Source organism: Neobacillus fumarioli NBRC 102428 (genome assembly GCF_001591485.1).
In the GTDB taxonomy this organism is placed as follows: Bacteria; Bacillota; Bacilli; order Bacillales; family Cytobacillaceae; genus Neobacillus; species Neobacillus fumarioli.
The window spans coordinates 1-56,279 of the sequence record NZ_BCUZ01000008.1 but is presented as its reverse complement, the minus strand read 5'-3'; the positions used below and the strand labels follow the sequence as shown (position 1 = coordinate 56,279).

Here is a 56,279-nt window from a genome sequence, read left to right as displayed (position 1 = left end):
TGCACTTAAAATAAGATTAAAGCCATGCACTGAATGCATGGCTCCTTATATTCTTTGAAGATAAATACGTTTTAAATGAGGGAATGTTCACTCATCCTTTAATTTTGATAAATCATTTTCCTCACCAAATTCAGTTGCATAATGATGATTTCTTGGCCGTTCAACGTCTAGCCGAGGTTCTCTTAATGGTGTAAACAAAAGTGTTATACAAGCCAGTCCACTAATGCCGACTAGACCAAAAACAACCCTCGCCAAAAAGGCGCTTTGTCCACCAAATATTGCGCCAACTAGATCGAATTTAAAAAAGCCAATTAGCCCCCAATTAATAGCTCCAATTATTGTTAGCACTAAAGCAATTCGTTGTATGATCGCCATCATTAAAAAACCTCCTTTATTCTTCTAATATGTGGACTAAAATAATTAAATGTTTAAGGACGGGAGTAACCCTTCCCAAATGAATCTTTAGTGTCGATGCTCGACTAAATCGATTGCTCCTAATACAACATGAGCTAAACCGAAGCCGATAATCGAACCAGTGATTAACGGTTTCATGTTTCTATTGTTCCGCAATGCAACACCTGTGGTTGTTACAGCTGTTCCTAATACTGCTGGGATTAATCCTTCGCGTACGTTAACCATAAAAACACTCCTTCCATAATCAGTAAAGATTCACTATTATCTTCTGTATTAGAATCCTGTTTTATTCATACTGGTAGAAATTTGTGTTTACTTTTTTATCTTTAGAATACTTAAGCAGCATTTATTTATTATCCACTGTTAATAGTATTAGTCGATAAATACGCTATGATCTTTAATAATCTCAAAAATAGACAAAGATGTAATATTGTCAAAAATAACTGCAGAAACTATGTCGCCTAAATTAAATATAGGACGCTATTTCACCAGAAACTTCTGAAGAAAGAACATTATTATTAAGAAATACAACACTTAAAAGAACTATGGAAATATTAACAAGCTCACATTCTTTATTCACAGTTGAGTAGTAAAATACAATTAAAATTCTGCCTAAAATTTCTAAAAATATGTATGTCCTTGTGGAAAAGGTGCAGCTATATGGAAAGAAAATGAAGTTTAAACCATTTACATTTGACTCATACTAACAACTGTATTAGATCATTTAATAAAGGAGTGAGGAATACATGGAGTATCAATCGACAACCTCAATTGAAGCTACACTTCTTAAATATAAAACTCAAATGGGGATGTTTTCAGAAATGATGCCTGAGTTTGTTCGAAAGTTTCATTCATTTACAGAAGAATGTTTTAAAGAAGGAGCTCTATCACAAAAAGAAAAACAACTCATTGCTTTAGGTATTAGTTTACATGCTCAAGATGAGTATTGCATCATCTATCACACAAAAGGCTGTCTTGACCAAGGCTGCACACAACAAGAAATACTTGAAGCTGTTGGAGTAACAGCAGCTTTTGGCGGCGGCGCAACCATGAGCCAAGGAGCAACTCTTGTTCAAGAATGTATTCACGAATTGAATCATATGAAACAATAAAAAGTATTTATATACCATTAATTGGAAATTCGTCAAAACCATTCTTTGACGCTCGCTTGAATTGCTAAAAAAATACAGATCATTTGAACGACAAGATCAACGCCTAAATATAATGGAATTATTCTTGTCGTTCTTATATTAAGCCCATACCTATAAATTAGGTGAAACAATATTCATTGGTCCATAGAACCTGTCCACCCCATCTTGAATTACTCATTAAACGCATGCTAATTCCTATAATTTCCAATAACTAAATTTCCACAGTTCCTTTTCATAATAGATTCAATTCATTATTAAAAAATAACACTAGTGTTCCATAAATATAGTCGAAATATTCAGTCTAATATTTTTTGCTTTTTAGAGCCAAAAAGCTAAATGCCTAATTAAAGGTGGTTCTGCCCATTTGGAAATTTATTTATAATTAGACCTTTTTGACCTGTGCGACAACGACAATTTGCGTATCAAGGAATCGTTTTTCCTTCAATCTTACGAAGCCAAATATGAGCAGGTTTCCACAACGAAGCCCTTAAATATCGACTAATTTGTAGAATTTTTCGCTTGCTTCTCGCTTCAATTTGCGCAAGTACATATAGGCAAAAAAACAATGAGTGCAATAAACACTTGATTTTGAATAACCCATTCGCTATGACCGTAGAACTTTTTGATGTTGAGATGTTGCTTGATCCACTTGAAAAACAATTCAATGACCCAGCGTGATTTATACATTTCTGATATTTCGATTGCTTCCAAATCAAAACGATTTGTAATTAAATGGAGTTCATTTCCTTTTGTGTCCAAGACTTTTATTAAACGGAAATCATTTTCAGCATCGTTTTGCGTCGTACCAATTAACACCATTTGATCCGATAAAACAGGAGAATTCTCGGGTAGTTTAAAGTTGTAAACTTGTCGAATGACGGCGTTTTTCCTCAGCCTTGAAAGAAAAAAGTATCCATCGGTCATACGATCAAATCGTTCATAATCTAAGTAACCACGGTCAAACAATCAAGCTGGTTACGGTCATGTTCTTTGGCAGTTGTCATAACGGCTTTTTCTGGGTAAGATATTCCTTTTTCTATAAACACAAGCCGCAGATGCAACTTCACCCCAGCCTTTGTTTTGCGGAATTCTGCCCATTCATGATTCGTCAAATTGAGTGGCAATGTGCTTGAATCAATTACCTTTAAAGGCATTACAAGTTTGCAGTAATGCGTTTTGGCATGAATTTGGGACACTAAATCAAGAAAAGTCTTTGGAACCCATTTAAGCGGCGTGATAGCTGAGAAATACTGATAAAATCGAGATCAATTGCATGTTGAAGCTGGTCATCGAAAAGACAATCCCCCAGCGCATGAAGGCTTTCTACTTCTTGGAGTTGCGCAAAAAGAAGTAATTTTAAGAACGATTCCGTCGTTAATTTTTTTGTATAGTAATCTAATTTCATTGTTTTCACCTGTTCCTCAAAAATTCTAAGATTTATTGGTGAAAACCATTGTCCAAATGAAGTTTTTGTGTAATCTTGTCCATCAGTTTTGTCCTTTATTATTGGATTTGGACGGATTACCACCTGACCTATCCATTATAAAGGACTTTTTCTTTGCACAAAACAACAAAATTGAACATTTTATGTATTTTTAATCGTGAAATTAAATTAATGCAATACAAAAATAACGAAAAAATAAAATGATATGATACACAGTTACACCACTTCCACGAACTGCTAATAATGAGTGACCTTTAAGTTGCCCACAACTATATTTAATCGAATAACTTCCAAAACAGTAAAAACCCATTCGAAAAAATTTTCAAATGGGCAGAATTTATAAATAATAATTTTTTAACGTTTTGAGAATTGTGGTGCGCGACGTGCGCCTTTAAGTCCGTATTTCTTACGTTCTTTCATACGGGCGTCACGAGTCAATAAGCCTGCGCGTTTTAATGTTGGACGGTACTCTGGGTCTACTTGCAGCAATGCACGAGCGATACCGTGGCGAATTGCACCTGCTTGACCAGTATAACCTCCACCGTTTACATTTACAAGAACATCATAGTTGCCAACTGTTTCAGTAGCTACTAATGGTTGTCTTACAACAACACGTAAAGCTTCAAATGGGATATAATCTTCAATATCGCGACCATTAACTACAATTTTGCCTGTGCCTGGAACTAAGCGCACACGTGCGACAGAGCTCTTACGGCGGCCAGTACCAATGTATTGAACTTGTGCCAAGTTAATTCCTCCCTATCATTAACCGCGAAGTTCGTAAACTTCAGGTTGTTGTGCTTGGTGCGGATGCTCTGCGCCAGCATATACGTGTAATTTTTTGAACATTTGACGACCTAGAGAATTCTTTGGAAGCATGCCTTTTATAGCAAGTTCAAGCATTCTCTCAGCGTAGTTCGTACGCATTTCAAGAGCCGTTCTCTTTTTCAATCCGCCTGGGTGTTGGCTGTGGCGATAGTAGATTTTGTCTGTTAATTTTTTACCAGTTAATTCAATCTTAGATGCATTTAGGATGATGACATGATCACCAGTGTCCACATGTGGAGTATAAGTTGGTTTATGCTTACCGCGTAAGATGGATGCTACTTCAGAAGCAAGACGTCCAAGAGTTTTGCCCTCAGCATCAACTACGTACCATTTACGCTCGATATTGTTGGCATTTGCCATAAACGTTGTACGCATGAGTTTCCCTCCTAATAAATTCAAAATGAGTTCCGCACTTTCATAAGCAATAATTGTTCGATTCTGTTCCGGGAATGAACAACAATGCCGAGCGTGCCTTAAATTTACTGTTATATATTTTCAAACACGATGAAGACTTTCCGGGGCTTATCGTGGTTTTAAAACACACACATATAATATAATAATGTCATGGATACCAATTGTCAAGAAAATGTTACGCCAGGTTGGGTTGTTTATGAAAACCCAGACTCTAGTAATCATAACAGCAATATTGGTAACCTTGCTCCTTCCAGGAGGCGATGCATCTGATTGGAACTCAAAGGCCTCACTTTTTCCTTCATTCAAGGGCCAATACACCTGATTGGAACTCGAAGACCTCGCTTTTTCCTTCATTCAGGGCCAACAGGCAGCCTTCAGCTTAATAAAACACTTCCCAAAGATATAATCCATGTGCCGGGGCCGTCCTTCCCGCCGCGGAACGGTCTTTTTTTTCTAGAATCATCGGAATCTCTTTAGGAGACCGCTCCCCTGAGCCAACCTCCAATAATGTCCCGACTAAAATCCTAACCATATTATATAAGAAGCCATTGCCAACAAAGCGAATAGTGAGAAACTCTTCTTCTGTTAAAAACTCGATCATATGAATCATGCGAATTTTGTCCTCAACTTCGGTTTTTGCTGAGCAAAAGCTGGTGAAATCATGTGGTTCACCTATAAGAAAGCGGCTGGCTTGTTTCATTGCCTCAATATTTAAAGGATACGGATACTGGTAAGCAAAATGTCGCTGAAATGGGTCCTTCTTACCTGATAAGTACAGACGATAGCGGTATTCCTTTCCCACGGCATCATACCGGGCATGGAACATGGCATTAACTTTTTCTATAGAAAGAATCGAAATATCCTCCGGCAGCAAGGAGTTCAAAGCAACAGCCCATCTCTCCTCAGGGATTTGCAATGGCGAATCAAAATGGATCACTTGCCCCTTTGCATGAACTCCAGCATCTGTTCTGCCGGATGCGGACACTTTCACTTCCATACCTTTATGCATTTTAGACAGGGCAGCTTCCAATTCTGACTGAACAGTCCGCTTATTCGGCTGGATCTGGTAGCCGGAAAAGCCTGTACCATCATAGGCGATGATACCTTTATATCTTTGCATGATCTCCCCTCATTTAGAAAAAATTAACCGACCAGCGATTTATGACCGAAACAGCATCAACAAAACCGTTAACGCTATGAGCACCAACAACTGAAGCGAATCGGCTGTTTTCCAGCTTAGCTGACGGTACTTGGTTCTTCCCTCGCCGCCGCGGTAGCCTCTAGCTTCCATTGCAACAGCCAATTCTTCTGCCCGTTTAAAAGCACTGACAAACAAAGGAATTAGGAGAGGAACCACTGCTTTAATCCGTTCTTTCAGCGGACCGCTGGAAAATTCGACACCTCTTGCCATTTGCGCCTTCATGATTTTATCGGTTTCTTCCATCAGCGTAGGAATAAATCGTAAAGCAATCGACATCATCAGCGCCATTTCATGAACCGGGAAACGAACCTTTTTTAATGGGTTTAACAGCGACTCAAGACCATCTGTAATCTCAATTGGTGTTGTCGTTAACGTTAGCAGTGATGTCATCAAAATTAAAAAAAGAAAGCGCAAAGAAATAAACAGGCCCTGTTTAAGACCCTCTTCATAAATTTTAACCGGTCCTAATCGGTATAAAAGGGTTCCCTGCTGGGTAAAAAACAACTGTAATAAAAACGTAAAAATGACAAGCCAAATCACCGGCTTCAATCCTTTATAAAGAAAACGGGCCGGAATCCGTGACATTGTAAGCATTATGAACGTATAAATCGCGATAAATGCGTAAGTAATTCCATTATTAGCAATGAAAATAATACAAACAAAAAAGAAAATGATCAGCAGTTTAGAACGAGGGTCCATCCTATGAAGCAAAGATTCTGCAGGTACATAGCGGCCAAAAAGCATGTTTTCCATCATGATCGGACACCTCCTGAAACAAGAGAGGCTACTGCCATCGATAATTCCTCAATAGATAGATATATTTGACCCAGATGGGTTCCTATTTTTTCCTCTAGCATTAATTGAAAACGAACCACTTCTGGTACATCCAATCCCATTTTCATTAAATCAATCGGATCAGAAAAAATTTCCTCGGGAGTACCCTTTTTAATAACCATACCTTGCTGCATAATGACAATTTGATCGGCATACCTAGCTGCATCTTCCATGCTATGAGTAACCAATATGGTAGATAGCCCTCTTTCTTTATGGAGCGAATAAAACATGTCCATAATCTCTTTACGCCCCCGGGGATCTAAACCAGCAGTAGGTTCATCTAACACAATGACTTCAGGTTCCATTGCCAGTACGCCGGCGATGGCCACACGCCGCATTTGTCCTCCTGATAAATCAAACGGTGATTTCGTTAAAATTTCTTCTCCTAGGCCAACATGTTTTAATGCCAAGCGAGCCCGCTTTCTAGCTTCTTCTTCAGATACACCAAAATTCATTGGTCCAAAAATAATATCCTTTTCAACAGTCTCCTCAAACAATTGATGTTCAGGGAACTGAAACACAATCCCAACCTTTTGCCGAACCGGCTTCAAACTTTTATTTTTCTGTCGGGACTTAATTTCTCTGTCGCCAATTTTAACAATTCCTTTAGTAGGCTGTAAAAGCGCGTTTAGATGCTGTAAAACTGTCGATTTTCCTGAACCGGTATGACCAATCAGTGCCATATAAGTACCTGATGGAATATCGATGGAGACGTCTTGAATCGCAATCCGTTCAAATGGTGTTTTGGCCTGATAGCGGTATTCTACATGTGAGAGCGATATGTCCATAGCTCTGTCACCAACTCTTCTTCTGATAAATAATACTTGGATAATTTAATTCCCTGTTTTCCCAATGCCTTGGCCATTTTAACTGAGAATGGAATATCCAGGCCTAACTGAATCAGCTGTTCATCCATCGCAAAAATCACATCAGGAGTTCCTTCCTGAAAGACTTTTCCCTTATTCATTACAATTATACGGTCCGCTTTGGCAGCCTCTTCTAAATCATGTGTTATGGAGATAACCGTAAGTGATTTTTCCGATTTTAAGGTTCTGATAGAATCCAATACTTCTGCCCGACCACGGGGATCAAGCATGGAAGTGGCTTCATCCAAAATAATAATAGAAGGTCTTAACGCCATCACGCCTGCAATAGCAACCCGTTGCTTCTGTCCTCCAGACAAATGATGCGGCTCTTGATGCAGAAGTTGATCCATTTTGACCTTATGTAGAGAATCTTGTACCCTTTGCACCATTTCTTCTCTTGGAACACCGTAATTTTCTAAACCAAAAGCCACATCATCCTCAACCGTTGTTCCAACGAACTGATTATCAGGGTTTTGAAATACCATGCCAATTCTTCTACGAATATCCCAAATAGACGTTTCATTTAATGGAATCCCGCAAACGGTAATTTCTCCTTGCTGTGGGAATTGAAGCCCATTTAACAGCTTGGCCATTGTTGACTTACCTGAACCATTGTGGCCGACAATCGCAAGCCATTCTCCTTCATATATATCGAAAGTGACATTATTTAAAGCGTATTGCTCGTGCCCTTCATATTGAAAAGATACGTGGTCAAGTGACACTATTGGGTTCTTCTTCATTGCGGTTCTCCCCTCAGCTAAACTCTTCTTTGCTAATTAAATAAGATAATGCTTTATATACAAAAAAAGCCTGCACCTCATCCCAGGCAGCAAGCGCGAATCAACTGCAATAAAACATATTTGTTCAATAGAAATGGGAGAGGTGCGTGAGCTAGACGAGACATAATACAACATAAGAAAAAGTTACATAAAACTTACAAGTGCAACTTCAAATGTTTCTCCAACTGATTGGAGTTATGCTCATCATAACGCTCGTTTGGCTTGGTTCTAAAAATATGAATATCCCTTACAGAAAAAGGGCAAAGAACAAGTTTGATTGTAAACTGTCCGCGCCCTTGTTGTCTGTTCAAACGTATTAAACTAATTCAATGATGACCATTGGTGCACCGTCACCACGACGTTGGCCAAGCTTCATAATGCGAGTATAGCCGCCTTGACGCTCTTGGTAGCGTGGAGCGATATCAGAGAAAAGTTTTTGCAAAGCATCTTGGCCATTTTCAGCATTAGCTACTTCATTACGAATGTATGCTGCAGCTTGACGGCGGGCATGTAAATCACCGCGTTTGCCAAGAGTAATCATTTTTTCAACAGTGGAACGAAGTTCTTTTGCACGCGTTTCTGTAGTTTCAATGCGTTCGTTGATGATTAAATCTGTTGTTAAGTCACGCAGCATTGCTTTACGCTGTGCGCTTGTACGTCCTAACTTTCTGTATGCCATGAAGGGTTCCCTCCTTTTTTGAATTTATAAAAAGAATTGTATTTGCGTTAATTTAGTCGTCCTTACGCAAGCCCAATCCAAGCTCTTCTAGTTTCGCCTTCACTTCTTCAAGTGATTTGCGGCCCAAATTACGTACCTTCATCATATCTTCTTCAGCCTTATTGGCTAGCTCCTGAACAGTGTTGATGCCGGCGCGTTTCAAGCAGTTATAAGAACGAACAGAAAGATCAAGTTCCTCTATTGTCATTTCGAGAACCTTTTCTTTTTGATCTTCTTCTTTTTCAATCATAATTTCAGCATTTTGTGCTTCATCGGTTAACCCTACGAAAATATTCAAATGCTCTGTTAAAATTTTAGAACCTAGCGCGATTGCTTCTTTAGGTCCAGTACTTCCATCTGTCCAAACATCCAGTGTCAATTTATCATAGTTTGATAATTGACCGACACGCGTATTTTCTACTTGATAGGAAACACGGGCAACAGGTGTATAGATGGAATCAATCGGAATCACACCAATAGGCTGATCCTCGCGTTTATTCTGTTCTGCCGGTGTGTAACCACGGCCGCGTTTCGCCGTTAACCGCATGCGAAGATGACCATTAGAACCTAATGTTGCGATATGAAGATCAGGATTTAAAATCTCAACATCACTGTCATGAGTAATATTGCCTGCAGTAACCGGACCTTCACCCTGTACATCTATTTCCAATGTTTTTTCTTCATCGGAGTAGATTTTAAGAGCGATTTTTTTAATGTTCAAAATGATGGATGTAACGTCCTCCACTACGCCTTCAATTGTTGAGAACTCATGAAGTACCCCGTCGATTTGAATCGAAGTAACAGCGGCACCTGGGAGTGAAGATAATAGGATACGACGTAAGGAGTTACCCAAAGTGGTACCATATCCACGCTCAAGTGGCTCTACGACGAATTTTCCGTACTTGGCATCATCGCTGATCTCAATCGTTTCGATTTTTGGTTTTTCTATTTCGATCATCAAATAACCCTCCTTCAAAACGTCGAACCTCGATTAAATGAGTTAACCGAAATTCTCCCATGTATACTTTCCCGTTTGTGCACAACAACTGGAATTAATCTTCTGTATAAACAGTAAAAATTTTCATATCATATCCCATTATAGACATACGATACAAGTTCTATACAGAAAAATTAAACACGACGACGTTTTGGCGGACGGCAGCCGTTATGTGGAACAGGTGTAACGTCTTTAATGGCAGTAACTTCAAGACCTGCAGCTTGAAGCGCACGGATTGCAGCCTCACGACCTGCACCAGGTCCTTTAACCGTTACTTCTAAAGTTTTCATACCATGTTCCATTGAAGCTTTTGCAGCAGTTTCAGCAGCCATTTGTGCTGCAAATGGAGTGGATTTACGAGATCCTTTAAATCCAAGCGCACCTGCACTTGACCATGAAATTGCATTACCATGGATATCAGTAATGGTTACAATTGTATTGTTAAATGTTGAACGGATATGTGCAACACCTGATTCGATATTCTTTTTAACCCGACGTTTACGAGTATTCGTTTTACGTGCCATTTACTTTACCTCCTTTGCCGATTACTTCTTCTTATTCGCAACAGTCTTACGAGGACCTTTACGGGTACGTGCATTGTTTTTCGTGTTTTGACCACGAACCGGTAAACCGCGACGATGACGCAGACCACGGTAGCAGCCAATTTCCATTAAACGTTTAATGTTTAGTGAAACTTCACGGCGAAGGTCACCTTCAACTTTTAACTTGTCAACGATGTCACGGATTTTATCTAATTCAGCCTCAGTCAAGTCGCGTACACGAGTATCCTCAGATACGCCTGCTTCTGCCAAAATATTTTGAGCTGTTTTTTTGCCAATACCATAAATGTAAGTTAAAGAGATCACTACACGTTTTTCACGTGGAATGTCAACTCCAGCAATACGTGCCATTTAACGAGCACCTCCTTCAATATTAACCTTGTTTTTGTTTATGTTTAGGGTTTTCACAGATCACCATTACTTTTCCGCGTCTGCGGATGACTTTGCATTTTTCGCAGATCGGTTTTACAGATGGTCTAACTTTCATTATCCTAACCTCCTTAATAGTCCGGAGTGCAAGCAGATTATTTAAAGCGGTATGTGATTCTTCCGCGTGTTAAGTCATATGGGGAAAGCTCAACAGTTACCTTATCGCCCGGAAGAATGCGGATAAAATGCATTCTAATTTTCCCGGAAACATGAGCCAACACAGTATGACCATTTTCCAACTCTACCTTAAACATTGCATTTGGCAAAGTTTCAATCACTTTACCTTCAATTTCAATCACATCATCCTTGGCCACAGGTCTCGTCTCCCTTCTTTTTCAAAAATAGCGCTTGAAAACTTTTAAGACATGCCTTCGTGCAACATTTAGCAACCGTTCAATTTTACCATATTGCTAAACTTTTGTCCGCAAGTAATTTCTACATACTGAGGAATTTTTCCGCATCCCCATGTAAGTCTTGCCCAACTCTCGGTTCTGCATACTTGAGAACATTCGAAAAGCATGTTTCTTCACATACTTTTGAATCTAATGGGAGATATTCGAGAGTCGTATGCTCAAGTTTAGGGACGCTTTGCAGAGCATTAGGCTAAGCCCCTAAGTAAGTCCTGAATATCAGCAAATACTTTGTTAATATCCTGTTGGCCATTAATTGTACGTAAATAGCCTTTAGTTTCATAGAAAGTTAATAATGGTTCTTGCTGTTTAATATTAACGTCCAGGCGGTTTTTGACTGTCTCAGCATGATCATCCGCACGCTGATATAGCTCGCCGCCGCAACGGTCACAAATGCCTTCTTTTGCCGGCGGATTGAACACAAGGTGATAGGTTGCACCGCACTCTTTGCAAATTCGGCGACCTGTCAAACGCTCCATTAATATACTTTTGTCGACGCTAATATTTATCACGAAATCAATTTTCTTATTTAATTCGGATAGTAACGCTTCTAACGCTTCTGCTTGAAGTACGGTTCGTGGAAAGCCATCAAGTAAAAAACCATTTTGGCAGTCGTCTTTTGCTAATCGTTCACGGACAATCCCAATCGTTACTTCATCAGGAACAAGCTCTCCTTTATCCATGAAGGATTTAGCTTTCAGACCCAATTCTGTACCTTCCTTCATTGCTGCACGGAACATATCTCCAGTTGAGATATGAGGGATACCGTATTGTTCAACGATTTTTTCAGCCTGAGTGCCTTTGCCGGCACCTGGCAGCCCCATAAGTACTAAATTCACACGTATTCCCCCTCGTGCTATGATTGGTTTTTTAGGAGCCCTGTTTAAAGGGGCCCGTTCAAAAACCTTCTATTTAATAAATCCTTTATAATGACGTTTAACTAATTGCGCCTCAAGCTGCTTATACGTATCAAGTGCAACGCCGACAACAATCAGCAAGCTTGTGCCTCCGATTTGAGCGGTTTGCGGCAAGTTGGCAATGTTTATGAAAAACACTGGAAGAATGGCAATTACCGCAAGGAAAATCGAACCGACAAATGTTAAACGGTATAATACACGTGTTAAATATTCCTGCGTGCTTTTTCCCGGGCGGATCCCTGGGATATAGCCGCTTTGCTTTTGCAAGTTTTCCGCCGCTTGTTCAGGGTTCACTTGGATAAAAGCATAAAAATACGTAAAGGCAATAATCAATGCGGCATATATAATCATTCCAACAGGCTTTGTATAATCAAAGATATTGTTAATCCAAACGGTAACAGTGCTTTGCGGGAAAAACGAGGCAATGGTCCTTGGCGTTACAATAAATGAAATAGCAAAGATGACTGGAATAACACCTGCTGCATTTACCTTTAACGGCATATGAGTAGATTGACCGCCGACTGGATTACGGCCTACTGCCATCCGTTTTGCATATTGAATCGGAATTTTCCGGGTTGCTTGTTGGATAAAAATAACACCAACAAATATAGCAACAATAACAAGTGCAATAATGATGACCGTTACAATCCGAATAAATAAGGCATTTCCTACATTCGTAAATTGCTGTGCAAAATATTGATTGACTATTGTAGGGATATTGGCGACAATTCCGGCAAAGATGATAATGGATATTCCATTTCCCACACCTTTTTCCGTAATTTGCTCCCCTAGCCACATTAAGAAAGAGGTACCAGCTGTTAACACAACAGCAATTAATAGATAGGTACCAATTCCAGGATTTAGGATCAATTGTCCACCGGCAAGGTTATTAAAGCCATACGACATGCCCAATGCTTCAATAAACCCAAGGATGACTGTCATATAACGAGTCAGTTGCGCCGTTTTACGGCGGCCGGCTTCACCCTGCTTCGACCATTCTGTCAACTTTGGCACAACATCCATTTGCAAAAGCTGAATAATGATCGACGCAGTAATGTACGGCATAATTCCCATAGCAAAAATGGAGAATTTACGTAATGCTCCACCGCCAAAGGTATTTAAAATTCCAAATACGCTTACTTTATCTTGACTGGCAAGAATATCTGCATTGATATTCGGCACGGGGATAAATGTCCCTATGCGGAATACAATTAACATTAAAAGGGTGAATATGATCTTACGTCGTATTTCACCCACGCGCATAAAATTGGAGAATGTTTGGAACATTAGATCACCTCAGCAGTTCCACCAGCAGCTTCGATCGCTTCCTTAGCAGCAGAGGAGAATTTGTGAGCTTTTACAGTCAACTTTTTCTCTACGTTCCCTTTAGCAAGAATTTTGATTCCTGCTTTTTCATTCTTAACAACGCCTGTTTCAATCAGAAGTTCTGGAGTAACTTCTGTACCGTCTTCAAAGCGATTTAGAACTTCAAGGTTCACGATCGCAAATTCTTTACGGTTGATATTTGTAAAACCGCGTTTTGGCAGACGGCGGAATAAAGGGGTTTGACCACCTTCAAAACCTGGGCGTACACCACCGCCAGATCGGGCGTTTTGACCTTTATGACCTTTACCGGCAGTTTTACCTTGGCCAGATCCAATACCCCGTCCCAAACGTTTGCGTTCTTTACGAGAACCTTCTGCAGGTTTTAATTCATGAAGTTTCATTTTGGCACCTCCTTATGAATAGTACATTGAATTATTGCTCTTTAACTGTTACAAGATGAGTAACTTTATTAATCATACCGCGAATAGCAGCGTTATCTTGATGCTCAACTGTTTGGTTAAGTTTACGTAAACCTAGTGCTTTAACTGTTTCGCGTTGGTCCTCAGGGCGGCCAATTACGCTCTTGGTGAGGGTAATTACAAGTTTATTCGCCATTTGATTTCCCTCCTTATCCTAACAGTTCTTCTACTGATTTACCACGTAATTTTGCTACGTCCTCAGCACGTTTTAATTGTTTTAAGCCAGCAATAGTTGCACGAACCATGTTAATTGGTGTGTTAGTTCCTAATGACTTCGAAAGAATATCTTGCACACCTGCTAGTTCAAGTACCGCACGAACTGGACCACCAGCGATTACTCCAGTACCTTCTGAAGCAGGTTTTAGAAGAATTTCACCAGCACCAAAATGTCCGGTAACTTGGTGAGGAATCGTTGTTCCAACCATAGGAACCTCAATTAAGTTTTTCTTAGCATCTTCAATTGCCTTACGAATTGCATCTGGTACCTCTTGTGCTTTTCCAGTACCGAAACCGACATGACCGTTCTTATCTCCGACTACAACAAGTGCAGAGAAACGAAAACGACGTCCGCCTTTAACAACTTTCGCAACACGGTTAACCGTTACTACGCGTTCTTCAAGTTCAAGTTTGTTTGGATCAATACGACGCATCTTTTTATGTCCCTCCTTTGACTATTAAAATTGTAATCCGTTTTCACGAGCTGCATCTGCTAACGCTTGAATACGTCCATGGTATAGGTATCCTCCACGGTCAAAGACAACAGAAGAGATTCCTTTTTCTACCGCACGTTTAGCAACTAATTCCCCGACCTTTTGTGCTGCTTCAATATTACCTGTTGATTCAAGGCTAAGCTCTTTATCTAAAGTAGAAGCACTAACTAAAGTAACTCCTTTAGTATCATCGATTAATTGTGCATAAATATGCTTATTTGAACGAAACACATTCAGACGCGGACGAGCAGAAGTACCGCTTAGTTTCGCACGAACACGAGCATGTCTTTTCTTGCGAACAGCGTTTTTATCTTGCTTCGTAATCATTTACGTCACTCCTTTCGTTTACCCTATGCGGCATTACTTACCTGTTTTACCTTCCTTACGGCGTACATATTCGCCTTCATAACGAATTCCTTTGCCTTTATATGGCTCTGGAGGACGAACATCGCGAATATTAGCTGCTAAAGCGCCGACACGTTCTTTATCAGTACCTTTTACGGTAATTTTTGTATTAGCAGGTACTTCAATTTCAAGACCAGCTTCCGGAACGATTTCCACTGGATGAGAGTAACCAACGTTCAATACAAGTTTGTTACCTTGCTTTTGCGCACGGTATCCGACCCCTATTAGTTCTAATCGTTTTTCAAAGCCTTTCGAAACACCTTCAACCATATTTGCGAGGATCGCACGAGTAGTACCATGTAATGCGCGATGAGCTTTCGCGTCTGAAGGACGAGAGACTGAAATGATATTATCTTCAATTTTAATTTCGATATCTGGATTAAAAGAGCGGGTTAGTTCACCTTTTGGTCCTTTTACCGTAATAGTGTTGTTATGTGCAGTAACCGTTACACCTGCTGGGATTTCAATAGGTTTCTTACCTACACGAGACATTTAGTGCACCTCCATTCATTCAAGAAATAAATTACCAAACGTAAGCTAATACTTCGCCGCCGATTTGTTTTGCACGTGCTTCTTTATCAGTGATAACACCTTGAGATGTTGAAACGAGTGCAATCCCAAGACCGTTTAGTACCTTTGGCACTTCATTTGATTTGGCGTACACGCGAAGGCCGGGTTTGCTTATGCGTTTAAGTCCAGTAATAACACGTTCATTATTTGCACCGTATTTTAGGAAGATACGGATAATACCTTGTTTATTATCATCGATATATTCAACGTCACGGATAAAACCTTCACGCTTTAAGATTTCAGCGATTTGTTTCTTAATATTAGAAGCAGGTACTTCTAATTTTTCGTGACGTACCATGTTCGCATTACGAATACGAGTAAGCATATCTGCAATTGGATCTGTCATGACCATTGATTTTTACCTCCTTCCACAATTCTTTGATTTACCAGCTGGCTTTTTTAACACCAGGAATTTGCCCTTTATATGCTAATTCACGGAAACAAATACGGCAAAGCTTAAATTTGCGGTAAACAGAGTGTGGACGTCCGCAGCGTTCGCAGCGTGTATACTCTTGTACTTTAAATTTAGGCGTGCGTTTTTGTTTCACAATCATTGACTTCTTAGCCACGTTTTCGCCTCCCTTATTTAGCGATTACTTTTGGAATGGCATTCCAAATTGAGTTAAAAGTTCACGAGACTCTTCATCTGTATTAGCAGTCGTTACGATAACAATATCCATACCACGAACTTTGCTTACTTTATCGTAATCAATTTCAGGGAAGATTAATTGTTCTTTAATACCTAAAGTATAGTTACCGCGGCCATCGAAAGCCTTTTTAGAAACGCCACGGAAGTCACGTACACGAGGTAATGATACAGATACTAATTTATCAAGAAACTCGTACATACGCTCACCGCGAAGTGTAACCTTTGCACCGATTGGCATACCTTCACGAAGACGGAATCCTGCAATTGATTTTTTCGCACGTGTTACAACAGGTCTTTGACCAGTAATTAATGCAAGCTCTTCTACTGCATTGTCTAAAGCTTTTGCATTTTGCACTGCGTCACCGACACCCATGTTTACTACGATTTTTTCGATTTTTGGTACTTGCATTACAGATTTATAGTTGAACTTGCTCATAAGAGCAGGAGTAATTTCTTTTACATATTTCTCTTTTAGGCGGTTCATTTATTGTACCTCCCTTCTTCTATAAACTATTTATCTAAAATTTCACCGGATTTTGCTACGCGTACTTTTTTGCCATCAACTACTTTGTACCCTACACGAGTTGGGTTGCCAGTTTTCGGGTCGATTGGCATTACATTTGATACATGAATTGGAGCTTCAAAGCTGATAATGCCACCTTGTGGGTTTGCTTGTGAAGGTTTTGAGTGTTTTTTCACAATATTGACACCCTCTACAAGAACACGGCTCTCTTTAGGATAAGCAGCCAGGATCACACCTGTTTTGCCTTTATCCTTACCAGAGATGACTCTTACTTTATCACCTTTTTTAACATGCATCCTAAAAGCACCTCCTTAAAAGGTAATTAATTTATATTTACAGTACTTCTGGAGCCAGAGAAACAATTTTCATGAAGTTGTTATCACGAAGTTCGCGGGCAACTGGTCCAAAGATACGAGTTCCACGCGGGCTCTTATCTTCCTTAATAATGACACATGCATTTTCATCAAAACGAATGTATGAACCATCAGGACGGCGAACACCGCTTTTCGTACGAACGACAACTGCTTTTACAACATCGCCTTTTTTAACAACGCCGCCTGGTGTTGCTTGTTTTACTGTACAAACGATGATATCGCCAATATTAGCAGTCTTACGGCCGGAACCTCCAAGAACTTTAATCGTAAGTACTTCACGAGCACCAGAGTTGTCAGCAACTTTTAAACGTGTTTCTTGTTGAATCACATCACGTACCTCCCTTCGGATTCAAGGTGTATCCGAACAATTAAATAATTACGGCTTTTTCTACTACTTCTACTAAACGGAAACGTTTCGTAGCGGAAAGTGGGCGAGTTTCCATAATACGTACGATATCGCCAACTTTTGCTTGGTTTTGCTCATCATGAGCTTTAAATTTTTTAGAGTACTTAACGCGTTTACCATAAAGGGGATGCTTTTTGTATGTTTCGACAAGAACGGTAATGGTTTTATCCATTTTGTCAGAAACAACGCGTCCAGTGTAAACCTTGCGTTGGTTTCGTTCACTCATAATCGCGAACCTCCTCTCGAATCTTTACTTGTTAACGCTGATTTCCCTCTCACGAATCACAGTTTTCATGCGAGCGATTGACTTGCGTACTTCACGAATACGAGCAGTGTTTTCAAGCTGTCCAGTCGCCAATTGAAAGCGCAGGTTGAATAATTCTTCTTTTAAAGACTTTACTTTTTGTTCAATTTCAGCAGTGGTAAGTTCACGAATTTCATTAGCCTTCATTTGATTCACCACCAATTTCTTCACGTTTTACAAACTTGCACTTTACAGGCAGTTTGTGTGATGCCAGACGAAGAGCTTCACGAGCGATTTCTTCTGATACACCGGCAACTTCAAACATAATTTTCCCAGGCTTTACTACAGCTACCCAACCTTCAGGTGCACCTTTACCGGAACCCATCCGCACTTCAAGAGGCTTTGCTGTGTATGGCTTATGAGGGAAAATTTTAATCCAAACTTTACCGCCACGTTTCATGTAACGAGTCATTGCAATACGGGCAGCTTCGATTTGACGGTTGGTGATCCATGAAGCTTCTAATGCTTGTAGACCAAATTCACCAAATGTTACTTCAGTGCCGCCTTTCGCGTTACCACGCATTTTACCGCGGTGCTGGCGACGGAATTTTACGCGTTTTGGCAATAACATATTATTTGCCTCCTTCCTCAGTTTTCTTCTTAGCAGGAAGGACCTCTCCACGATAGATCCATACTTTTACACCAAGTTTACCATAAGTAGTGTCAGCTTCAGCTGTTGCGTAATCGATATCAGCGCGAAGTGTATGAAGTGGAACTGTCCCTTCGCTGTAGTGTTCCGAACGAGCGATATCTGCACCGCCTAGACGGCCTGATACCATTGTTTTGATACCTTTAGCGCCTGCACGCATTGCACGTTGAATGGCTTGTTTTTGTGCACGGCGGAATGATACACGGTTTTCTAACTGACGGGCGATATTTTCCGCAACTAATTTTGCATCGATATCAGCTTTTTTAATTTCAAGAATGTTAATGTGAACTCGCTTGCCAGTAAGTTGGTTTAAAGCTTTACGAAGTGCTTCAACTTCTGTACCGCCTTTACCAATAACCATACCTGGCTTCGCTGTATGGATGGTAACATTCACACGGTTTGCAGCACGTTCGATTTCTACTTTAGATACAGAGGCATCTTTAAGACGCTTTGTAATGTATTCACGAACTTTAATGTCTTCGTGTAAAAGATCAGCATAGTCTTTGCCTGCGTACCATTTGGATTCCCAATCACGGATGATTCCGATACGCAAACCGACTGGATTTACTTTTTGACCCACAGTTTATCCCTCCTTCTTCTCTGATAAAACAATTGTAATGTGGCTGGTACGTTTATTAATTTGGCTTGCGCGACCCATAGCACGTGGGCGGAAACGTTTCAAAGTTGGACCTTCATCAACGAAGGCTTGCGCAACGACCAGGTTATTAACGTCCATTTCATAATTATGCTCAGCGTTTGCCATAGCAGATTTTAATACTTTTTCAACGATTGGAGAAGCAGCCTTTGGCGTGTGCATTAAAATCGCAACCGCTTCACCAACTTGCTTTCCTCGAATTAAATCAACGACTAATCGCGCTTTACGAGGAGCAATACGAACTGTTCTTGCAACAGCTTTAGCTTGCATTAGGATGCCCTCCTCTCTTAACGTCTTGTTTTCTTATCATCACTAGCATGGCCTTTATAAGTACGTGTTGGAGCAAATTCTCCAAGTTTGTGGCCTACCATGTCTTCCGTAATATAGACTGGCACATGTTTACGACCATCATAAACGGCGATCGTATGACCAATAAATTGTGGAAAGATCGTAGAACGACGAGACCAAGTTTTAATTACTTGTTTGTTATCCGTTTCATTTAACTTTTCGACCTTTTTCATTAAGTGATCATCGACAAACGGTCCTTTTTTCAAGCTGCGACCCATACAGGAACCTCCCTTCGTGATTGTTCTACGGTTCTATCTTTGAACCGTAGTTCAATCCCGTTATTTTTTACGACGACGTACGATGAATTTATCTGATTTGTTTTTCTTCTTACGAGTTTTGTAGCCAAGTGTTGGTTTGCCCCAAGGACTCATTGGTGATTTACGTCCGATCGGTGCACGTCCTTCACCACCACCATGTGGGTGATCGTTCGGGTTCATAACAGATCCACGAACAGTTGGGCGCTTGCCTAACCAGCGGGAACGTCCAGCTTTACCAATGTTGATCAGTTCATGCTGTTCATTTCCAACTTGACCGATTGATGCACGGCATTCAGAAAGAATCATACGAACTTCACCAGAAGTTAAACGGACAAGAACGTATTTACCTTCTTTACCAAGAACTTGTGCAGAAGTACCGGCAGAACGAACCAATTGGCCGCCTTTACCAGGTTTTAATTCGATGTTGTGTACAACTGTACCAACTGGAATGTTGGCAAGTGGTAATGCGTTACCGATCTTAATGTCAGCTTCTGGACCTGACATAATTTCCATGCCAACTTCAAGATTTTTAGGCGCTAGAATATAGCGTTTTTCACCATCTACATAATTGATTAACGCAATGTTTGCAGAACGGTTTGGATCATATTCGATTGTGGCAACGCGTCCTGGAATGCCATCTTTGTTACGTTTAAAGTCAATTAAACGATATTGACGCTTATGACCGCCACCTTGATGACGAACAGTTAACTTACCTTGATTGTTACGGCCGCCCTTTTTCTTTAATGGAGCTAAAAGTGACTTTTCTGGTGTGCTAGTTGTGATTTCTGCGAAATCAGATACTGTCATACCACGACGGCCATTGGAGGTAGGTTTATACTTTTTAATCGCCATTTCATTTCCCTCCTCTTCGTGTTAGGTTCTTATGATTCAAAGATTTCAATTTCTTTGCTGTCTTCCGTAAGTTTCACAATTGCTTTACGGCGTTTATTTGTATAACCGCCAAATTTACCCATACGTTTGAATTTACCTTTGTAGTTCATGATGTTTACTTTTTCAACTTTCACGCCAAAGATTTCTTCAATCGCATCTTTAACTTGAGTTTTATTAGCTTTCACATCAACATCAAAGGTATATTTCTTTTCAGCCATTAAGTCAGTAGAACGTTCAGTGATAACGGGGCGCTTAATGATATCGCGAGCATCCATTATGCAAGCACCTCCTCTACTTTTTCAACTGCTGCTTTAGTCATGATCAATTTATCATGATTCACAACGTCTAATACGTTGATTCCATCAGCAGTTACAACTGTGACACCAGGAATGTTGCGGGCTGAAAGTGCTACATTTTCATCCAGGCCAGCAGTTACAATAAGTGCTTTTTTCTCTACAGATAGACCGTTTAATACAGCTTTGAATTCTTTTGTTTTTGGAGCTTCAAATGTTAGATTTTCAAGAACTAACATATTTTCTTCCATTACTTTTGAAGACAATGCTGATTTAATTGCTAAACGACGAACTTTTTTCGGCAATTTATAGCTGTAGCTGCGTGGTTGTGGACCGAACACTGTACCGCCTCCACGCCATTGTGGTGAACGGATGGAACCTTGGCGAGCACGGCCTGTTCCTTTTTGGCGCCATGGTTTTTTTCCACCGCCACTCACTTCAGAACGATTTTTCACTTTATGAGTCCCTTGACGTAAGGAAGCTCTTTGCATAATGATCGCATCAAATAAAACATTTTGGTTTGGTTCAATACCAAATACGGAGTCGTTAAGTTCGATATCGCCAACTTTTGTTCCGTTTTGGTTATATAATGATACTTTCGGCATTCCTATGTTCCTCCTTTCTTACGAAGTAATTATGCTTTTATTGCACCTTTAATTTTTAATAAAGATTTTTTCGCACCTGGAACATTACCTTTAATTAAAAGCAGGTTGCGTTCTACATCTACTTTCACAATTTCAAGATTTTGTACCGTTACTTGTTCTCCACCCATACGGCCAGGCAGTTCTTTTGATTTAAATACACGGTTTGGTGCAATGGCACCCATTGAACCTGGTCGACGATGATAACGAGAACCGTGAGCCATAGGGCCTCTGGATTGTCCGTGGCGTTTAATTGCACCTTGGAATCCTTTTCCTTTTGAGATTCCTGTTACATCTACTAGATCGCCTGCGGCGAAAATATCAACTTTGACTTCTTGACCAACTTCAAAGCCTGCTAAGTCATCTCCGCGGAATTCGCGAATGAAGCGCTTAGGAGCAGTATTTGCTTTATTTACATGACCCTTTTCAGGTTTGTTAGCTAACTTTTCGCGTTTATCTACAAAACCTAGCTGGACAGCTTCATAGCCGTCGTTTTCAACTGTTTTCTTTTGAAGAACAACGTTTGGAGTTACCTCAACAACAGTCACGGGAATTAAGTTGCCGTTTTCTGCAAATACTTGAGTCATACCAATCTTTCTTCCTAAGATTCCTTTGGTCATTTCAGTCACACCTCCTAATTTTCTTTGCTTTTATTTTAGATTAAAGTTTAATTTCAATATCTACACCAGATGGTAAATCTAATCTCATCAGTGCATCAACTGTTTGTGGAGTTGGATTCACGATGTCGATTAAACGCTTGTGTGTACGCATTTCAAATTGCTCACGAGAATCTTTATACTTGTGAACCGCGCGAAGGATTGTATAAACTGATTTTTCAGTTGGAAGCGGAATCGGACCGGATACTGCTGCACCAGACCGTTTTGCTGTTTCAACAATCTTTTCTGCAGATTGATCAAGGATTCTGTGATCATATGCTTTTAAGCGGATACGAATTTTTTGTTTTGCCATTATTTTCCCTCCTTTATTCGCCTATTTTCAAAATAGACATACTCTGTGGAAATCTCCTAACACACGCGCCATGGCAAAGCGGCCGGGTGTGTCAGCAACCTCCCACATCATCGCAGTCAAAGACCAACATCGTCTATTATACACAAAACATAACGCAAACGCAACATTTTTCTTACTCATGCCGTTATGTTTATCACACTTTTATTATTATAGCGGCCTAAAATCCATTTTTCAATAGCAATTGGAAACCACCAAGAATCTCCAACAGCAGTAATTGAATTCTCTAGGTTTATATATAGAAGAAATTAATATCTTCATAAAAAAACAGATGGATCGTCACCCATCTGTTTTTTTATAGATTGATTATTGAATAACAGTAGTGATAGAACCTGAACCTACTGTACGGCCACCTTCGCGAATTGAAAACTTAGTTCCTTCTTCGATCGCTACTGGAGCAATAAGTTCAACTGTCATTTCTGTGTTATCGCCAGGCATTACCATTTCAGTACCTTCAGGAAGAGTAATGATACCAGTGATATCAGATGTACGGAAATAGAATTGTGGACGATAGTTAGAGAAGAATGGAGTATGACGTCCACCCTCTTCTTTAGAAAGAACGTATACTTGTGCTTTAAACTTAGTGTGTGGAGTGATTGACTTCGGTTTAGCCAATACTTGTCCACGCTCTACTTCTTCACGAGCTACACCACGAAGAAGGGCACCGATGTTGTCACCTGCTTCTGCGAAGTCAAGAAGCTTACGGAACATTTCAACACCAGTTACAGTTGTTGATTTAGGCTCTTCTGTGAAACCAACGATTTCAACAACGTCACCAACTTTAACTACACCGCGCTCAACACGGCCAGTAGCAACTGTACCACGGCCAGTGATTGAGAATACGTCTTCAACTGGCATCATAAATGGCTTATCAGTGTCACGAGTTGGAGTTGGAATATACTCATCAACAGCGTTCATAAGTTCAACGATTTTTTCTTCCCAAGCTGCGTCACCTTCAAGAGCTTTAAGAGCAGAACCTTTGATGATCGGAATATCGTCACCAGGGAAGTCATATTCTGATAATAGGTCACGAACTTCCATTTCAACTAATTCTAATAATTCTTCGTCATCAACCATGTCGCATTTGTTTAAGAATACAACGATGTAAGGTACACCTACTTGACGAGAAAGAAGAATGTGCTCACGAGTTTGTGGCATTGGGCCGTCAGCAGCAGATACTACAAGGATCGCACCGTCCATTTGTGCAGCACCAGTGATCATGTTTTTAACATAGTCAGCGTGTCCTGGGCAGTCAACGTGTGCATAGTGGCGTGCATCTGTCTCATACTCAACGTGTGCAGTAGAAATTGTAATACCACGTTCTCTTTCTTCTGGAGCACCATCGATTTGGTCATATGCTTTTGCTTCTGCTTTACCTTGTTTTGCAAGTACAGAAGTGATTGCAGCAGTTAAAGTAGTTTTACCATGGTCAACGTGACCAATTGTACCAACGTTAACGTGTGGCTTAGAACGATCGAATTTAGCTTTTGCCATTTTAAAATATCCTCCTTTGGATTAAAAGGTTAAGTATATATTTAAGCGGAAACTGTTAGACGTCAAGGCGCCTTTAACAGTTTCCATTCTTACATAAGTAGTTATACTTTAAAGAATGGTGAAAATCAATTATTCACCTTTATTTTTTTTGATAATTTCATCAGAAATGGATTTTGGTACTTCTTCATAGTGATCGAAGTGCATAGTGAATACACCGCGACCTTGGGTGCTTGAACGAAGTGCTGTAGCATAGCCAAACATTTCTGATAGCGGCACCATAGCGCGAACAACCTGGGCATTACCGCGAGCTTCCATACCTTCAACACGTCCGCGGCGTGCTGTAATTTGTCCCATAATATCGCCAAGATATTCTTCAGGAATAACTACTTCCACCCGCATAACCGGTTCAAGAAGAACAGGTTGACATTTTGCTGCTGCTGCCTTTAGTGCTAGAGATGCGGCAATCTTAAACGCCATTTCAGAGGAGTCGACATCGTGGTATGAACCATCAAATAGTTTCGCCTTAATATCAACCATTGGATATCCGGCAAGAACCCCACGTTCCATAGCATCTTTTAAACCGGCTTCAACTGCTGGGATGTATTCACGTGGAACAACACCACCGACAATTGCATTTTCAAATTCGAAGCCTTTACCTTCTTCGTTAGGCGAGAATTCAATCCAAACATCACCGTATTGTCCGCGTCCACCGGATTGACGAGCAAACTTACCTTGAACTTGAGCAGATGTACGGAACGTTTCGCGATAGGCAACCTGCGGTGCACCAACGTTTGCTTCAACCTTGAATTCGCGGCGCATACGGTCAACGATGATATCAAGGTGAAGTTCACCCATACCAGCGATGATCGTTTGACCTGTTTCCGGATCTGTGTGAGCACGGAATGTCGGATCTTCTTCCTGTAGTTTTTGTAATGCAGTTGACATTTTGTCTTGGTCTGCTTTTGATTTTGGTTCAACAGATAACTGAATAACCGGTTCAGGGAACTGCATAGACTCTAAGATCACGAGGTTTTTGTCATCACATAGAGTATCGCCGGTAGTTGTATCTTTTAAACCTACTGCTGCTGCAATATCACCGGCATAAACCTTTGAGATTTCTTGACGGTGGTTTGCGTGCATCTGTAAGATACGACCAATACGTTCACGTTTACCTTTAGTGGAGTTTTGAACATATGAACCTGACTCTAAAGTACCAGAGTAAACGCGGAAGAATGTCAATTTACCAACATAAGGGTCTGTCATTACCTTAAATGCAAGTGCTGCAAACGGCTGATCGTCACTGGAATGACGTTCTACGATTTCCTCTTCATCACCTGGTACATGACCTTTAATGGAAGGTACATCTAGTGGTGATGGAAGATAATCGATTACAGCATCGAGCATCAATTGAACACCTTTGTTTTTGAAGGCAGAACCGCAAAGTACTGGATAGAATTCGACATTAACGGTCCCTTTACGGATGGCAGCTTTCAACTCTTCATTTGTAATTTCTTCGCCGCCAAGGTATTTTTCCATCAATTCTTCATCAAGTTCAGCGACTGCTTCAATTAACTTTTCACGGTATTCTTCAGCTTGAGCCTGATACTCTTCAGGAATTTCTTTCACTTCGATATCTGTTCCAAGATCATTTGTATAGAAATAAGCTTTCATTTCTACTAAATCAATGATAGCTTGGAATTGATCTTCAGCACCTATTGGTAGCTGAATTGGATGAGCATTTGCTTGCAGACGTTCATGTAATGTTTTAACAGAATATAAGAAGTCCGCACCAATCTTGTCCATCTTATTAACAAAAACAACCCTTGGTACGCCGTAAGTTGTAGCTTGGCGCCAAACTGTTTCTGTTTGCGGCTCAACACCGGATTGAGCATCGAGTACAGCAACGGCCCCATCCAATACACGAAGAGAGCGTTCAACTTCAACCGTGAAGTCTACGTGTCCTGGAGTGTCGATGATGTTAACACGGTGACCTTTCCATTGTGCAGTTGTTGCAGCAGAGGTGATTGTGATCCCGCGTTCTTGTTCCTGCTCCATCCAGTCCATCTGAGACGCACCCTCGTGAGTTTCACCGATTTTATGGATTTTACCAGTGTAATAAAGGATACGCTCAGTGGTCGTTGTTTTACCGGCATCAATGTGAGCCATGATACCAATATTGCGAGTGTTTTCTAAGGAGAACTCTCTTGCCATTGGGTCTTTCTCCTTCCTAGTATGAAAGTTTTTATTTTGAAGGTTAAATTACCAACGATAGTGTGCAAACGCTTTGTTTGCCTCTGCCATTTTGTGCGTATCTTCACGCTTCTTAACAGATGCACCAGTGTTGTTTGCTGCATCCATGATTTCATTCGCCAAGCGCTCTTCCATTGTTTTTTCACCGCGAAGACGCGCATAGTTTACTAACCAGCGAAGACCAAGAGTTGTACGGCGGTCAGGGCGCACCTCAACAGGAACTTGGTAGTTAGCACCTCCGACACGGCGTGCTCTTACTTCTAGTACTGGCATGATGTTTTTCAATGCTGCTTCGAATACTTCCATTGGCTCTTTACCAGTGCGTTCACGGATAATATCAAATGCTGAGTAAAGAATTGCCTGAGATTTACCTCTTTTACCATCAATCATCATCTTGTTGATTAGACGGGTAACTAATTTTGAATTGTATAGCGGATCTGGTAATACATCTCTTTTCGCTACAGGACCTTTACGTGGCATGCTTTTTCCTCCTTTCAAAGAAGCTTCTATTTAGTATTAATTATTTTTTCGCTGCTTTTGGTTTTTTGGTACCATATTTAGAGCGGCCTTGCATACGGTTGTTTACACCGGCAGTATCAAGTGCACCGCGAACAATGTGGTAACGTACCCCTGGTAAGTCTTTTACACGACCGCCACGAATTAGAACAACGCTGTGTTCTTGAAGGTTGTGGCCAATACCAGGAATGTATGCTGTCACCTCAATACCATTTGTCAAACGTACACGTGCATATTTACGTAACGCTGAGTTTGGTTTCTTAGGAGTCATTGTACCAACACGAGTACATACTCCGCGTTTTTGTGGTGAAGATACATTTGTTTGTGCCTTCTTAAAGCTGTTGTAACCTTTATTTAGCGCAGGGGATTTTGATTTGTCCTCTTTCATTTGACGAGGCTTACGCACTAATTGATTAATTGTAGGCATTTTTTATTTCCTCCCTTCGTTTTTGTTAAGCCCACACATCCAGGTGGTTCATTTTTGGGCAAAAACAAAGTTTTTGCAGACTGTTCGTTCTACAAAAACAGTTTTTAACGGATAATGGCAACAGTTGCAGCACCTACAGCAATTCCACATGCTTTACCCAATTTCTTCATAGAATCCACATGATGGACAGGAATTTCAAGTTCGTTCGCTTTTTCAACTGCACTTGCCGTAAGTTTGGCATCGGCATCATCAGCGATGATCAACTCTTCCACAATTCCCTGGTTTAGTGCTTTTACTGTTTGTTTTGTTCCTATGACAATCTTTTGTGCTTGTAATACTTTTTCATAAGACATGATGATATCCTCCAAAGTATCAGTTGTATAGGAGCACCTTTGATATATTACCATCTTCATAATTCAAAGTCAACAAAACTTTTGTTCTTTTTTTAAAAGCGGTATCTGCATAAGCGCAGATACCGCATCTTATTAAATTACTCTACCGTTACTGTTTCTTCGGAAGTTGTATCACGGAGTACAGGTTCTGCTTTACGATAACGCTGCATTCCTGTTCCGGCTGGTACCAGCTTACCGATGATTACATTTTCTTTTAAGCCGAGTAATTCATCACGCTTACCTTTAATTGCAGCATCGGTAAGAACTCTTGTTGTTTCTTGGAAGGATGCTGCAGACAAGAACGAATCTGTTTCCAACGATGCTTTGGTAATTCCAAGTAAGACCGGACGTCCGGTTGCTGGCATTTTCCCTGATAACAGAGCTTTTTCATTCGCATCTGTAAACTGATGAATATCCAACAATGTACCAGGAAGTACATCTGTTTCTCCTGCATCAACGACACGAATCTTACGCAGCATCTGCCGAACCATCACTTCGACGTGTTTGTCGCCAATCTCTACCCCCTGCATTCGGTATACCTTTTGAACTTCACGCAGCAAGTATTCTTGAACAGACGTAACGTCTTTTACCTTGATTAATTCCTTCGGGTCTATTGAACCTTCTGTAAGCTCTTGCCCCCGTTCAACACGATCACCTACACCCACTTTTAAACGTGCAGTATATGGAGCACTATAAGTACGAGACTCAACTTCACCCTGGATCACAATTTCATGCTGACGGTCACGGCCTTCGTTAATGCCAACCACGACACCGTCGATTTCCGAAATAACGGCTTGCCCTTTAGGGTTACGCGCCTCAAAAATTTCTTGGATACGCGGCAAACCTTGAGTGATATCGTCTCCAGCTACACCGCCTGTGTGGAACGTCCGCATCGTAAGCTGTGTGCCCGGTTCTCCGATTGATTGTGCAGCGATAATCCCAACTGCTTCGCCCACTTCTACCTCTTGGCCAGTTGCCAGGTTGCGGCCGTAGCACTTTTTACATACACCATGACGGGTATTACATGTGAATGCTGAACGGATTTTCACTTCTTCAATACCTGCAGCGACAATAGCGCCGGCAATATCTTCGGTAATCAGCTCATTTTCTTCAACAAGAACTTCATGTGTTTCTGGATGTTTAATTGTGTTTCGAGCATAACGGCCAATTAACCGTTCTTCTAATGACTCAATGATTTCTGTTCCGTCTTTTAATGCACGGATCGTAAACCCGCGGTCCGTTCCGCAATCATCTTCACGTACAATAACATCCTGTGCAACGTCGACGAGTCGGCGGGTTAGGTACCCTGAGTCAGCTGTTTTAAGAGCTGTATCAGCAAGACCTTTACGTGCACCGTGAGTAGAGATAAAGTACTCTAATACGGTCAAGCCTTCACGGAAACTTGATTTAATTGGTAATTCAATAATCCGGCCGGCTGGGTTTGCCATTAGTCCACGCATACCAGCAAGTTGTGTAAAGTTAGATGCGTTACCGCGGGCACCAGAATCACTCATCATAAAAATTGGGTTTGTTTTATTCAAGGATTGCATCAAGCGTCCTTGAATTGTATCCTTCGCCTGGCTCCAAATAGAGATGACACGATCATAACGCTCATCTTCCGTAATAAGACCTCGGCGGAATTGTTTCGTTACATTATCAACTTTTGCTTGTGCTTCTTGCAGAATTTGCTGTTTTTCACCAAGGACAACGATATCGGCTACACCAACTGTAATACCGGCTTTCGTTGAATATTTAAAGCCTAAATCCTTCATGCGGTCCAGCATTTTTGAAGTTTCCGTAATTTTGAAACGCTTGAATACTTCTGCAATGATATTTCCAAGGATTTTCTTTTTAAACGGCTCAACTAATGGCATTGATTTAATTTTCGCCCGTACGTCTTCCCCTTTGGAAACAAAATACTTCTCAGGTGTTTTGACTTCTAAATTGTCTTTTGTCGGTTCATTAATGTAAGGGAATGATTTTGGCAAAATCTCATTAAAGATCAGCTTTCCAACCGTAGTAATTAACAATTGATTATTTTGCTCTTCTGTGAAGGTTTCATTTTGTAATGAACCAGCATGAACAGCAATCCGGGTATGGAAATGAACATAACCGTTCTGATAAGCCAAAAGAGCTTCGTTCGTATCTTTAAAAATCATTCCTTCACCGATCGCGCCTTCTCTTTCTAAAGTTAGATAATAGTTACCCAGTACCATATCCTGTGAAGGAGTAACAACCGGTTTTCCATCTTTAGGGTTCAAAATATTTTGAGCAGCAAGCATTAACAACCGTGCTTCCGCTTGTGCTTCTGATGAAAGAGGAACGTGAACCGCCATTTGGTCGCCGTCAAAGTCCGCATTGTATGCTGTACATACCAGTGGGTGTAGACGGATTGCACGCCCTTCAACAAGCGTTGGTTCAAATGCTTGAATTCCCAATCTGTGCAGCGTAGGCGCACGGTTTAAAAGAACAGGATGTTCTTTAATGACGTCTTCAAGCACATCCCAAACATCAGGCGATACTCTTTCAATTTTCCGCTTTGCCGATTTGATATTGTGTGCCAAACCTTTTTCGACAAGTTCTTTCATTACAAACGGCTTAAATAGCTCAAGCGCCATTTCTTTTGGCAGGCCGCATTGATACATTTTTAAATATGGTCCAACTACAATAACCGAACGGCCAGAATAGTCTACCCGTTTACCAAGCAAGTTTTGGCGGAAACGTCCTTGCTTTCCTTTTAACATATGAGAAAGCGACTTTAACGGACGGTTGCCAGGACCTGTTACCGGACGGCCGCGGCGACCGTTATCAATCAACGCATCAACCGCTTCCTGCAGCATCCGTTTTTCGTTTTGGACAATAATGCTTGGAGCTCCAAGGTCTAATAACCGTTTTAAGCGGTTGTTCCGATTAATCACCCGGCGGTAAAGATCATTTAAGTCTGATGTTGCAAATCTACCGCCGTCCAATTGCACCATTGGACGCAGTTCCGGCGGAATAACCGGAAGTACATCAAGAACCATCCATGACGGCTCATTTCCAGAATTACGGAAGGCCTCCAGTACTTCAAGGCGCTTAATTGCACGGGTGCGGCGCTGGCCTTGTGCAGTCTTTAATTCTTCTTTTAAAATATCCACTTCTTTATCCAAGTCAATATCGGAAAGAAGCTTTTTAATGGCTTCCGCCCCCATAGAAGCTTGGAATTTGTTGCCGTACTTTTCGCGATATGCACGGTATTCCTTCTCAGATAAAAGCTGTTTCTTCTCCAGCGCTGTATCTCCGGATTCCGTTACTACATAGGAGGCAAAGTAAATGATCTCCTCCAATGCACGGGGGGACATGTCTAAAACAAGTCCCATCCGGCTTGGAATTCCTTTAAAATACCAAATATGAGATACGGGAGCTGCCAATTCAATATGTCCCATTCGCTCGCGACGAACTTTCGCACGGGTTACTTCTACTCCACAGCGGTCACAAACGACGCCTTTGTAACGAACACGCTTGTATTTCCCGCAATGACACTCCCAATCTTTAGTCGGTCCGAAAATTCTTTCACAGAATAAACCGTCTTTCTCAGGCTTTAACGTACGATAGTTAATGGTTTCAGGTTTCTTTACTTCTCCATAAGACCACGAGCGGATTTTATCCGGGGAAGCAAGACCAATTTTCATATACTCAAAATTATTAACGTCCAGCAAGGGGCGTACCTCCCTTTCGATCTCCAGGTTTTCCCTTTTCTACTCTTTTGATCCTACTTTTTCAGATTCAAGAGCTTGTGCTTCAGGAACAATATTTAATGTGTCGACTTGCTGTAAATCTTCTTCGTCTTCCAAATCGCGCATTTCAATTTCTTCTTCATCGCCAGAAAGAATCTTTACATCCATACCAAGACTTTGAAGTTCTTTGATTAATACCTTGAACGATTCAGGTACACCTGGTTCTGGTACATTTTCGCCTTTCACAATAGCTTCATATGTTTTCACACGGCCTACAACATCATCTGACTTGACTGTAAGAATTTCTTGAAGAGTGTAAGCTGCACCATAGGCTTCAAGCGCCCAAACCTCCATCTCACCAAATCGTTGGCCGCCAAATTGCGCTTTACCGCCAAGTGGCTGCTGCGTAACAAGTGAGTATGGTCCTGTCGAACGGGCATGCAATTTATCATCAACCATGTGGGCCAATTTAATCATATACATAATCCCAACAGATACACGGTTATCAAATGGTTCACCGGTACGGCCATCGTATAGAACCGTTTTGGCATCGCTGTCCATTCCGGCTTCTTCAATCGTTCCCCAAACGTCTTCTTCACGGGCACCGTCAAATACCGGAGTTGCCACGTGAATCCCTAGTTTCCTTGCGGCCATGCCCAGATGAAGCTCCAACACCTGTCCGATATTCATCCTAGAAGGAACCCCAAGTGGGTTTAACATGATGTCCACAGGTGTGCCATCCGGCAGGAATGGCATATCCTCTTCAGGTAAAATCCTTGAGATTACCCCTTTATTTCCGTGACGTCCAGCCATCTTATCCCCTTGGTGGATCTTCCGTTTCTGGACAATATAAACGCGGACTAACTGGTTTACACCCGGAGGCAGTTCGTCACCATCTTCACGGTTAAATACTTTCACATCGTGAACAATTCCTCCTCCACCATGCGGAACCCTTAGTGAAGTGTCACGAACTTCGCGAGCCTTTTCGCCAAATATCGCGTGAAGAAGCCGTTCTTCCGCAGTAAGCTCTGTTACCCCTTTTGGTGTTACTTTCCCAACAAGCAAGTCACCATCTTTTACTTCGGCACCAATACGGACAATTCCGCGTTCATCCAAATTCTTCAATGCGTCTTCACCGACATTCGGAATATCACGGGTAATTTCTTCCGGTCCAAGTTTCGTATCACGTGACTCGGATTCATATTCTTCAATGTGAATAGAAGTATATACATCGTCTTTTACAAGACGTTCACTCATAATAATCGCATCTTCGTAGTTATAACCGTCCCAGGTCATAAATGCTACAAGTACGTTGCGGCCAAGAGCCAATTCCCCTAGTTCCATGGACGGACCATCGGCGAGAATTTCACCTTTTACTACACGATCTCCAACCTTAACAATCGGACGTTGATTATAGCATGTTCCTTGATTGGAACGAACAAATTTTAACATCCGATATTTATCAAGATCGCCTTTTACTTCTTGGCCGTCTATTTCTTTCACACGGCGTACCCAAATTTCTCGAGCTTCAACATGTTCAACAATCCCATCATGTTTGCAAATAACAGCTGCACCGGAGTCTTTACCGGATACGTGCTCCATACCAGTTCCAACGATCGGCGCTTCCGGCTGCATTAACGGAACAGCCTGGCGCTGCATGTTTGCTCCCATCAAGGCACGGTTAGAGTCATCGTTTTCAAGGAACGGAATACAAGCCGTTGCAGCAGAAACAACCTGTTTCGGCGATACGTCCATATAGTCAACCCTATCGCGTTTTACAACAGTATTCTCACCGCGGAAACGGGCAACAACTTCCTCATCCAGGAACGACCCATCCTCATCGAGCCGTACATTTGCCTGTGCTACAACATAATTATCTTCTTCATCCGCTGTTAAATAGTCAATACGGTTTGTAACCTTTCCGGTATCCGGATCCACCCGGCGGTATGGTGTTTCAATAAAACCAAAGCGATTTACTTTTGCATAAGTGGATAAAGAGTTAATCAAACCAATGTTTGGACCTTCCGGTGTTTCAATTGGACACATCCGGCCATAGTGTGAGTAGTGAACGTCACGAACCTCAAATCCCGCACGTTCGCGTGTTAAACCACCAGGACCCAGTGCAGAAAGCCGCCGCTTATGCGTTAATTCTGCAAGCGGATTGGTTTGATCCATAAATTGAGATAACTGTGAACTTCCAAAAAATTCCTTAATGGAAGCGATGACTGGACGAATATTAATTAATTGCTGAGGAGTAATAGTTGCCGTATCCTGAATGGACATTCTTTCCCGAACAACACGCTCCATCCGCGATAATCCGATTCGGAACTGGTTCTGCAGCAATTCACCAACAGAACGAAGGCGTCTGTTCCCCAAATGATCAATATCGTCCGTATCTCCAACCCCATGAAGCAAGTTAAAGAAATAGCTAATCGATGCAATAATATCAGCAGGTGTAATATTCTTAATCGGTTCTGCTACATAGGCATTTCCCAATACATTGATAACTTTTTCATTTTCATCGCCAGGAGCATAAATTTTAATGCCTTGGAGAATAATTTCTTCTTCCACTACACCGCCGACTGGGTTATAGCTTTTAAAGTTAATATTCTTCTCAAGGGCAGGTAGAATTTTGTCAAGTGTTCTCCTGTCCAAAATCGTTCCTTTTTCAGCAATGATTTCGCCTGTTTCCGGATCAGCAAGTGATTCTGCCAAGCGCTGATTAAACAAGCGATTTTTAATATGAAGCTTTTTATTTATTTTATAGCGCCCTACGCTTGCAAGGTCATAGCGTTTAGGATCGAAAAACCGGGAAATCAGTAAGCTTCTGGCATTTTCAACAGTTGGAGGTTCACCAGGACGAAGACGCTCGTAAATTTCAAGCAATGCTTTATCTATGCCTTCGGTATTATCCTTTTCAAGCGTATTGCGAAGATACTCATTATCCCCAATCAAATCAATGATTTCTTGATCAGAGCCAAATCCGAGCGCACGCAAAAGAACCGTAACAGGAAGTTTTCGAGTACGATCGATTCTGACATAGACAACGTCCTTGGCATCTGTTTCATATTCCAGCCAAGCGCCGCGGTTTGGGATGACTGTAGCTGTAAATCCCTTTTTCCCATTTTTATCAACTTTTCCATTGAAGTAAACGCTTGGACTACGCACTAATTGCGATACGATGACACGTTCAGCACCATTAATCACAAACGTGCCAGTCTCTGTCATCAACGGGAAATCACCCATGAAAACATCTTGATCTTTTACTTCACCTGTTTCTTTATTTACAAGACGTACTTTTACTCGTAATGGTGCAGAATATGTAACATCCCGTTCTTTTGACTCTTCAACAGTATACTTTGGTTCACCGAGGCTGTAATCAATAAATTCCAATGAAAGGTTGCCAGTAAAGTCTTCAATTGGTGAAATATCCTGAAACATTTCACGTAAACCCTCATCAAGAAACCACTGATATGAAGAGGTTTGGATTTCAATTAGATTTGGTAATTCTAAAACTTCACTGATACGTGCGTAACTTCTCCGCTTACGGTGTCGTCCATACTGAACTAGTTGACCTGTCAACTGATTCACCCCTCAAATCAAGCGTTATTTGTGAAAATTTATCTGAAAGAGCAGCAGCCCTTTCCAAAACACAAAAAGAAAAGGGTTTTTTCCAAAAAACCACATTTTCACATTTAGTCTATTATTTTGTCATCATTTCCTTATTATTCCGTTTTTATACAAATGGTAAAGCATTTTTAGGAATAATTCGGTAATTACTATGATGGCATTTTATAATGCTAACACAGACATTTTCTTAAGTCAACTACTTTTTTGCCTTGAAAATAAAATAACCTTTTGCCTTGTTCATTGTTTCTGTATATCCGAATAGTTCTTGAAGTTTTTCAAGTGCCGACGGAGCCCCTTGCTTCTTTTGGATAACCACCCATAGTTCCCCATCCGCCGCAAGATGTTGATGACTTTGTTCAAAAATATCATGGACAATCTTTTTACCTGCACGAATCGGCGGGTTTGTCAGAATGGCGGTAAAATTGGTTTCGGATACATTTAACAAGCGGTCACTTTCATAGATTTTTACATTTTCTATTCCATTTAAAGTAGCATTCTCTTTGGCCAATTCAAGTGCACGTTCGTTCACATCGATCATATGTACCAAACTTTTCGAATAACATTTCGCAACAGATAAGCCAATTGGACCATAACCACAGCCCACATCAAGAATAAGACCTTCTTCTGCTGGAAGTTCAAATGATTCGATTAATAAACTTGAACCGAAATCCACTTCTCGTTTTGAAAAAACACCATTATCCGTTTTAAACCGAAATGACTGGTTTCTTAAGGTGCAATCCCAATATTTCGGGTCACTTTCAACTTTTTGTGTACGGGAATAGTAATGTTCAGACATTAAAACTCACCTCCGGAGCATTGTCATGTATTGAAGACCGAATCGAGGATATATAGATAGTGGAAAAAAGCTCGCTTATACAGCGAGCTTTTTCTTATTATTACTTAACTTCAACGTTAGCTCCAACTTCTTCAAGTTTGCCTTTGATTTCTTCAGCTTCTTCTTTAGAAACGCCTTCTTTGATTGGTTTTGGAGTGTTGTCAACAAGGTCTTTTGCTTCTTTAAGGCCAAGACCAGTGATTTCACGTACAACTTTGATAACTTTGATTTTTTGGTCGCCAGCGCTAGCTAAGATTACGTCAAATTCTGTTTTCTCTTCAGCAGCAGCACCACCAGCAGCACCGCCAACAACAGCTACAGGAGCAGCAGCAGTTACGCCGAATTCTTCTTCAATTGCTTTTACAAGATCGTTAAGTTCTAAAACAGTCATATTTTTAACTGCTTCAATGATTTGTTCTTTCGTCATGATTGATTTTCCTCCTTAATTTTTCATTTATTAGATTTTAGATGAAGGTCAACTTATGCGCCTTGTTCTTCCTTTTGGTCTGCCACTGCTTTTGCAGCAAGAGCAAAATTGCGGATAGGAGCTTGCAGCACGCTAAGCAACATAGAAAGCAAGCCTTCGCGTGATGGAAGATCAGCAAGAGCTTTAATCTCTTCAACTGATGCAACGTTTCCTTCGATTACACCTGCTTTTAACTCAAGAGCTTCATTCTTCTTCGCAAACTCACTTAAGATTTTAGCTGGTGCAACAACATCTTCTGTACTGAAAGCAATCGCATTCGGGCCTGTTAAGGCATCATTTAATCCTTCAAGGCCGGCAGCTTCAGCAGCACGGCGAGTCATTGTGTTTTTATACACTTTGAAGTCGATTCCAGCTTCACGAAGTTGTTTACGAAGTTCTGTTACTTGAGCAACAGAAAGGCCACGATAATCGACAACGATTGTTGACACACTAGACTTTAACTTATCAGCAATCTCTTCAACAATTTGTTTTTTAGCTTCAATTGCACTGCTCATCTTTTACACCTCCTGCAAATTGTCTACATTCATACCGGAATAGTAAGACTCAGGTGTTAGGCGATTCATGAGGCGTAATCGCATTTCATGCGGTCATCATTTACAGAGTAAATTTTGACTAGCCAAACAAAAACCTCCATATCTAAACCGAGACATGGAGGCAGAATAATAGGATTCCTATTCTATCGCACTACCTCGGCAGGAAATTAAGCGTAAATCGCACCTGCTGTCTACGGTACAAATGTTTATTCACTTAAACAACAAAACATATTATATAAAACATAATAGTAATTGTCAATTAGCAATGTTATCCAGGTGATTTCCACCTATATTATCTAGCTGCAACTGTAGATGGATCTACCTTAATTCCAGGTCCCATTGTAGAAGTAACAGTTACATTCTTCATATAGGTACCTTTTGCAGCTGCAGGTTTTACTTTCAGCATTGTTTCAAATACTGTTGTAAAGTTTTCAACAAGCTTTTCGTTGTCGAAAGAAGTCTTACCGATTGGCACATGGATATTACCAGCTTTGTCTACACGGTACTCAACTTTACCTGCTTTAATTTCATTCACTGCTTTTGTTACATCAAAAGTAACAGTACCTGTTTTAGGGTTTGGCATTAAACCTTTTGGTCCTAAAATACGACCTAATTTACCGACCTCACCCATCATGTCAGGAGTTGCAACGATAACATCAAATTCAAACCATCCTTGTTGAATTTTGTTGATGTATTCAGTATCTCCTACATAATCAGCACCAGCAGCTTCTGCTTCTTTTACTTTTTCGCCTTTTGCAAATACTAGCACGCGCTGAGTTTTACCAGTTCCGTTCGGAAGAACTACAGCACCACGAATTTGCTGGTCAGCCTTCTTAGGATCAACACCTAAGCGGAAAGCAACTTCAAGAGTTGCATCAAATTTTGCATAGTTTGTTTTCTTTGCAAGTTCAATTGCTTCTGCAATTGGGTAAGCTTTTGAGCGATCTACAAGCTTGGCAGCTTCTAAATACTTCTTACCTCTTTTAGCCATCTTAATTTCCTCCTTGAATTGTGGTTTTAGCGGAATGGACCTCCCACGTCGAAAAGCTTAGGCGCCTTTTTATTCCCAAGGGATTTGGCACCGCAGCTAACCATTAAAAAGGTTGCGAATGCTTTTGAACTTCGCAACCCCCCCATTTCAAACAGTTTCATGGATTAGTCTTCAATGACAATACCCATACTGCGTGCAGTACCTTCAACCATACGCATTGCCGCTTCAACACTGGCAGCGTTTAGATCAGGCATTTTCTGTTCCGCAATCTCGCGTACTTTGTCACGCTTAACTGTTGCTACTTTATTACGATTAGGCTGGCCTGAACCAGACTCGATTCCAGCTGCTTTCTTCAAAAGGACAGCAGCAGGAGGAGTTTTCGTAATAAATGTAAATGAACGGTCTTCAAATACCGTGATTTCAACAGGAATGATCAATCCAGCTTGATCTGCTGTACGTGCGTTAAATTCCTTACAGAATCCCATGATATTTACACCGGCTTGACCAAGTGCAGGTCCGACTGGCGGTGCTGGATTTGCTTTACCAGCTGGGATTTGTAATTTTACCACTTTAATTACTTTTTTAGCCACGAGACACACCTCCTTAAAGTCCGTGATGTGGTTAATGGGGCCTCATCTTAAGACTTAGTCCCCTCCCACTCATCAACAAAGTCTTTATATATAAATACAAAGAACTTGACGCAAGTCATATCTTAGAACAATTCGCTAAGACATACTGACCTATGAAATAGTAACATTTTTTAAAATTGATTTCAAGTTTTTTTACAATATCAAGATATTTTTCTTTAAACTTTAGATTTTTTCTATTTGCGAAAAGTCCAGTTCAACCGGGGTATCGCGTCCAAACATATTAACAAGTACTTTCAGCTTTGCCTTATCCTTATCCATTTCTTCAATGCTGCCAGTAAAGTTAGCAAATGGGCCTTCTTTTACCCGAACAGTTTCGCCGATTTCATAATTGACATCGACACGTTTTTCTTCAACACCCATTCTTTTCAGCAATACCGATACTTCTTCCGGCAAGAGCGGCGTAGGCTTAGAACCGGAACCTGAAGATCCCACAAACCCCGTGACCCCTGGTGTATTCCGCACTACGTACCAAGAATCATCGGTCATTACTAATTCTACAAGGACATACCCCGGGAATACCTTCCGCTTTACTACCTTTTTCTTGCCATTTTTAATTTCTGTCTCTTCTTCTTCCGGAACAACAACACGAAAGATCTTATCTGTCATTCCCATTGACTCTACCCGTTTTTCTAAATTGGTTTTCACTTTATTTTCGTAACCAGAGTAAGTATGAACAACATACCAATTCTTTTCCATTCAAGCGGACTGACTCGTCCGTCCCTCCTTGCTTTTTAGTTGGAGATTCTATCGTTCGTCAGAAAAGGGGTGAAAGTTTATAAAAAATATGCAGAATCGTTCATATAAGTCTTTTAAATCTCGCTCATACTGCCTTTATTAAGAACAATCACAACCTTTTCCATGATTGGGTTTTGTAAGTTGAAATTGCTTATTTCCCCAATATAAAAAACCCGTATAAACGGGCCTTTTTGATAAAATTTCCTCTATTAATCACATTATACCATGAACTACTCTCGATTATTCAAGAATTAAACGAATCAATTTAGAAATGCCCAAATCTATTACACCAAAAAAGATGGAGAATAATATTACTGTAGTTAAAACTGTTACCGTCGAACGAACAAGTTCACCGCGTTTAGGCCAGCTGACTTTTCTCATCTCACGGGCGATTTCACTGAAGAACTTCTTTATGCGCTGCATCTTTTGCCAACCCCCTAACTATCGTAAATGGAATTGCTAAAATATAGGAAGATTATTTCGTTTCTTTGTGGACGGTGTGTGTTGAACAGGTTTTGCAAAACTTTTTCAATTCCAATCTGTCTGTTTTGGTTTCACGGCTCACCGTTGTATAATTGCGGGAACCGCAATCCGCACAGGCAAGTATCACTTTTTTACTCATAAATCGACACCTTCAATATCCTTAAAAATGTATCATGCCACCTAATTATTGTCAATAAAGATTAAAAATAAATCAAAAAAGCGACAAATTTCTTCGATCAAGCAGGAATTATAACGAAAATTCACGAATTTCTAAATAGCGCTCCAGCTTTCGCTTTACACGCTGCAGGGCATTATCTATCGATTTAACATGACGGTTTAATTCTTCGGAAATTTCTTGATATGATTGCCCGTCTAAATAAAGCGCTAACACTTTGCGTTCTAGGTCGCTCAATAATTCAGCCATTTTATCTTCAATATGATCAAATTCTTCCTGGTTAATAATCAATTCTTCGGGATCGAGAACTTTGGCACCCGATAACACATCCATCAAGGTCCGGTCTGATTCCTCATCATAAATTGGCTTGTCCAATGAAACATAAGAATTTAATGGAATATGCTTCTGCCTTGTAGCGGTTTTAATAGCTGTAATAATTTGGCGGGTAATACATAACTCGGCAAATGCTTTAAACGAGGTAAGCTTGTCCTCACGGAAGTCACGGATTGCTTTATATAATCCGATCATGCCTTCCTGGACAATATCCTCTTTGTCCGCCCCTATTAAAAAATAGGATCTTGCCTTGGCACGGACAAAATTCCGATACTTGTGAATTAAATAATCCAGTGCTTCACTGTCACCTTGGTGCACTAATTCAACAATTTCTTCATCTTCCATTCGAAACAATTCTTCGTTGATCTTTGTTCCAAAGTCCGTACTCAATTTAAGATCCCCCCACCGAACAAGCAAAGATAGTTTTATTATACATCAGGAAATATTTACAGTCGAGGTTATTTCTTCCCTCTGCGCCACATTTCAAAAATTTCCACCAATTCACCGCTTATTGGGATTTTAGAAACGGGTTTTGTTTCTTGAATTTCCTTTACATTCTTTTCAATGACTTTTTCAATCGTATTCATCTCAATCAATAATTCCCGCGCAGACTTCCGCAGTGCCCCTTGTCCGAATATGGACCATTGTTCCGTATAATCAGATGTTGCCACATGTATTTGGGTCTTTCGATTATTTAAACTGATTGCCATTTTTTCGATTCGTTCGTCAGCTGTTTCATTTTCCTTTGTAAAAATCACTTCAATTCCATGATTTTGATAGGTTTTAGCTGTGCCTTGTACATAATGAGCATCAAATACAACGATCACCCGGAAACCGGTGACCGCTTGATATTCAGCCATTCTTTCCACCAGCCTGTCCCTTGCCGCTGCCAAATCTTTATCCTTCAGTGCTTTAAGCTCAGGCCATGCTCCAATCATGTTGTATCCGTCAACAAGCAGGATATCCATATGCTTTTTATCCCTCTAGGACATGTCGTTTCCGAAAAACCTCATACATTAACAGGGCTGCAGCAACAGAAGCATTTAATGATGTAACATGACCTGCCATCGGTAATTGAACAAGAAAATCACATTTATCTTTAATTAGTCTGCCCATGCCTTTACCCTCACTGCCAATAACCAGCCCTAACGGTAAAGTGCCATCCAGTTCCCGGTAATCCTGTTTACCTTTTGCATCCGTACCGGCAATCCAAATGCCGCGCTCCTTTAACTCATCAATTGTTCGAGCCATATTTGTGACACGGACAACCGGAATATATTCAATCGCACCTGTTGATGCCTTGGCGACAGTTGCTGTTAAACCTACAGCTCTACGCTTCGGAATAATGACTCCATGCGCTCCGACTGCATCAGCCGTTCTCATAATGGACCCAAGATTGTGGGGATCTTCAATTTCATCTAATAGGAGAAAGAATGGAAGTTCATTTCTCCTTTCCGCGGCGTTAAATAAATCATCTAATTCCGCATACTTATAGGCAGCCACATAGGCCAGGACACCTTGATGATTTTGATCTGTTATTTGGTCAAGTTTTTTCTTCGGCACGTATTGAACCAGAACATTTCCTTCTTTTGCCAGCTGGGTAATTTGTTGCATTTGTCCGCGCTGTGAGCCTTCTGCAATAAGAATTTTGTTAATATCCCGGTTAGATTTTAGTGCCTCGATTACCGGATTTTTCCCTACGATGTATTCTTGGTTCATGTCCTTCCTCCTTTCTGTTCCTCAACATATAAAAAGACTTTAGAAACAAGTTCGTTCAACCGTTCTTCTTTTTTTGTTAAATATAAATAGCCAATTAATGCTTCAAATGCGGTACTGTAACGGTATGTCTGTACATCTGTGTTTTTTGGGACAGTGCCGGATTTGGCATTTCTACCGCGCATGACAACCGCTAATTCTTCCTCATTTAGAAGCGCCTCATCCATCATCCGGAACAGGATTTGACATTGCGCCTTTGCTGAAACATATTTTGTTGCTTTACGGTGCAATTGATGCGGCCGGGCTTGTCCACTTTGCAACAGGTGACGCCTAACGTACGTTTCGAACACAGCGTCACCCATATAAGCAAGAGCTAAGGCGTTTAATTGGTGTGCATCTACTGAATGATCATATTGCAGCATGGATTAGCCTCTTTTCCACCTAGTGCCTTGAGGTGTATCCTCTAAAATAATGTTCATTTCTTTTAATGTGTCCCTGATTTGGTCAGCAAGTTGAAAGTTCCGTTCCTTGCGAGCCTGGTTGCGCTTTTCAATTAGCGCATCAATTTCTTCATCGAGCATTTCATCTTGTTTTAATGTCAGCCCAAGGACATGGAATAATTCATTAAATTCTGCCAAAAATGCGTCAATCACTTCAACAGCCGTATTTTTCTCGAGTAAATAATAGTTGGCTAATTTCGCTAAATCAAATAAAACAGATATCGCCAGTGCGGTATTAAAATCATCGTCCATTGCCTCAATGAACTGTTCTCTTAATGCCACTATTTTATCAAGCCATTCCTGATTATCATGAGTCAGATTCGTGCTTGCCTCCCGACGGTGCTTTAAGTTTTGATAGGAGGTCATTAACCGTTCAAATGCGGCTTTTGAACTTTCCAATAATTCCTCGCTGTAATTGATCGGATTGCGGTAATGAACCGACAGCATAAAGAAGCGCACTACTTGCGGATTATGCTGTTTAATAATGTCATGAACTAATACGAAGTTTCCAAGTGATTTAGACATTTTTTCATTATTAATATTAATATACCCATTATGCATCCAATAGTTGGCGAAGGTTTTGCCGGTAAGAGCTTCAGATTGGGCAATTTCATTTTCATGATGCGGGAATGTCAAATCCTGACCGCCGGCATGAATATCAATGGTGTCACCTAAATATTTTTTTGCCATTGCTGAGCATTCTATATGCCAGCCTGGTCTGCCTGGACCCCATGGACTTTCCCAATAGATTTCTCCCGGTTTTGCTGCCTTCCATAAAGCAAAGTCCAGATCATCCTGCTTTTTATTCCCTGGTTCAATCCTCGCTCCAACCCGCAATTCATCAATTGATTGATGTGAAAGCTTGCCATACTCATCAAAACTGCGTGTCCGGAAATAAACATCCCCCTCTGATTCATAGGCATAGCCTTTTTCAACTAACTGACTGATAAAATCAATAATGATATTCATATTTTCCATGACACGCGGGTGCACATCAGCCTTTTTGCACCCAAGTGCTTGAACATCCTCGAAATAGGCGTTAATAAAGCGATCTGCAATCGTCGGGACATCCTCCCCTAATGATTGAGCAGCGCGGATCAATTTATCATCAACATCAGTAAAATTGGAAACATACTTCACATCATAGCCCCTGTATTCAAAATAACGGCGAACCGTATCATATACAATCGCCGGACGGGCGTTGCCGATATGAATATAATTATAAACAGTCGGACCGCAGACATACATTTTTACCTTTCCTTCTTCCAGCGGTACGAAAGTCTCTTTCTTACGTGTTAACGTATTATACAGCTGTATGGCCATTGAATTTATTCCTTTCTTCTTTTAATTCTGCTAATTCTCTTCTTAGTCGTTTCAGTTCTTCCTCAATCTGTTTAAAGCGGTCCGCTTCCGGATCCGGCAGGTCGCAATGATTTAAATCTTTTTCTTTCTTAATACGGACACCGTCTTGAATTACGACCCTTCCTGGAATTCCGACCACTGTAGAGTTTGGCGGGACTTCTTTCAACACAACTGAACCGCCGCCAATTTTCGAATTTTCCCCAACGGTAATCGAACCCAGCACCTTGGCACCAGTCGAAATGAGAACATTATCCTTAATAGTAGGATGTCGTTTTCCTTTTTCTTTACCCGTACCCCCTAATGTGACTCCCTGATAAATGGTAACATTATCTCCAATTTCACAAGTTTCTCCAATAACAACGCCCATCCCATGGTCAATAAAGAATCTCCTGCCTATTTTCGCTCCGGGATGAATTTCGATTCCTGTGAAAAAGCGGCTTACCTGTGAAATCACCCGCGCAATAAAATAAAACTTTCGTTTATAGAATGCATGGGCAATTCGGTGGGCCCAAATCGCATGCAGACCCGAATAAGTTAAGATGACCTCTAAATAACTCCTTGCTGCCGGGTCCTGCTCAAAAACAACCTCGATATCCTCTTTAATCCGTTTAAACATTTCCATCCCCCTTTGTTTTTTATAATAAAAAACGCCCCTGTCTGATCGACAGAGACGCATAAGTGCGTGGTTCCACTCTGATTAGGCTAATAAGATGAAAAGACATCGGGGCTGTTAACTGCATAGTTAGCCTCACTCTTACATGGTAACGGGATCTCCCGCCCATATCTACTTTAAGGCCAATACCTTTTTCGACATGGGGCTCAGAGGGGCATTTCAAAAAATGAGAGGCCTAAACCACTTTCAGCCGGTGATGGTTCTCTCTTTCAAGCATCATTTTTCTACTTGTCCTCTTCGACGCTTTCTTGTATGAAAATTACTTTCTTTTACTATATTACATTTTATCTTGAATGTTAACTAATAATTTGCTGAATTCTTGATTGTATTTTTTCCCTGCCTAACAATTCAATCGTCATAGGCAGATCTGGTCCGTGCGTTTGACCGGTAACCGCAGCGCGAATTGGCATAAATAAATTTTTGCCTTTTTGACCAGTGGACTTTTGTACGGCCTTCATTGCGGCCTTGATCTCATCGGCTTGGAAGCTGTTCAACTGGTCCAGTTCAGCTAAAAAGGCCTTTAATACTTCCGGAACCTGCTCGCCTGAAAGAACTTCTTTCGCTTCTTCCTCAAATTCGATTTCATCTTTAAAGAACATGTCCGAAAGCTCAACAATTTCCGCTCCATAGCTCATTTTCTCTTGAAGAAGTTCGACTAAATGGTGCACCCACTGGTTTTGTTCCTCTGTGAGAGGTTCACTTAACCGGCCTGCCTTGATCAAATGTGGAAGAGCAAGGCGAACCGCGCGGTCAACATCAATTTTCTTCATGTATTGATTGTTCATCCAAGCAAGCTTTTGTTTATCAAATAATGCCGGTGATTTCGACAGACGGCTGGCGTCAAAAATCTTAATAAACTCTTCCTTGGAGTAAATTTCTTCTTCCCCTGCCGGAGACCATCCCAGAAGTGTGATAAAGTTAAATAATGCCTCAGGCAAATAACCTAATTCTTCGTATTGCTCAATAAACTGTATAATCGTCTCATCCCGCTTGCTTAACTTCCTCCGGCTTTCATTGACAATCAATGTCATATGCCCGAAAATTGGCGGAGTCCAGTCAAATGCTTCGTATACCATCAATTGCTTTGGTGTATTGGAAATATGGTCATCACCTCGCAACACATGGGAGATTTCCATCAAATGGTCATCAATTGCCACCGCAAAATTATAAGTCGGTGTACCATCTTTTTTGACGATCACCCAGTCCCCCATTCCCTCGGATTCAAAGGATACCGTGCCTTTCACCATATCATCAAATGTATACGTTCTTCCTTCAGGAACCGCAATGCGAAGACTTGGTTTGCGCCCTTCTTTTTCTAAGCGCTCGCGGTCAGCCTCGGACAAATGGCGGCATTTACCAGAATAACGCGGCGTTTCTCCCCTTGCAATTTGCGCCTCGCGTTCCGCTGCAAGTTCTTCCTCTGTACAATAGCATTTATATGCCTGCCCGGTTTCAAGAAGTTGTTTGTAATACTTTTCATAGATGTCATTTCGTTCTGATTGGCGGTATGGGCCGTATTCACCGCCGATATCAACACTTTCATCCCAATTAATTCCGAGCCATTTCAAATATTTTAACTGGCTGGCCTCGCCGCCTTCGATATTCCGTTTTTTATCTGTATCTTCTATACGGATAATAAATTTCCCGCCTTGATTGCGGGCAAATAAATAATTAAACAATGCCGTACGGGCATTCCCGATATGTAAATGTCCGGTTGGACTTGGTGCATACCGTACACGAACTTCGTTTGCCATAAGTTATGCCTCCCAATGATTCATTCTGATTCATTTTACCACTACGATTTTTTCGGATAAAGTGAAACTTCTATCAGAAGGTACACTTTTACCATTCTATAGGGTCACGAATGGACTAATCAGATCATTACGATCAGTTGCTCCTTGTGCCCGACAATGCAAGATAAATCATTATGCATTCGCCTTTTTTAACAAGACAACTGCTTGAGAAGCAATACCCTCTCCTCTTCCGGTAAAGCCTAATCTTTCTGTGGTTGTGGCTTTCACATTGATTTGTTCAGGTGCTGCCTCAAGCAATTCTGCAATCCTAGTGCACATTTGCTCAATATAGGGAGCCATTTTCGGCTTTTGGGCAATGATGGTACAGTCTGCGTTGACTAGCTCATAGCCCTTTGATTTTACCAGCTGCCAAACATGCTCCATTAACTTGGCAGAGTCAGCTCCTTTAAATTTAAGGTCTGTATCAGGAAAATGTTTGCCAATATCACCTTCTCCAATCGCGCCGAGACAGGCATCAGAAATAGCATGCAATAATACATCGGCATCGGAGTGACCGGCGAGCCCTTTTTCATATGGTATCGTTACACCGCCGATAATGAGCGGTCGCCCTTCTGCAAATTGATGAACATCAAACCCCTGTCCAATTCGAAACATCATAATAACTCCTTTTGTCTAGCTTCCAGCGCCTTGGCTCAAATCTTAAGCCTATCGCCTTGATCAAGGCACTTTTCACTTTTCTTTTTGTCGTTTTTTTAAAATCGCTTCCGCAATGTACAAATCTTCTGGTGTTGTTAATTTGATATTCTCATAATCGCCTTCTACCATTGCAATAGGATGGTTTAAGCGCTCTACTAAGCTGGCATCATCTGTACCCAGGAATTGGTCCCTTTCTGCTTTCTCATATGCTTCCCAAAGCAGGGACATACGAAAAGCTTGTGGGGTTTGCACAGCCCACAAGCTTGAACGATCCACAGTTGCTGCGACCCATCCAGCTTTTACTGTTTTCATTGTGTCCTTTGCCGGCACTCCAATTACCGCAGCACCTGAAACGTTAGCTTGTTTTACTAAACGATGGATTTGTTCGATTTTGATAAAAGGACGGGCTGCATCATGAACAAGGATAATTCCATTGGTTGTTACCGTCTTTAAAGCATTAAATATACTATACTGCCGTTCTGGCCCACCTAAACTTATATTGATCACTTTCTTAATATTATACTGTTTAAATAACCTTAGAAATTCCCCTTTATCTTGCGGGTTTATTGCTAGGATAACTCCTTCACATGCATCATCCCGCTCAAACACCTTTAATGTATGAATAAGGACAGGAACCCCATCCAGCTCAAGAAGCAGCTTGTTTTTTCCTGCCCCCATTCTTTTTCCCTGGCCGGCAGCCGGTAGAATGACCTGATAAGTCATACAAAAACCCCACTCTATTGTTTTTTCTCTTTGTCTAGCTTACAATGCCTTTTCTAATAACTTAGGCTTGGCAAAAATCATCCGTCCGGCAGATGTCTGCAGTACACTTGTGACAAGTACATCAATTCTTTTTCCGATGTATTCTCTTCCTTCTTCTACAACAATCATAGTGCCATCATCCAAATAGGCGACACCCTGATGATATTCTTTCCCATCCTTGATAACATGGACAGTTAACTCCTCTCCCGGGAGAACCACCGGTTTTACCGCATTGGCCAAATCATTGATGTTTAATACAAAGACATTCTGTAATTCACAAACCTTATTTAAATTAAAATCATTTGTCACGAGAATTCCATTTGTTAACTTAGCCAGTTTTACCAATTTCGAATCTACTTCTTGGATTTCCTCAAAATCGCCTTCATAAATTTCTACTTTTACTGCAAGTTCTTTTTGAATTCGATTCAAGATATCCAAACCTCTCCGGCCTCGGTTTCTTTTTAATACATCCGAAGAATCCGCAATATGCTGTAATTCTTCCAGAACAAACTGCGGAATAACGATCGTGCCTTCCAGAAAGCCTGTCTGGCAAATATCAGCGATACGTCCATCAATAATAACACTAGTATCCAATATTTTTAAAGATTGTCTGGCAGGCTTTTCGTTTTCCTCCTCGTGATTCTTCCTCTTGCTACTGCTCTTACTGAACAAACTTAATAGCTCATCCCGTTTCTTAAAACCTACTTGGAAACCTAGATAACCAAATAATAATGTCAGTAAAATGGGAACAACTGCATTTAGAATCGGCACCTTAACGGCATTTAACGCAAAGCCGATTAAAAAGGCAACCAATAAACCGAAAATGAGCCCCACACTCCCAAATAGCACATCCGTCACCGGGACTTTTACTAAGGAATCTTCAGCCCATTTAATAAAGTTAAACACGTAATCTACTGCCCAAAAGGTAATAAGATAAAAAATGATAGCACCTATAATAGCAGTGACATATGAATTGGTAATGAGTGGAAATTCACTCATATGCAGTATTTGGAACAAAGCGGGTAATAACAAGATCCCCAGAGTTCCCCCAATAATCAGGAAGCAAACTTGCACAATTCGTTTTAACATTCCTTCACCTCCTCTACTCATTATAAACATATTCGTAAAAATGAAACCTTGAATTGACAATTATTTTGCCAAATTGTAACTATTTTGAAATACATCAAAGATGTAAAAATCTTACTTCCAATAGGTTAGCATTGGAAAAATATCGCTGTCAAATAATTTGAAAAAAATCCCTGAAAACCGCTGAGGATCTATAAATGGCGGTCAATATAAAGCCTCTCTTTAATCAATTTAAAACCTTCCTTTATCTTCTTTGCACGGACTTCTCCAATACCTTCTACTTCATCAAGCTCTTGTTCTGTAGCAAATAAGATATTAGAAAGAGTACCGAAATTGTTGATCAGGTTTTCAATAATAATGGCAGGCAATCTGGGAATTTTATTTAAGATCCGATACCCTCTTGGTTTCTTATTCTCATCAAGATGAACATACCCAAGATAGCCCAGCAGTTTCAATAATACTAAATCCTCAATGGCTCCATTATTTGTAAGCGCCTGCATCTTCCTAAGTACATCCCGTGCTTTTATATCCCGGTCGAAGGCATAATCCTTGATAATCAGCATCATTTCATCCTCTAGCTGCGTTAAGATTTCATTCATTTGCAAGCGGATCAGCCGGCCTTCCGTTCCAAGCTCATATAACAGCGTCAATAGTTCATTCTTAATCTTTAGTACCATTTCAAACCGATGCAGAACAAGTAAAAAATCATTATACGTCACAGATTCTTCAAATTCTAAAATACTTAAATTTGAAATGCTTTGTTCTAATACAACCTTATACTTTTCCAGTGTTTGAATCGCTTGATTCGCCTTTGTTAAAATCACAGCGATATCTTTTAATGCATAGCGTAAATTTCCTTGGTACAAGGTGATCACATTTCTTCTTTGAGAAATGGCAATTACTAAGGCTTTTGTTTGTTTTGCGGTGCGTTCTGCCGTGCGGTGCCGCATACCTGTTTCCGTCGATGGAATTTCTGCATCGGGAGCAAGCTGGGCATTGGCGATTAGGATTTTATTGGCGGTATCGTTTAAGATAATTGCTCCATCCATTTTCGCTAATTCATATAAATAACTGGGGGAAAATGGACAATTGATTTCAAACCCTCCATCAACAATATTCCGAACTTTCTCGTTAAAACCAATGACGATTAGTCCACCAGTATTGGCCCTTAACACATTATCAAGCCCCTCGCGAAGCGGAGTGCCTGGCGCAACTAATGGCAAAACATCCGTGATAGACTGTTCTACAAGCTTTTTATGATCCATCTGCTACCTCCCAAGGGCTGCCTTTAGTGCCTCGCTGACTGACGAAACTCCGATCAATTCGACTCCTTTTGGGCCCTTCCAGCCACCCAAATTATTTACAGGAAGAATAACCCGTTCAAAGCCTAATTTCGCGGCTTCCTGAACGCGCTGCTCGATTCTGGATACTCTTCTGACTTCCCCCGTTAAACCGACCTCTCCAATCACACAGTCAGTCGGTCTTGTCGGCTGATCTCTGAAGCTCGAGGCAATGCTTACTGCAATGGCTAAATCAATGGCAGGCTCATCTAATTTCACACCACCGGCTACCTTTACATACGCATCTTGATTTGCAAGCAGCATTCCGACTCGTTTTTCCAAAACAGCCATTAAAAGCGGAACACGATTGTAGTCAATACCTGTTGCCATTCGTCTTGGGTTGCCAAAGCTGGTAGGTGCTATCAGCGCCTGGATTTCCACAAGTACAGGTCTTGTTCCCTCCATCGATGCCACTACGGTTGATCCTGCGGCCCCCTGCGAGCGTTCTTCCAGAAAAATTTCCGATGGATTCTCTACCTCTTCTAGCCCAAACTCCTTCATTTCAAAGATACCCATTTCATTTGTTGAACCAAACCGATTCTTTACTGCACGCAAAATTCGATACGTATGGTGTCTTTCTCCTTCAAAGTAAAGAACAGTATCCACCATATGCTCGAGAAGCCTTGGGCCGGCGATTGACCCTTCCTTTGTAACATGCCCGACGATAAAAATTGCAATTCCTTTTGTTTTTCCAATTCTCATTAATTCCGCCGTACATTCTCTGACTTGAGAAACGCTTCCCGGTGCCGAGGTAACATCCGGATGAAACATTGTCTGGATGGAGTCAATGATAATGAACGCAGGTTTGACCCCATCAATCGTCCGGTTTATTTCTTCTAAATTTGTTTCTGCATAAACAAGTAGATTGTCGGATGAAATGCTAAGCCGTTCAGCCCTTAGTTTTGTTTGTCGTAATGATTCTTCGCCAGATATGTATAAAACCTGATGCCCTTTATTTGCAAGCTGAGAAGATACCTGCAGAAGCAACGTAGATTTCCCAATTCCCGGGTCACCGCCAATCAGCACAAGCGATCCCTTTACCACACCGCCTCCTAAAACCCGGTTTAATTCCTTCAAATCGGTTTGAATTCTCGGCTCGTTTACCGTTTCGATGGTTGTGATCGGGGCAGGCTTGGAAATGAACGCCCCGCCTTGTGAATGAGCAAAAGCACCTTTTCTGGCCCCTCCGGTTACTTCGACTTCCTCGACCATTTTATTCCAAGTGCCACAACCAGGGCATTTCCCCATCCATTTCGGTGATTCATAACCACATTCCTGGCATACAAACTTTGTTTTCCGTTTAACCATAAAATACTCCTTTTGGTGCCTAATTCCCCAAAGCCTATTAATAGAAAAAAGAGGCACACGACTTCACTTTATTCATGTGTACCTCTCTCAAGCTGTTTACGATATCTTTAGGGTGATTTTACCCTAACCTTGCTATTTGGCGGCTCCAGTTTTCTCTGCTGCTTTCACAACGAATTCATTGTTTTCTACATCAATAATGACATGCTGTCCTGATAATAAAGTACCTTTTAACAACTCCTCGGAAAGCCGGTCTTCTATATGCTTTTGAATTGCTCGGCGAAGCGGCCTTGCACCGTATTCTGGGTCATATCCTTCCTCGGAGATTTTACTTTTTGCTGCTGATGTTAACTCAATAGAAATATGTTGCTCCTTTAGTCTCTTAATCAGCTGGTCAGATAACAACGTAACAATTTCCTCAAGATGCTTTTTCTCTAAAGCATGGAACACAATAATTTCATCAATACGGTTTAAAAACTCAGGGCGGAATGCCTTCTTCAATTCTTCCATTACCTTACCCTTCATGTCTTTATAATCCTGGTCTTGAGTGTCCTGGATATTGAAACCGACATATTTATTACGCTTTAAAGCGTGAGCTCCAACGTTTGACGTCATAATGAGAACCGTATTTCGGAAATCTACCGTTCTGCCTTTAGAATCTGTTAATCTTCCGTCTTCAAGCACTTGCAGTAAAATGTTGAACACATCTGGATGAGCTTTTTCAATTTCATCCAGCAAGATAACAGAATACGGCTTTCTGCGAACCTTTTCCGTTAATTGTCCGCCTTCCTCATAGCCCACATATCCTGGAGGAGAACCGACGAGACGAGATGTCGAATGCTTTTCCATGTATTCGGACATATCAATACGAATCATCGCATCCTCATCGCCGAACATCGCTTCCGCTAATGCTCTTGCCAATTCAGTTTTGCCGACACCGGTTGGACCAAGGAAGATAAAGGAGCCGATTGGACGTTTTGGATCTTTTAATCCGGCTCTAGCTCTCCGGACTGCCTTGGCTACAGCCTTCACGGCTTCTTCCTGTCCTATGACACGGGAGTGTAAAATTTCCTCCAAATTGAGTAATCTTGCTGTTTCAGTTTGCTGAAGCTTGGAAACAGGCACTCCAGTCCAACTGGAAACAACATTAGCAATATCCTCAACCGTCACCTCATTATTTTCTTTCCCTTGTTTTTCTTTCCAGGATTTTTTCGTTTCTTCTAATTGTTCACGAAGCCGCTGCTCCGTGTCCCTTAAAGATGCAGCTTTTTCAAACTCTTGACTTTGAACAGCAGCATCCTTTTCCTTACGTACTTCTTCAAGTTTGATTTCTAACTCTTTTAAATTAGGAGGCGTTGTATAAGAACGCAGTCTGACCTTAGAGCCTGCTTCATCAATTAAATCAATCGCTTTGTCAGGAAGGAACCGATCTGAAATATAGCGGTCTGACAGTTTTACCGCAGCCTCAATCGCTTCATCCGTAATGGATACGCGATGGTGTGCTTCGTAGCGGTCACGAAGCCCCTCTAGAATTTGAATCGATTCTTCTATGGTTGGTTCATCGACGCGGATCGGCTGGAACCGGCGTTCTAATGCCGCATCTTTTTCAATATATTTGCGGTATTCATCAAGTGTTGTTGCGCCAATACATTGCAATTCTCCACGGGCAAGCGATGGTTTTAAAATATTGGATGCATCTATTGCACCTTCTGCACCGCCTGCGCCAATTAATGTATGAAGTTCATCTATAAATAAAATAATATTTCCTGCTTGGCGGATTTCATCCATCACTTTCTTCAAACGGTCTTCAAACTCACCGCGATATTTCGTGCCTGCAACTACTGTACCCATATCAAGGGTCATCACACGTTTGTCGCGGAGAATTTCCGGTACCTCGTTATTAACAATCTGTTGAGCCAGCCCTTCAGCAATCGCTGTTTTCCCTACACCAGGCTCACCGATTAGAACAGGATTATTTTTAGTTCTTCGGCTGAGTACCTCGATGACACGCTGAATTTCTTTGCTGCGTCCAATTACCGGATCAAGACTGCCTTCACGGGCAATTGCTGTTAAGTCTCGGGCAAGACTGTCAAGTGTCGGCGTATTCGCACTTACTGATGCACCGCCCTGATGGCTGCCAGATTCGTTGCTGCCGAGCAATTGCAGGACCTGCTGCCGTGCTTTATTCAGGCTTACTCCAAGATTATTCAAAACACGAGCTGCAACACCTTCACCCTCACGAATTAATCCAAGCAGGATATGCTCTGTGCCTACGTAAGAATGCCCTAATTTGCGCGCTTCATCCATGGAAAGTTCTATGACCTTCTTGGCTCTCGGAGTATAATGAATAGTTTGAGGAGTTTCTGTCCCTTTGCCGATTAGATTTTCCACTTCTTTTTGGATTTTATCAGATCCTAATCCAAGACCATAAAGCGCTTTTGCTGCAATGCCTTCACCCTCACGAACTAATCCTAATAAAATATGCTCTGTCCCAATATTATTGTGTCCTAGGCGGATTGCCTCCTCCTGTGCCAATGCAAGAACTTTTTGTGCTCTTTCCGTAAAACGGCCAAACATCATGTTTTCTTCCTCCTCACCTATTATTGAGATTCCAATTTAATTCGTTCACGAATTAACGATGCACGTCTGATATCCCTTTCAAACGGCCTTAATGGGCCGCCGGCATATTGCTGAAGAAAACCTGGCTGTGTTAAGATCATTAATTCATTAAGTATGGTTCTGGACATATTTTGAATATAGCCCATATCAATTCCTAGTCGAACATCAGATAAACACTGGGCTGCCTCTTTTGATTCAATAATTCGGCAATTTTCTAAAACCCCCAATGACCTGAATACCCTATCTTCTAATTGTATGTTTGAGGTTTTTCGTAATGCTTCACGTGCTGATCTTTCCTGCGAAATTAATTGACTGACAACCCCCATCAAGTCCCGGCAAATATCTTCTTCCGATTTCCCAAGCGTAATTTGATTTGAAATTTGGAAAATGTTGCCTAGAGCTTCACTTCCTTCACCATATATCCCTCTAACTACAAGCCCCAATTGGTTAATTGCGGGAATGATGCGGTTCATTTGCTGTGTCAGAATTAATCCTGGCAAATGCATCATAACGGAAGCACGGATTCCTGTACCAACATTGGTGGGACAGCTTGTCAAATAGCCATATTTTTCATCAAAAGCATATTCAATATGATTCTCAAGCCAATCATCCACCTCGTTAGCTGTATTTAAAGCTTCAGCCAATTGCAGTCCTGGGAATAAGCATTGTATTCGAAGATGATCTTCTTCATTAATCATAATACTAACTTCTTCATTTTCGGTTAATAATACAGCGCCATATGGTGAATCTTCTGCTAAATGAGGACTTATTAAATGCTTTTCTACAAGAACTCGCTTTTGAAGTGGCTGCATTTCGTCAATTCGCAGCAATTCCATTAGTCCGAATTTACGAAAGTCGGATTGCTTTAAAACTCCTTCAATCTCATAAATAACTTTTTTTGCCTCTTCATAAGAAAAAAGTGTTGGGAGTTTATATTTATTAAAGTTTCGGGCCAATCGGATTCTTGTGCTGAGGACTATGTCTGAATCTGGTCCTTCTTCACTCATCCAGGAGCTTACCGCTTGACTAAGAAAATGTTCGAGCGACAATTTATTCCCCTCCTTCTTGGCTTGCGGCAATTTTCTTCTCAAGGATACGAATTTCATCCCGAATCTTTGCTGCTTTTTCAAACTCTTCGTGAGAAATACACTCTTGTAATTGATTTTTTAATATTTCAATTTGTTTCTTAAGGTGGATTTCTCCACCTATTCTCTCAGGAATCTTGCCTGTATGTGTCCAATTGCCGCTGTGCAGTCTTTTTAATACGGGTACTAACTGATCTTTAAACGTTTCATAACAATGTGCACATCCAAAACGTCCAACCTTTAAAAATTGGGGAAATGTCATGGAACAGTGACCACATTGCAGAATATCCTCTTGTCTAAATGGACTTTGCGCAGGCTTTTGCAAAGACTGATCAATACTAAATAAACCGGCTAGCAAATTATTAATCGTAAAACCTGAATCACCACCAAAAATAAACATTTCTCCATGCTCCTGAGCACACTTTTCACACAGATGAAATTCAGTTTTCTCTCCATTGATAATTTTTGTAAAATGAAGTGCGGCAGGCCTTTGATTGCATTCTTGGCAAATCATCTTTCTTCACCTCTCCGGCAGCGAGAATTATTTATATTTTAACGACGTTAACATTGCTTTTAACATTCTCGCCCTTAATTCATCCCGGTACGGGAGATCAATATATAAAACAGATCGATCAATCACACTTAACATTATTTTCGCTTCCCGGTTGGTAATTACCTCCTCCTTTACGAGGCGGGTAATGACATCTTCTGCATTTGTTTGACTAATTCGGTTATTGATAAGGGAAAGCAAATGGTCAATTAATTGGGCGTAATCTTGGGACTTTACCTTAATGATCCGAATATATCCGCCACCTCCCCGTTTACTTTCTACAATATACCCTCTTTCAATCGTAAAACGGGTGTTAATTACATAATTGATTTGTGAAGGAACGCATTGAAATTTATCAGCAACTTCACTCCGTTTTATCTCTACTAAATCTTCGTCGCTCATTTCTAGCACTTGCTTTAAATAATTTTCAATAATATCGGAGATGTTTCTCATCTTCCCACCCCCTCACCATCTGACTTTGACTATATTTGACATAAATTATACTCAAATTTTATTCAAGATGCAATGTTTCATTACTATTGATTTTTCCCAAATCTTTTGATTAAGAAACCTTAAATTCCTGAGAAAAACAGCTTTAGAGTTAATAAAAAATGTAAGTTTGTAACACAAAAAGGACAACCTATATAGGTTGTCCTTTTTGTGCCCGGCAGCGTCCTACTCTCACAGGGGCTTTCGCCCCAACTACCATCGGCGCA

General features: G+C 40.9%; 69 protein-coding genes, 1 pseudogene and 2 other annotated features. Of the genes and pseudogenes, 1 reads left to right on the top strand and 69 read right to left on the bottom strand.

Annotated features, from left to right (window positions below; genetic code table 11):
• Positions 1–87: 87 nt before the first annotated feature.
• Positions 88–375 (bottom strand): DUF378 domain-containing protein, encoded by a 288-nt coding sequence (locus BFU02S_RS03165; RefSeq protein WP_066366437.1) that lies wholly within the window; start codon positions 373–375, stop codon positions 88–90.
• Between the two features lie 87 nt (positions 376–462).
• A complete protein-coding gene (locus BFU02S_RS03160) occupies positions 463–639 on the bottom strand; it encodes an asparagine synthase (RefSeq protein WP_066366435.1) in 177 nt (58 codons plus the stop codon).
• A 521-nt stretch (positions 640–1,160) separates the two neighbouring features.
• Here BFU02S_RS03160 and BFU02S_RS03155 point away from each other — a divergent pair.
• Positions 1,161–1,526 (top strand): carboxymuconolactone decarboxylase family protein, encoded by a 366-nt coding sequence (locus BFU02S_RS03155; protein WP_066366433.1) that lies wholly within the window; start codon positions 1,161–1,163, stop codon positions 1,524–1,526.
• Positions 1,527–1,987: 461 nt separating this feature from the next.
• On the opposite strand, the pseudogene BFU02S_RS03150 reads toward BFU02S_RS03155, so the two are convergent.
• The 67 genes and pseudogenes from BFU02S_RS03150 to BFU02S_RS02820 form a co-directional block, all read right to left on the bottom strand.
• Positions 1,988–3,053, bottom strand: a pseudogene (locus BFU02S_RS03150) (IS4 family transposase).
• A 310-nt stretch (positions 3,054–3,363) separates the two neighbouring features.
• A complete protein-coding gene (rpsI, locus tag BFU02S_RS03145) occupies positions 3,364–3,756 on the bottom strand; it encodes a 30S ribosomal protein S9 (protein WP_066366431.1) in 393 nt (130 codons plus the stop codon).
• Between the two features lie 18 nt (positions 3,757–3,774).
• Positions 3,775–4,212, bottom strand: a complete 438-nt coding sequence (gene rplM, locus BFU02S_RS03140) for a 50S ribosomal protein L13 (protein WP_066366430.1) — start codon at positions 4,210–4,212, stop codon at positions 3,775–3,777.
• 418 nt (positions 4,213–4,630) lie between these two features.
• Positions 4,631–5,371 carry a tRNA pseudouridine(38-40) synthase TruA gene (gene truA, locus BFU02S_RS03135; protein WP_066366423.1) on the bottom strand — a complete coding sequence of 247 codons (741 nt, stop codon included), beginning with the start codon at positions 5,369–5,371 and terminating at the stop codon, positions 4,631–4,633.
• A gap of 39 nt (positions 5,372–5,410) precedes the next feature.
• Entirely contained in the window at positions 5,411–6,208 is a 798-nt protein-coding gene (locus BFU02S_RS03130; protein ID WP_066366421.1) for an energy-coupling factor transporter transmembrane component T family protein, read from the bottom strand.
• A complete protein-coding gene (locus tag BFU02S_RS03125) occupies positions 6,205–7,074 on the bottom strand; it encodes an energy-coupling factor ABC transporter ATP-binding protein (RefSeq protein ID WP_066366420.1) in 870 nt (289 codons plus the stop codon). Before BFU02S_RS03125 ends, BFU02S_RS03130 begins: the two co-directional genes overlap by 4 nt.
• Positions 7,050–7,892: an energy-coupling factor ABC transporter ATP-binding protein gene (locus BFU02S_RS03120; RefSeq protein ID WP_066366418.1), complete on the bottom strand. Its 843-nt coding sequence runs from the start codon at positions 7,890–7,892 to the stop codon at positions 7,050–7,052. Before BFU02S_RS03120 ends, BFU02S_RS03125 begins: the two co-directional genes overlap by 25 nt.
• 355 nt (positions 7,893–8,247) lie before the next feature.
• On the bottom strand, positions 8,248–8,610 hold the full coding sequence (gene rplQ / locus BFU02S_RS03115; protein ID WP_066366416.1) for a 50S ribosomal protein L17: 363 nt from the start codon (positions 8,608–8,610) through the stop codon (positions 8,248–8,250).
• A 52-nt stretch (positions 8,611–8,662) separates the two neighbouring features.
• Complete coding sequence (locus BFU02S_RS03110) at positions 8,663–9,607, bottom strand: DNA-directed RNA polymerase subunit alpha (RefSeq protein WP_066366412.1); 945 nt, start codon at positions 9,605–9,607, stop codon at positions 8,663–8,665.
• Between the two features lie 173 nt (positions 9,608–9,780).
• On the bottom strand, positions 9,781–10,170 hold the full coding sequence (rpsK, locus tag BFU02S_RS03105) for a 30S ribosomal protein S11 (protein ID WP_066366405.1): 390 nt from the start codon (positions 10,168–10,170) through the stop codon (positions 9,781–9,783).
• A gap of 21 nt (positions 10,171–10,191) precedes the next feature.
• The gene (rpsM, locus tag BFU02S_RS03100; protein ID WP_066366404.1) at positions 10,192–10,557 is read right to left on the bottom strand and encodes a 30S ribosomal protein S13; all 366 of its coding nucleotides are present in this window, start codon (positions 10,555–10,557) and stop codon (positions 10,192–10,194) included.
• Positions 10,558–10,579: 22 nt separating this feature from the next.
• Positions 10,580–10,693 carry a 50S ribosomal protein L36 gene (rpmJ, locus tag BFU02S_RS03095; RefSeq protein WP_000868344.1) on the bottom strand — a complete coding sequence of 38 codons (114 nt, stop codon included), beginning with the start codon at positions 10,691–10,693 and terminating at the stop codon, positions 10,580–10,582.
• Positions 10,694–10,730: 37 nt separating this feature from the next.
• The gene (gene infA / locus BFU02S_RS03090; RefSeq protein WP_007085268.1) at positions 10,731–10,949 is read right to left on the bottom strand and encodes a translation initiation factor IF-1; all 219 of its coding nucleotides are present in this window, start codon (positions 10,947–10,949) and stop codon (positions 10,731–10,733) included.
• 284 nt (positions 10,950–11,233) lie between these two features.
• On the bottom strand, positions 11,234–11,884 hold the full coding sequence (locus tag BFU02S_RS03085) for an adenylate kinase (protein WP_066366401.1): 651 nt from the start codon (positions 11,882–11,884) through the stop codon (positions 11,234–11,236).
• Between the two features lie 69 nt (positions 11,885–11,953).
• Entirely contained in the window at positions 11,954–13,249 is a 1,296-nt protein-coding gene (gene secY / locus BFU02S_RS03080; protein WP_066366398.1) for a preprotein translocase subunit SecY, read from the bottom strand.
• Positions 13,249–13,689, bottom strand: coding sequence for a 50S ribosomal protein L15 (gene rplO / locus BFU02S_RS03075; protein ID WP_066366395.1), 441 nt, complete (start codon positions 13,687–13,689; stop codon positions 13,249–13,251). The genes secY and rplO overlap by 1 nt, the downstream gene beginning before the upstream one ends.
• Before the next feature lie 31 nt (positions 13,690–13,720).
• On the bottom strand, positions 13,721–13,903 hold the full coding sequence (rpmD, locus tag BFU02S_RS03070; RefSeq protein ID WP_066366393.1) for a 50S ribosomal protein L30: 183 nt from the start codon (positions 13,901–13,903) through the stop codon (positions 13,721–13,723).
• A 13-nt stretch (positions 13,904–13,916) separates the two neighbouring features.
• Positions 13,917–14,417, bottom strand: a complete 501-nt coding sequence (gene rpsE, locus BFU02S_RS03065; RefSeq protein ID WP_066366391.1) for a 30S ribosomal protein S5 — start codon at positions 14,415–14,417, stop codon at positions 13,917–13,919.
• 24 nt (positions 14,418–14,441) lie between these two features.
• Positions 14,442–14,804, bottom strand: a complete 363-nt coding sequence (gene rplR, locus BFU02S_RS03060; RefSeq protein WP_066366388.1) for a 50S ribosomal protein L18 — start codon at positions 14,802–14,804, stop codon at positions 14,442–14,444.
• A gap of 33 nt (positions 14,805–14,837) precedes the next feature.
• Complete coding sequence (gene rplF / locus BFU02S_RS03055; RefSeq protein WP_066366386.1) at positions 14,838–15,374, bottom strand: 50S ribosomal protein L6; 537 nt, start codon at positions 15,372–15,374, stop codon at positions 14,838–14,840.
• Between the two features lie 31 nt (positions 15,375–15,405).
• Positions 15,406–15,804: a 30S ribosomal protein S8 gene (rpsH, locus tag BFU02S_RS03050; protein WP_066366384.1), complete on the bottom strand. Its 399-nt coding sequence runs from the start codon at positions 15,802–15,804 to the stop codon at positions 15,406–15,408.
• Between the two features lie 31 nt (positions 15,805–15,835).
• On the bottom strand, positions 15,836–16,021 hold the full coding sequence (gene rpsN, locus BFU02S_RS03045; protein ID WP_066366377.1) for a 30S ribosomal protein S14: 186 nt from the start codon (positions 16,019–16,021) through the stop codon (positions 15,836–15,838).
• Positions 16,022–16,045: 24 nt separating this feature from the next.
• The gene (gene rplE, locus BFU02S_RS03040; protein WP_066366374.1) at positions 16,046–16,585 is read right to left on the bottom strand and encodes a 50S ribosomal protein L5; all 540 of its coding nucleotides are present in this window, start codon (positions 16,583–16,585) and stop codon (positions 16,046–16,048) included.
• 26 nt (positions 16,586–16,611) lie between these two features.
• Positions 16,612–16,920, bottom strand: a complete 309-nt coding sequence (gene rplX, locus BFU02S_RS03035) for a 50S ribosomal protein L24 (RefSeq protein WP_066366372.1) — start codon at positions 16,918–16,920, stop codon at positions 16,612–16,614.
• A 37-nt stretch (positions 16,921–16,957) separates the two neighbouring features.
• Positions 16,958–17,326: a 50S ribosomal protein L14 gene (rplN, locus tag BFU02S_RS03030; protein ID WP_066366369.1), complete on the bottom strand. Its 369-nt coding sequence runs from the start codon at positions 17,324–17,326 to the stop codon at positions 16,958–16,960.
• 40 nt (positions 17,327–17,366) lie between these two features.
• Positions 17,367–17,630, bottom strand: coding sequence for a 30S ribosomal protein S17 (gene rpsQ, locus BFU02S_RS03025; protein WP_003348607.1), 264 nt, complete (start codon positions 17,628–17,630; stop codon positions 17,367–17,369).
• Positions 17,631–17,654: 24 nt separating this feature from the next.
• Positions 17,655–17,855, bottom strand: a complete 201-nt coding sequence (gene rpmC, locus BFU02S_RS03020; RefSeq protein WP_066366366.1) for a 50S ribosomal protein L29 — start codon at positions 17,853–17,855, stop codon at positions 17,655–17,657.
• Positions 17,845–18,279 carry a 50S ribosomal protein L16 gene (gene rplP / locus BFU02S_RS03015; protein WP_066366364.1) on the bottom strand — a complete coding sequence of 145 codons (435 nt, stop codon included), beginning with the start codon at positions 18,277–18,279 and terminating at the stop codon, positions 17,845–17,847. The genes rpmC and rplP overlap by 11 nt, the downstream gene beginning before the upstream one ends.
• Before the next feature lies 1 nt (position 18,280).
• Positions 18,281–18,937, bottom strand: a complete 657-nt coding sequence (rpsC, locus tag BFU02S_RS03010) for a 30S ribosomal protein S3 (RefSeq protein ID WP_066366361.1) — start codon at positions 18,935–18,937, stop codon at positions 18,281–18,283.
• 3 nt (positions 18,938–18,940) lie between these two features.
• The gene (gene rplV, locus BFU02S_RS03005; protein ID WP_066366356.1) at positions 18,941–19,282 is read right to left on the bottom strand and encodes a 50S ribosomal protein L22; all 342 of its coding nucleotides are present in this window, start codon (positions 19,280–19,282) and stop codon (positions 18,941–18,943) included.
• Between the two features lie 17 nt (positions 19,283–19,299).
• Positions 19,300–19,578, bottom strand: a complete 279-nt coding sequence (gene rpsS, locus BFU02S_RS03000; protein ID WP_066366354.1) for a 30S ribosomal protein S19 — start codon at positions 19,576–19,578, stop codon at positions 19,300–19,302.
• A 60-nt stretch (positions 19,579–19,638) separates the two neighbouring features.
• Positions 19,639–20,469 (bottom strand): 50S ribosomal protein L2, encoded by an 831-nt coding sequence (gene rplB, locus BFU02S_RS02995; protein WP_066366351.1) that lies wholly within the window; start codon positions 20,467–20,469, stop codon positions 19,639–19,641.
• Between the two features lie 29 nt (positions 20,470–20,498).
• A complete protein-coding gene (gene rplW / locus BFU02S_RS02990; protein WP_066366349.1) occupies positions 20,499–20,783 on the bottom strand; it encodes a 50S ribosomal protein L23 in 285 nt (94 codons plus the stop codon).
• Positions 20,783–21,406: a 50S ribosomal protein L4 gene (gene rplD / locus BFU02S_RS02985; protein WP_066366344.1), complete on the bottom strand. Its 624-nt coding sequence runs from the start codon at positions 21,404–21,406 to the stop codon at positions 20,783–20,785. Before rplD ends, rplW begins: the two co-directional genes overlap by 1 nt.
• A gap of 29 nt (positions 21,407–21,435) precedes the next feature.
• Positions 21,436–22,062 carry a 50S ribosomal protein L3 gene (gene rplC / locus BFU02S_RS02980; protein WP_066366340.1) on the bottom strand — a complete coding sequence of 209 codons (627 nt, stop codon included), beginning with the start codon at positions 22,060–22,062 and terminating at the stop codon, positions 21,436–21,438.
• 40 nt (positions 22,063–22,102) lie between these two features.
• Positions 22,103–22,411 (bottom strand): 30S ribosomal protein S10, encoded by a 309-nt coding sequence (gene rpsJ, locus BFU02S_RS02975; protein ID WP_007085291.1) that lies wholly within the window; start codon positions 22,409–22,411, stop codon positions 22,103–22,105.
• Between the two features lie 363 nt (positions 22,412–22,774).
• The gene (gene tuf / locus BFU02S_RS02970; protein ID WP_066366338.1) at positions 22,775–23,962 is read right to left on the bottom strand and encodes an elongation factor Tu; all 1,188 of its coding nucleotides are present in this window, start codon (positions 23,960–23,962) and stop codon (positions 22,775–22,777) included.
• 129 nt (positions 23,963–24,091) lie between these two features.
• Entirely contained in the window at positions 24,092–26,173 is a 2,082-nt protein-coding gene (fusA, locus tag BFU02S_RS02965) for an elongation factor G (RefSeq protein WP_066366336.1), read from the bottom strand.
• A 48-nt stretch (positions 26,174–26,221) separates the two neighbouring features.
• On the bottom strand, positions 26,222–26,692 hold the full coding sequence (gene rpsG, locus BFU02S_RS02960) for a 30S ribosomal protein S7 (protein WP_066366334.1): 471 nt from the start codon (positions 26,690–26,692) through the stop codon (positions 26,222–26,224).
• 40 nt (positions 26,693–26,732) lie between these two features.
• Positions 26,733–27,155: a 30S ribosomal protein S12 gene (rpsL, locus tag BFU02S_RS02955; RefSeq protein ID WP_066366332.1), complete on the bottom strand. Its 423-nt coding sequence runs from the start codon at positions 27,153–27,155 to the stop codon at positions 26,733–26,735.
• A gap of 104 nt (positions 27,156–27,259) precedes the next feature.
• Entirely contained in the window at positions 27,260–27,508 is a 249-nt protein-coding gene (locus tag BFU02S_RS02950; RefSeq protein ID WP_066366321.1) for a 50S ribosomal protein L7ae-like protein, read from the bottom strand.
• 137 nt (positions 27,509–27,645) lie between these two features.
• A complete protein-coding gene (rpoC, locus tag BFU02S_RS02945; protein ID WP_066366320.1) occupies positions 27,646–31,245 on the bottom strand; it encodes a DNA-directed RNA polymerase subunit beta' in 3,600 nt (1,199 codons plus the stop codon).
• A gap of 39 nt (positions 31,246–31,284) precedes the next feature.
• Entirely contained in the window at positions 31,285–34,845 is a 3,561-nt protein-coding gene (gene rpoB / locus BFU02S_RS02940) for a DNA-directed RNA polymerase subunit beta (RefSeq protein WP_066366317.1), read from the bottom strand.
• A gap of 244 nt (positions 34,846–35,089) precedes the next feature.
• Entirely contained in the window at positions 35,090–35,689 is a 600-nt protein-coding gene (locus tag BFU02S_RS02935; protein WP_066366315.1) for a class I SAM-dependent methyltransferase, read from the bottom strand.
• A 100-nt stretch (positions 35,690–35,789) separates the two neighbouring features.
• The gene (rplL, locus tag BFU02S_RS02930; protein ID WP_066366313.1) at positions 35,790–36,155 is read right to left on the bottom strand and encodes a 50S ribosomal protein L7/L12; all 366 of its coding nucleotides are present in this window, start codon (positions 36,153–36,155) and stop codon (positions 35,790–35,792) included.
• Positions 36,156–36,208: 53 nt separating this feature from the next.
• Complete coding sequence (rplJ, locus tag BFU02S_RS02925; RefSeq protein WP_066366311.1) at positions 36,209–36,709, bottom strand: 50S ribosomal protein L10; 501 nt, start codon at positions 36,707–36,709, stop codon at positions 36,209–36,211.
• 118 nt (positions 36,710–36,827) lie between these two features.
• Positions 36,828–36,963 (bottom strand) — a sequence feature (ribosomal protein L10 leader region).
• A 77-nt stretch (positions 36,964–37,040) separates the two neighbouring features.
• Complete coding sequence (rplA, locus tag BFU02S_RS02920) at positions 37,041–37,739, bottom strand: 50S ribosomal protein L1 (protein WP_066366310.1); 699 nt, start codon at positions 37,737–37,739, stop codon at positions 37,041–37,043.
• A gap of 164 nt (positions 37,740–37,903) precedes the next feature.
• The gene (gene rplK, locus BFU02S_RS02915; protein WP_066366308.1) at positions 37,904–38,329 is read right to left on the bottom strand and encodes a 50S ribosomal protein L11; all 426 of its coding nucleotides are present in this window, start codon (positions 38,327–38,329) and stop codon (positions 37,904–37,906) included.
• Between the two features lie 222 nt (positions 38,330–38,551).
• A complete protein-coding gene (nusG, locus tag BFU02S_RS02910; RefSeq protein WP_066366307.1) occupies positions 38,552–39,085 on the bottom strand; it encodes a transcription termination/antitermination protein NusG in 534 nt (177 codons plus the stop codon).
• A gap of 279 nt (positions 39,086–39,364) precedes the next feature.
• The gene (gene secE, locus BFU02S_RS02905; RefSeq protein WP_066366302.1) at positions 39,365–39,547 is read right to left on the bottom strand and encodes a preprotein translocase subunit SecE; all 183 of its coding nucleotides are present in this window, start codon (positions 39,545–39,547) and stop codon (positions 39,365–39,367) included.
• Positions 39,548–39,599: 52 nt separating this feature from the next.
• Positions 39,600–39,746, bottom strand: a complete 147-nt coding sequence (gene rpmG, locus BFU02S_RS02900) for a 50S ribosomal protein L33 (protein WP_066366300.1) — start codon at positions 39,744–39,746, stop codon at positions 39,600–39,602.
• A gap of 108 nt (positions 39,747–39,854) precedes the next feature.
• A complete protein-coding gene (gene sigH / locus BFU02S_RS02895; RefSeq protein ID WP_066366296.1) occupies positions 39,855–40,505 on the bottom strand; it encodes an RNA polymerase sporulation sigma factor SigH in 651 nt (216 codons plus the stop codon).
• 68 nt (positions 40,506–40,573) lie between these two features.
• Positions 40,574–41,083, bottom strand: a complete 510-nt coding sequence (locus tag BFU02S_RS02890) for an NYN domain-containing protein (RefSeq protein WP_066366294.1) — start codon at positions 41,081–41,083, stop codon at positions 40,574–40,576.
• A 7-nt stretch (positions 41,084–41,090) separates the two neighbouring features.
• Positions 41,091–41,834 (bottom strand): 23S rRNA (guanosine(2251)-2'-O)-methyltransferase RlmB, encoded by a 744-nt coding sequence (rlmB, locus tag BFU02S_RS02885; protein WP_066366292.1) that lies wholly within the window; start codon positions 41,832–41,834, stop codon positions 41,091–41,093.
• Positions 41,831–42,253, bottom strand: a complete 423-nt coding sequence (locus BFU02S_RS02880) for a Mini-ribonuclease 3 (RefSeq protein ID WP_066366289.1) — start codon at positions 42,251–42,253, stop codon at positions 41,831–41,833. Before BFU02S_RS02880 ends, rlmB begins: the two co-directional genes overlap by 4 nt.
• A gap of 3 nt (positions 42,254–42,256) precedes the next feature.
• The gene (cysS, locus tag BFU02S_RS02875) at positions 42,257–43,654 is read right to left on the bottom strand and encodes a cysteine--tRNA ligase (RefSeq protein WP_066366278.1); all 1,398 of its coding nucleotides are present in this window, start codon (positions 43,652–43,654) and stop codon (positions 42,257–42,259) included.
• Positions 43,635–44,309 carry a serine O-acetyltransferase gene (cysE, locus tag BFU02S_RS02870; RefSeq protein WP_066366276.1) on the bottom strand — a complete coding sequence of 225 codons (675 nt, stop codon included), beginning with the start codon at positions 44,307–44,309 and terminating at the stop codon, positions 43,635–43,637. Before cysE ends, cysS begins: the two co-directional genes overlap by 20 nt.
• 47 nt (positions 44,310–44,356) lie before the next feature.
• Positions 44,357–44,616, bottom strand: a binding site (T-box leader).
• A 46-nt stretch (positions 44,617–44,662) separates the two neighbouring features.
• Positions 44,663–46,120: a glutamate--tRNA ligase gene (gltX, locus tag BFU02S_RS02865; RefSeq protein WP_066366274.1), complete on the bottom strand. Its 1,458-nt coding sequence runs from the start codon at positions 46,118–46,120 to the stop codon at positions 44,663–44,665.
• 171 nt (positions 46,121–46,291) lie between these two features.
• Entirely contained in the window at positions 46,292–46,774 is a 483-nt protein-coding gene (gene ispF, locus BFU02S_RS02860) for a 2-C-methyl-D-erythritol 2,4-cyclodiphosphate synthase (RefSeq protein ID WP_066366273.1), read from the bottom strand.
• Positions 46,775–46,849: 75 nt separating this feature from the next.
• Positions 46,850–47,539 carry a 2-C-methyl-D-erythritol 4-phosphate cytidylyltransferase gene (ispD, locus tag BFU02S_RS02855; RefSeq protein ID WP_066366271.1) on the bottom strand — a complete coding sequence of 230 codons (690 nt, stop codon included), beginning with the start codon at positions 47,537–47,539 and terminating at the stop codon, positions 46,850–46,852.
• Between the two features lie 39 nt (positions 47,540–47,578).
• Positions 47,579–48,667 (bottom strand): PIN/TRAM domain-containing protein, encoded by a 1,089-nt coding sequence (locus BFU02S_RS02850; protein WP_066366268.1) that lies wholly within the window; start codon positions 48,665–48,667, stop codon positions 47,579–47,581.
• Between the two features lie 188 nt (positions 48,668–48,855).
• Entirely contained in the window at positions 48,856–49,929 is a 1,074-nt protein-coding gene (gene disA / locus BFU02S_RS02845) for a DNA integrity scanning diadenylate cyclase DisA (protein ID WP_066366266.1), read from the bottom strand.
• Positions 49,930–49,932: 3 nt separating this feature from the next.
• On the bottom strand, positions 49,933–51,312 hold the full coding sequence (radA, locus tag BFU02S_RS02840; protein ID WP_066366265.1) for a DNA repair protein RadA: 1,380 nt from the start codon (positions 51,310–51,312) through the stop codon (positions 49,933–49,935).
• 132 nt (positions 51,313–51,444) lie between these two features.
• Complete coding sequence (gene clpC / locus BFU02S_RS02835) at positions 51,445–53,889, bottom strand: ATP-dependent protease ATP-binding subunit ClpC (protein ID WP_066366264.1); 2,445 nt, start codon at positions 53,887–53,889, stop codon at positions 51,445–51,447.
• 20 nt (positions 53,890–53,909) lie between these two features.
• On the bottom strand, positions 53,910–54,977 hold the full coding sequence (gene mcsB / locus BFU02S_RS02830) for a protein-arginine kinase McsB (RefSeq protein WP_066366262.1): 1,068 nt from the start codon (positions 54,975–54,977) through the stop codon (positions 53,910–53,912).
• Position 54,978: 1 nt separating this feature from the next.
• Positions 54,979–55,527 (bottom strand): protein-arginine kinase activator protein McsA, encoded by a 549-nt coding sequence (gene mcsA, locus BFU02S_RS02825; protein WP_066366261.1) that lies wholly within the window; start codon positions 55,525–55,527, stop codon positions 54,979–54,981.
• A gap of 27 nt (positions 55,528–55,554) precedes the next feature.
• The gene (locus BFU02S_RS02820) at positions 55,555–56,016 is read right to left on the bottom strand and encodes a CtsR family transcriptional regulator (protein ID WP_066366260.1); all 462 of its coding nucleotides are present in this window, start codon (positions 56,014–56,016) and stop codon (positions 55,555–55,557) included.
• Between the last annotated feature and the right edge of the window lie 263 nt (positions 56,017–56,279).

Coding starts and splice junctions, on each gene's coding strand:
- BFU02S_RS03165 (WP_066366437.1), bottom strand. CDS start 375: ATGGCGATCATACAACGAATTGCTTTAGTGCTAACAATAATTGGAGCT.
- BFU02S_RS03160 (WP_066366435.1), bottom strand. CDS start 639: ATGGTTAACGTACGCGAAGGATTAATCCCAGCAGTATTAGGAACAGCT.
- BFU02S_RS03155 (WP_066366433.1), top strand. CDS start 1,161: ATGGAGTATCAATCGACAACCTCAATTGAAGCTACACTTCTTAAATAT.
- rplM (WP_066366430.1), bottom strand. CDS start 4,212: ATGCGTACAACGTTTATGGCAAATGCCAACAATATCGAGCGTAAATGG.
- truA (WP_066366423.1), bottom strand. CDS start 5,371: ATGCAAAGATATAAAGGTATCATCGCCTATGATGGTACAGGCTTTTCC.
- BFU02S_RS03130 (WP_066366421.1), bottom strand. CDS start 6,208: ATGATGGAAAACATGCTTTTTGGCCGCTATGTACCTGCAGAATCTTTG.
- BFU02S_RS03125 (WP_066366420.1), bottom strand. CDS start 7,074: ATGGACATATCGCTCTCACATGTAGAATACCGCTATCAGGCCAAAACA.
- BFU02S_RS03120 (WP_066366418.1), bottom strand. CDS start 7,892: ATGAAGAAGAACCCAATAGTGTCACTTGACCACGTATCTTTTCAATAT.
- rplQ (WP_066366416.1), bottom strand. CDS start 8,610: ATGGCATACAGAAAGTTAGGACGTACAAGCGCACAGCGTAAAGCAATG.
- BFU02S_RS03110 (WP_066366412.1), bottom strand. CDS start 9,607: ATGATCGAAATAGAAAAACCAAAAATCGAAACGATTGAGATCAGCGAT.
- rpsK (WP_066366405.1), bottom strand. CDS start 10,170: ATGGCACGTAAAACGAATACTCGTAAACGTCGGGTTAAAAAGAATATC.
- rpsM (WP_066366404.1), bottom strand. CDS start 10,557: ATGGCACGTATTGCTGGAGTTGACATTCCACGTGAAAAACGTGTAGTG.
- rpmJ (WP_000868344.1), bottom strand. CDS start 10,693: ATGAAAGTTAGACCATCTGTAAAACCGATCTGCGAAAAATGCAAAGTC.
- secY (WP_066366398.1), bottom strand. CDS start 13,249: ATGTTCCAAACATTCTCCAATTTTATGCGCGTGGGTGAAATACGACGT.
- rplO (WP_066366395.1), bottom strand. CDS start 13,689: ATGAAACTTCATGAATTAAAACCTGCAGAAGGTTCTCGTAAAGAACGC.
- rpmD (WP_066366393.1), bottom strand. CDS start 13,903: ATGGCGAATAAACTTGTAATTACCCTCACCAAGAGCGTAATTGGCCGC.
- rpsE (WP_066366391.1), bottom strand. CDS start 14,417: ATGCGTCGTATTGATCCAAACAAACTTGAACTTGAAGAACGCGTAGTA.
- rplR (WP_066366388.1), bottom strand. CDS start 14,804: ATGATTACGAAGCAAGATAAAAACGCTGTTCGCAAGAAAAGACATGCT.
- rplF (WP_066366386.1), bottom strand. CDS start 15,374: ATGTCTCGTGTAGGTAAGAAACCTATTGAAATCCCAGCAGGTGTAACG.
- rpsH (WP_066366384.1), bottom strand. CDS start 15,804: ATGGTCATGACAGATCCAATTGCAGATATGCTTACTCGTATTCGTAAT.
- rplE (WP_066366374.1), bottom strand. CDS start 16,585: ATGAACCGCCTAAAAGAGAAATATGTAAAAGAAATTACTCCTGCTCTT.
- rplX (WP_066366372.1), bottom strand. CDS start 16,920: ATGCATGTTAAAAAAGGTGATAAAGTAAGAGTCATCTCTGGTAAGGAT.
- rpsQ (WP_003348607.1), bottom strand. CDS start 17,630: ATGAGTGAACGAAACCAACGCAAGGTTTACACTGGACGCGTTGTTTCT.
- rpmC (WP_066366366.1), bottom strand. CDS start 17,855: ATGAAGGCTAATGAAATTCGTGAACTTACCACTGCTGAAATTGAACAA.
- rplP (WP_066366364.1), bottom strand. CDS start 18,279: ATGTTATTGCCAAAACGCGTAAAATTCCGTCGCCAGCACCGCGGTAAA.
- rplV (WP_066366356.1), bottom strand. CDS start 19,282: ATGCAAGCTAAAGCTGTTGCAAGAACAGTTCGTATTGCTCCTCGTAAA.
- rpsS (WP_066366354.1), bottom strand. CDS start 19,578: ATGGGTCGCAGCTTGAAAAAAGGACCGTTTGTCGATGATCACTTAATG.
- rplB (WP_066366351.1), bottom strand. CDS start 20,469: ATGGCGATTAAAAAGTATAAACCTACCTCCAATGGCCGTCGTGGTATG.
- rplW (WP_066366349.1), bottom strand. CDS start 20,783: ATGGATGCTCGCGATATCATTAAGCGCCCCGTTATCACTGAACGTTCT.
- rplD (WP_066366344.1), bottom strand. CDS start 21,406: ATGCCGAAAGTATCATTATATAACCAAAACGGAACAAAAGTTGGCGAT.
- rplC (WP_066366340.1), bottom strand. CDS start 22,062: ATGACCAAAGGAATCTTAGGAAGAAAGATTGGTATGACTCAAGTATTT.
- rpsJ (WP_007085291.1), bottom strand. CDS start 22,411: ATGGCAAAACAAAAAATTCGTATCCGCTTAAAAGCATATGATCACAGA.
- tuf (WP_066366338.1), bottom strand. CDS start 23,962: ATGGCAAAAGCTAAATTCGATCGTTCTAAGCCACACGTTAACGTTGGT.
- fusA (WP_066366336.1), bottom strand. CDS start 26,173: ATGGCAAGAGAGTTCTCCTTAGAAAACACTCGCAATATTGGTATCATG.
- rpsG (WP_066366334.1), bottom strand. CDS start 26,692: ATGCCACGTAAAGGTCCTGTAGCGAAAAGAGATGTATTACCAGATCCG.
- rpsL (WP_066366332.1), bottom strand. CDS start 27,155: ATGCCTACAATTAATCAATTAGTGCGTAAGCCTCGTCAAATGAAAGAG.
- BFU02S_RS02950 (WP_066366321.1), bottom strand. CDS start 27,508: ATGTCTTATGAAAAAGTATTACAAGCACAAAAGATTGTCATAGGAACA.
- BFU02S_RS02935 (WP_066366315.1), bottom strand. CDS start 35,689: ATGTCTGAACATTACTATTCCCGTACACAAAAAGTTGAAAGTGACCCG.
- rplL (WP_066366313.1), bottom strand. CDS start 36,155: ATGACGAAAGAACAAATCATTGAAGCAGTTAAAAATATGACTGTTTTA.
- rplJ (WP_066366311.1), bottom strand. CDS start 36,709: ATGAGCAGTGCAATTGAAGCTAAAAAACAAATTGTTGAAGAGATTGCT.
- rplA (WP_066366310.1), bottom strand. CDS start 37,739: ATGGCTAAAAGAGGTAAGAAGTATTTAGAAGCTGCCAAGCTTGTAGAT.
- nusG (WP_066366307.1), bottom strand. CDS start 39,085: ATGGAAAAGAATTGGTATGTTGTTCATACTTACTCTGGTTACGAAAAT.
- secE (WP_066366302.1), bottom strand. CDS start 39,547: ATGCAGCGCATAAAGAAGTTCTTCAGTGAAATCGCCCGTGAGATGAGA.
- rpmG (WP_066366300.1), bottom strand. CDS start 39,746: ATGAGTAAAAAAGTGATACTTGCCTGTGCGGATTGCGGTTCCCGCAAT.
- BFU02S_RS02890 (WP_066366294.1), bottom strand. CDS start 41,083: ATGGATATCCTGCTTGTTGACGGATACAACATGATTGGAGCATGGCCT.
- rlmB (WP_066366292.1), bottom strand. CDS start 41,834: ATGAACCAAGAATACATCGTAGGGAAAAATCCGGTAATCGAGGCACTA.
- BFU02S_RS02880 (WP_066366289.1), bottom strand. CDS start 42,253: ATGCTGCAATATGATCATTCAGTAGATGCACACCAATTAAACGCCTTA.
- cysS (WP_066366278.1), bottom strand. CDS start 43,654: ATGGCCATACAGCTGTATAATACGTTAACACGTAAGAAAGAGACTTTC.
- cysE (WP_066366276.1), bottom strand. CDS start 44,309: ATGTTTAAACGGATTAAAGAGGATATCGAGGTTGTTTTTGAGCAGGAC.
- gltX (WP_066366274.1), bottom strand. CDS start 46,120: ATGGCAAACGAAGTTCGTGTACGGTATGCACCAAGTCCAACCGGACAT.
- ispF (WP_066366273.1), bottom strand. CDS start 46,774: ATGTTTCGAATTGGACAGGGGTTTGATGTTCATCAATTTGCAGAAGGG.
- ispD (WP_066366271.1), bottom strand. CDS start 47,539: ATGACTTATCAGGTCATTCTACCGGCTGCCGGCCAGGGAAAAAGAATG.
- BFU02S_RS02850 (WP_066366268.1), bottom strand. CDS start 48,667: ATGTTAAAACGAATTGTGCAAGTTTGCTTCCTGATTATTGGGGGAACT.
- disA (WP_066366266.1), bottom strand. CDS start 49,929: ATGGATCATAAAAAGCTTGTAGAACAGTCTATCACGGATGTTTTGCCA.
- radA (WP_066366265.1), bottom strand. CDS start 51,312: ATGGTTAAACGGAAAACAAAGTTTGTATGCCAGGAATGTGGTTATGAA.
- clpC (WP_066366264.1), bottom strand. CDS start 53,889: ATGATGTTTGGCCGTTTTACGGAAAGAGCACAAAAAGTTCTTGCATTG.
- mcsA (WP_066366261.1), bottom strand. CDS start 55,527: ATGATTTGCCAAGAATGCAATCAAAGGCCTGCCGCACTTCATTTTACA.
- BFU02S_RS02820 (WP_066366260.1), bottom strand. CDS start 56,016: ATGAGAAACATCTCCGATATTATTGAAAATTATTTAAAGCAAGTGCTA.